The organism is Candidatus Zixiibacteriota bacterium (genome assembly GCA_040756055.1).
Classification (GTDB): Bacteria; Zixibacteria; MSB-5A5; order GN15; family FEB-12.
On sequence record JBFLZR010000009.1, the window covers coordinates 57,672 to 115,342 of the forward strand.

Genomic DNA, 57,671 nt, shown 5'->3' on the forward strand with positions numbered 1-57,671 from the left:
CGGCAGGGGCAACGACAATTCGAAACGACTGGGGCAGGATAATGTGCCGCAGAGTCTGCCATCGCGTCATCCCCAGCGACATGGCGGCTTCGTGCTGCCCGTAATCGATAGCTTCGATACCGGAGCGGAATATTTCGGCCATGTAAGCGCCGTAGCATACGCCGACCGCCAGAACGCCGGCAACGAATCTATCCATGTTCACGACCTTGCCCAGCCCAAAATAGAAAAAGAAGATGAGAACCAGCAGGGGCACACCGCGAAGCACGTTTATATAGGTTCCCGCCAGAGTTCGTATAGTACGGTTGCGGGAGATACGGGCAACTCCGAAGACGAGCCCTAAAATCATGGCAAGTACATAGGCCAATACCGAGATCAGTATGGTCCAGTGTACGACCTGAATTAGATAGAAGAAAATCTTTGACAGAATACCGAGTTGTTCGACAAGCCACGTCATGCTGGACTTTACATAGAAGATGAGCCGGCGTCGCCGGGATCCCCTGTCTTCCTCTTATTTTTTCTTTTTCAGGAGATTATCGAGGACGTTCTGAGCTTCGCCTTTCAAATTGTCCTGAAGATTTTTCCCGAGCGCGGAGTAATCAATGGCCACCGCCGGCTTGTCGAGCGTGCCTCCGAAGCCAATCGGAAGTTTGATTCTATCAACACTCTTGTCGGAAAGCAAGCCGGCTACGTTTCCAAGTAGTCCGCCCGACGAGACCAGCTTTTGTGACCATTCTTTCGACAGCAGAATGGTGCCGGTGTAGTCTATATCTCCGTCAAATGAGTAGTAGCCATCCAGCTCAACCTCACCCATGCTTCCCAGCTGCGTTTTGAGCTTATCCACGCCAACCTTGCCATCCTTGACGATGACTTTGGTTGCCAGACTGCGCAGGGGTTGTTCCTTATCAAACGACTGCCCGGCCTTCGAAGCAAGGCTGTTTATGGCGGAGTAGACTTCACCCGAGGTGATCACTTTCCCCTGCTGCATGGAAGTATTGGAATTCATGGTGAGGGAATTCAGGAAATCCTCCGGCTCCCACCCTTCGGCGGCGTACTGACCATCGAGATTGATCTTGCCATAGAGAAAGCCGCCGAATTTGGTAAAGCGACTGACGAAATCATTGGCTTCAACATTGGTCGCCTGAAACTCGCCGGTATAACGCGGATTTTCAAAATCATTGAGGTCGATAGTCGTATTCCCCGCTACATCGCCGCTATAAACTTTACCGGTGGCATCATAGCACTCTATCTTGCGATCATAGATTTTTATTTTGCCCTGGAGCGACGTAAACTCCACCCGGCTGTAAATCAAGGTGTCAACCTCGAAAGTCCCCTGACCATCGATATCGGGCAGAATAATTGTCGACACTGAGTCCATTGAAGCCGTCGCCATGGTCTCACCGGATCCCGGAACGGCCTCAGGAAAGAGTTTGTCGGCGTCGAAGCGATGTGAGGTCAACTTGAACAAAAACAGCGGCTTGGTTACGTTACTGCGGTCGATAGTTTTCAGAGGCAACAGGTAAGGAAACGGGTTGATGAGCTTGCCCGAAAATGAGGCGTCACTTGAAACAAACTGCGCCGTCATATTAACCACTGTTATTGTGTCGGGGGCAACTTTAAGATCGGCCTCGAAATGCCTGAGCGGTTCCGGAAGCAGCGAATCGGAATAGGATGCGTTTTTGATAGTTACAGTGCCGGAAGGCTGAAGTTTTTCGTAGTCAGCCAGGACACCGGCCAGTTTGAGGTTCAAGGCCAGATCCCCCTCCAGGTGGGGATTGCCTTTGGGGGGCAACAGCGAGTTAACGACATCGAGATTCAACCGGCCATCGAGAACTCCGTCTATAGTCGGGGTAATACCGGGGCGGGCCGTTGAGTCGGCCATCAAATACGGCACCAGTTTGTTGAGTCGTCCGGTAAAGCCCAGGCTTCCGGAACTCGTGCGAGCATCGAGTTTCTTGACGCTTGTCAGTTCCCGGTCAAAGTAGACATCGAGATTGAATGATTCGATCGGCTCGAGCATGAAACTCGAATTGTATTTTCCATCAACGACTTTCAGGTCGCCGGAGAAATTCATTTGGGTAAAGTCATTGGTCTTGCCTGACAGCTTGATATTGAACTCAGCGGCTCCGGCGATTTCGTGAGCGTCCTCCGCCGGAAGAAAAGGCTGCAAATATACGAGGTTGAAATTACCCGCGAGTTCCCCGTTAACAACCGGATCCTCAAAATTCTCAACGACCAGGTGGCCTTTCAGCGGTTTATCATCGAAATAGCCATCTTCGATGGTAAAGCGAAGGTTGTCATTTTTGAAGTCTATCAGCGCTTTGCTGAAGCGGAATTTGCCGGGGACCTCGCTATGGGACAGATTCATGGAGGTTATGATCGCGGTTCCGAAGTAAGTCAGCGTATCGGTATTTGCCGTATCGTATTCAACATCAAGATCGAGTGAGAAGTCGCCATCGACCTTGATATCTTTCGTCATTTCGAGTTGTTTCTCGGGCAGAAGGTTCAGCAGGTCGGCGACTTTGATTTTTTGAGATTTCAGGTTGACCTTGCTCTTAAGATCGCCCGCAGGATCCGACGCCGTGCCCTCGAGAGTAAACTTGAGAGCATTCAGCTCAAGTCCCGTCTCATCGAAGGTGAGCTGCTTCTGGTCAAGGTCGTAGGCGGCGTGGTAGTCCAGCTTGACGCTCAGTACGGGTAGTGGTTTCTCACCCGCTACCAGAAGCGAATCTATGGCAATAACGCCTGAAGATTCATAGTAATTTTTTCTGGGTGCTTTTAGCGATGTTGAAAGATCGAGACCTCTGAGGTCGAAGGAACTGGCAGAGCTGTCATCGACATAGCTCAGGTATCCCTCGTTGATTTCCAGTCTGTCGAACGTGACAGCCGCCGCGGCAGCCTTGGTTTCCGGCGTAGCCTTTTGAACCAGTTCGGGTGGCGCTTTTTTCTCCAGGCTTTCGAACGTATAATTATTGGAACCATCGGCTTCCTTGCGCATCGAAATCCGGGGGCGATTTACAACCAATTTGTCAATCCTGAAATCTCCGGAAAATAGCGGCAGGATTCTCAGTTTAACATCCACATTGTCTGCCGTGAGAAACGAGCCATCTTCCATGTCCGGCGGATTGCTGATCGCCACATTGCCGAGCTTGACGCCGATACCGCCCCAGAATGACACCTGAGCATCGTCTATGGTAATATTGCGCCCGAGCTGCGCGCTGCCTTTTTCAATCGCGAATTCTTTCGCCTTTTCTATGGGGAAAAACAGCCATAAACCAACGATGGCCAGCAGGAGTAAAATGATAACAACGCCGGCGATCCAGCCCAGTATTCTCGTGAGTCTTTTCATATTCCTTTATATTCCTTCCGCTTACAACAGGCCCAAAATTCTAATAAGAAATCGGTCCGCTGGCAATTAAAATCGAAAGGGGGCTTTGGCCCCCTCTGGTCGTGTCTCAAGTCTACACGGGAATCTATAGCGTCAGAGCATCACCCGGTTTCAAAATGACAACTTCCGCGCCCGATACTTTGTCGGCGAAGCGCTTGGGGTCCTCGGCGATAATATCCCAAGTATTATAGTGTATTGGGACGACTTTACCGGGTTGAAGGAATTCCACCGCCTTCACGGCGTCATCAATCCCCATGGTGAAGTTGTCACCGATCGGCAGGAAGGCGAGGTCGATGCGGTTCATCTCACCTATCAACTTCATATCGTAGAACAGGCCTGTATCCCCGGGATGATAGATGGTGGCGCCGCCGATGGTGACAAGGAAACCGCAGGCAGGGCCGGTATAGCGGGAGGCGTCAGGACCATATCCTCCACCGTGGTGGGCGATGGTCAGTTTCACTCTTCCGAAGTCAAACTTGTGTGAACCGCCGATGTGCATCGGGTGAATCTGGGCTCCCTGGCTCGAACACAGGTTGGCCAGTTCGAAGTTGGCGATGATAGTAGCATTGTTGCGTTTGGCAATGGCGATGGCATCCCCGACATGGTCGCCGTGACCGTGCGTCAGCAGGACATAATTCACGTCAACGTCGGCCGCTTTTGTCGCGGCTTTTGGATTGTCACTTAGAAACGGATCGATAATGAGCTTATGCTTGCCCTCGGTGATGGTCACACATGAATGACCCAGAAATCGTACTTGAGGCATATCAAACTCCTTGACTATTTGTTAGCAGATCGATGGTTTAGTAATATTGGGGCTGAAATTAGGCAGGTCAACGATATTTTGGTCCGTATCGGCTCAAATCAGTTGTTGGCAGTCATGTCTAAGTTATTCGGCGACAACGAGGAGCTACTTATTGATTGTCCGAAAGAGGCAGGTCGGGAAGGAAGCGTTGAGGTCGCCGGTGTGCGCGTATACCGCACCGCGGCAAGCGCCGCGACAGACTTTAAAATAGGGGCATTCGCGGCAGTGACCATCGATAGTCTCACGGGGATAACGGGCTATCTCGGTCATCTTGGGATCAGTCAGGATGTCAGCCAGACTTTTCTGTCGGACATTGCCTACGATGAACCGGTCAAAAAGCAGGCTGGTGCACGGGTAAACATCGCCCTTGGATGATATGTAGAATGCCTCCGAACCGGCTTTGCATTTGTGGAAATCGTAGGCTGGAGGTAGCGGTCCAAAGGCAACATCGGGCAAGACGCGGGGATTATCCAAAACGACAAGTTTTTCCATCAGCAGAGCGAGGTCTTCGAGCCGGTCGCCGAAAGACATTTTCCGGCTGATCTCGTCATCCGTCCCCCCTCCGTGCGGCACGAAACAGCAATATCGGATTGTCTTCACGCCGAGTTCCCTTGCCATATCGACATAGTCAAGCACGTCATCCATGCTGGCGCGGGAGATTATCATGGCCAGATAGACGGGAAGTCCGGCATCGAGACTTCTCTTGATGCCATCGATAACCATGTGAAATTCTTTGGCGCTGGCGAGCCTGATATTGTGGTTTCTTTCGGGGGTGGAGCCATCGAGGCTGATCTGCAGCGAGCTCAGATGCAGTTTCTTGAGGTTTTCGACACGCTTCGCGGTGAGTGGTATGCCATTAGTCGTTATTCCCGATTTTATGCCTTGATCATAGGCGTACGCGATCAGGTCTTCCAGGTCTTTTCTGATGAAGGGTTCGCCACCCGTCCAACCGATAGTCTCGACTTCTATCTGACTCAGGTAGTCTATAATGTGTCGGCATTCGTCGGTCGTAAGTTCGCCGTCGGATACTTTCACCGCCGAACTATAACAGTGCGGACAGGAAAGGTTGCAGCGGTCAGTTATACCCCATCCGACAGAGCGATATTTTTGTACTTCTGCCATGGTTTTCCATTCTCAATGATGCAGTACACACAGCGGTGAATGCGGCAGGAGAAATCCCACCGCATTCACCTCAAACGGTCTCGGACATCCGATCTTTAGTCGTCCGGCGGAAGCATAATTCCAATGATCGGATAGATAACCGGCTTGCAGAGCGTTGGACAATATGTCCCGCACAGCAAGGCACAATCCGTTGGGCAGTTGGGGCCGTTGGGGCCTTTACCGCTTGACGGTCCGATGATGAATATCATTGCCTCTCCTCCTCATGTGTTTCACGCTGAAGGCACGACGCCGCCATTATTGATTTGAACAATTGATGGCGCTATGTAGCCTCCCGGCGTGTTACATAAAGGTGTCGTAGCTCAAGCAAATCCTGCAGGTTTTCACTGAAGAATTTGCACTTTCCTGACAGACTCTCTGTTTGTTCGCGGATATCGATAGCGCACCCTCCAGCGCAGACGGGGAGAATAGCGCATGATTTACAGCTGTTACTTTCCAACGGGTCGAGCGTCGTATATTGGAGCATATTCCGATGCTGGAATTCATCCACCGGCCTGTAAAAAATGGAATCCACCGACTGATCTACCCTCGCAGACACATCCTGCCAGCATTTAAAGATGTAACCGCTTGGGGCTATTATAAAAGAACTGTCGGAGTCAGTCGGACATGAGGGCTCGGCAAGTAAATACGGAAAGTCAAACTTCAGACCGCTTCTTCCCGTTACATTTCGATAGATATTCAGGTGGTTTTTGAGCTCTGAATCACTCTGACGGCATCGACCGATTGCGTCAGCGCAGATCTCTGTTTTAACACGGCTCGGTGCAACGAGAAGGCGCACCCTGCCGAGTACATCAGCCTGCGCAAGTGAATCAAGAACGTCGTTCATACCCTCGACATCGCTTGCGGCGACATTTATTCTCACAATCGTGTCGAGAATTCCGGCGACCTGCGAGAGGTTGAAGACTATCCGGTCAAACGAACCGTTCACCTCAGACAATTTCCTTGTTTTATCGTGCGCTTCCCGCGGCCCATTCAAAGTGACCTGAGCGGTGTGGACGCCCGCTTCATTGAGGCGCAGCGCCATGGTTTTATCCAAAAGAGCGCCGTTGGTGATGATCGTTGAAGCAAAAAGTTCGATTCCATACCCGGCAGCTTTGTCGGCAAGATGTCTCTGGATTCGCTCGATGGTATCGATTTCGAGAAGCGGCTCACCACCGAACCAGGTAACATGTATCTTCTCGGCTTTCCTGATGGTCTTGTCCAGAAACGAGACCAAAAATTTCTCGACCGGTGGCCGCATCTTCATCTTGTGTTGTCGTCCGTAGCATAAATCGCAGGTTAGATTGCAATCGAGGGTAGGAGCAATGGCGAGGGTAAGAAGGTCTTTTCCGAAGCGGCCACGATTATAATACATTTTCTGCTGCGCCAATTCATGGACATCATCTTCAATAAGGAATCCGCCATAAACCAACTGCTGTCTGAGAGCGAGGTTATTCTCGGCAGATTCGCCCAGGGGATTCTTTAGAACGGCGGAGACCTGCGAATAGGAGTTCGGGTCAAGCTCAGCCATGGCACCCGTGACACTGTTAAAGAGGATCCGGTTGCCATTATCGAGATCGGCAAAAATGTTAAACTGGGACGCTTTCACGAGACTTTTTGTTCCTGTGAGGGACTTGTCAAGAGAAGCCGAGGTGCTGCTTCTATCGCCGTCAAGTTAAGTTGTTCCAAATAGGATACTTAACTAATATAGCTTTTTTGTCCCGACTGTCAATATTGAAGTTTAGAGCCGAATCATCGCGACCCTTCACGTCTAGCGATCCGGCGCTGTGTTACCGAATGTCCTACAGGATGACCAAAGTGAAACACGGTCGAGAAGTTACGACCGTGTTTTTGCCTGCGCGTAAAATCGAAATCGCTCGATTTTTTTTGTCATTCGGGCGGCTGGATAACAAACAGCCTTATGCAATCGAACGGGCAGGGTTTGTTCGGTCCCTTACCGCTGATGGGCTCAATGATAAACAGCATTAGCCTTCCTCCTCAATGCGTTAGGATATATTCTGTTAGCACGAGCGCATAATCTGTTGATCTGCAAAGTCGGTTACGTGCTGAACAGATTCTAATGATACTTTACATCACCAATAGAGTCCTAGAGTCATCTAATCTGTCCTTCTGTAGGGGGCCTGCAGGAAGAGGCAACGTACTATATGCTACCAACACACAGTCAAGCCGCTCTAATAAGTCAGTATTTAAATAAGTCTTCCTGGAGCTACATGTCAATATTGATATTCACGAGCGGTAATTTCAATTAAGTATCCTGAGGAGCCAACCGCTAAGCGATGATCCCACCGCCCAGAAGAACATCGCCGTCGTAGAAAACCACTGACTGGCCGGGGGTTATGGCGCGCTGCTTCCGGTCGAAGACGACTTTCACCTGGCGGTCCGACAAGGGAATCAAAGTTGCCGGAGCGGCCTTGTGCTGATAACGAATTTTTACTTCGACGCGAAGTTCCTCTGCCGGTGGGGCAATGCTTACCCAGTTGACATTCGCTGCCGTCAATTCGCGTTCGTAAAGCCCACTATCATCGCCGACTAAGATGCGGTTACTATCGACGTCAATCTTCTGGACATACAGCGGGGTCGGGTAGGCAACCCCGAGCCCCCGGCGCTGGCCAATAGTGTAGAAAGGTGTCCCCTTGTGTTTGCCCAGCACGGTTCCGTCTTCATGAACAATATCTCCCGGGGCATGCTCAATACCTTCTTTGGCATCATACTCGGTCAAGAAGCGGTGATAGTCGTCGTCGGCAACAAAGCATATCTCGCGGGATTCGACTTTGTTGGCTGTGCGGAGGTTATACTTTGACGCAATCTCACGGACCTGGGATTTCAGCATTCCACCGAGCGGCATAAGCGTTTTGGACAGAGCCTCCTGACTGATTCCCCACAGCACATATGACTGATCGCGTGATTCATCGACGCCTTTGCGAATCCGGTAGCGGCCGCTCTCACTTTGTTCGACGAAGGAGTAGTGGCCGGTGGCGATAAAGTCGCACCCTACCTGCTTTGCCTTGCGAAGAAACTCGTTCCATTTTACTTCGGTGTTACAACGCACGCACGGATTCGGAGTTCTGCCGGCCCGGTATTCATTTACGAAATCCTTGATTACTTTTTCCCGGAACTGCTCGGACATATTCAGGACATAGAACGGGGCGCCAATTGAATCACAGACCATGCGGCAATCGGTAATAGAATCGATGGTACAGCACCGACCGTCCTTGTAAATATCGCCGCCCACATCGACATAGTCCCAGAGCTTCATGTGGGCCCCAACGACATCGAAGCCCTGTTCCTTCAGAATCAGGGCCGCTACGGACGAATCCACTCCACCGGACATTGCCACCAGTACTTTTTCACTCATGGTTCATAACCAAAGAAAAGGGTCGCTGAGCGACCCGTAAGATTCGCTCCCTGTTCATTGCGCCTATTGTTTGCTATAAACAGGAGACATTTCGCGCAGTTTGCCGATGACATCAGGAAGAACTCCGAGGACGTAGTCGATTTCATCGCGCGTCGTGGATCTGCCGATAGAGAAGCGGATGGCCCCCTGGGCCATGACACTTTCGATCCCCATGGCTCTCAACACATGCGAGGGTTCGGTTGCTCCGGAGGTACAAGCGGAGCCGGAGGAACAGGCGATTCCCTTAAGGTCCAGCGCCAGAACGATCGACTCACCTTCCACGCCATTGAACGAAATATTGACCGTCTGAGGGACCCTGTTTTGCCTGGTGCCATTGAGCGCGATATCGGGAATAGTCGCGACCACTTTGTCGATGAAATAGTCGGCCAGATCCGACATCATTTTATAGTCCTGTTGCTGACGGGCGAGGGCTATTTCAAGGGCCTTCGCGAAACCGACCGCCCCCGCGACATTTTCGGTTCCGGGCCGACGCTTCCTCTCGTGTGAACCGCCGTAGAACAGCGGTAACACCTTAATGCCGGCGCGAATATAGAGGGCACCGATTCCCTTGGGCCCGTAAATCTTGTGGGCGGTAATCGAAGCCATGTCTACGTCCATCTGACGAACATCCACCGGGATTTTGCCTGTCGACTGAACAGCATCGGTATGAAAGAGGCTCCCTTTTTCGTGGGCAACTTCAGCCATTGGCCGGATATCCTGAATAGTACCGGTTTCGTTGTTGGCGTGCATTACCGAAACGATCGATGTTCTGTCCTTGACGATTTGTCGTAGTTGGTCCGGTGAGGAGAAGCCTTCGCGGTCCACCGGCAAAAAGTCAAGCTTGAGGTTGTGCCGGTGAGCGAGATATTCGGCCGGTTCGAGCACGGCGTGATGCTCGGCGGCGCCGACAATGATGTGGTCTTTTTCTTTAATATTTTTAAATGCCGTCCCGAGAATGGCAATATTGTCCGATTCAGTGCCTCCCGACGTGAAATAGAGTTCAGTCGGATCGCAGTTTATGACCGCGGCGATTTGTTCGCGGGCGTTTTCCAGCGCCACCTTGGCTTCCCGTCCGAATGAGTGCACGGAACTGGCGTTACCAAACTTTGCACTCAGATATGGAAGCATTGCTTCGACCACGAGCGGGTCTACGGGGGTGGTGGCATTGTGATCAAGATAAACGGTCTTCATGTTATTTCTCTGATTTTTGATTTACTACATTATATATCAATACGAACTATTTGCCGGACTCAGTTGTTCCGGCGCATCTAACTCATTAGAAGGCATATAATATAGTAAAATGCCAGCGGCTGGCAAAGTCATATTTGTCGGTCTTTATTCTTCGGGCGTAGTCGATCCGGATAGGGCCGGCTGGTGACATTATCTGAAAACCAGTACCATAACTGTATGCCAGATTGGAGAATTTCATTTCAGTATCCTGCCTGAAGCCATTGCCCATATCGAAAAAGACCGACTGATACAGCGGCAGCGTCTCGAAAAATCCCCCGATACCCGGCAAAGCCTGTAGAAACTGGATGGTCCTCCATCTGAATTCCTGGTTAAATATAGCCGTAATCCTGGCACCTTCCACCGATCCATCCTCAAATAACGGTCCGAGGGAGTTTTCTCTGAACCCTCTGATGGTACTGGCGCCGCCGAGATAGAGGCGCTCCTCAGCCGGGACTGCGCTCGATTGACCGAAGGCGGTGGCGTATCCTCCTTTGATGCGCGTGGCGGATATCCAGCCGGGCCAGACCACCTGGTATCTTCCCCAGCTTGCTTCAAGCTTGTAAAAATCGTCATCTCCACCGAGAAAACCGCCGAAAAATTCGCCCGAGATATCGCTGAGCGAACCTCTTCGCGGGATGAAAATGTTGTCACGACTGTCTCGCCGGTACGTGGCATAGAGCTTCCGCCTGGCGGAGATACCTTCTTCCTCCTTTATCAGTTGCTCGGTTCCGGCCGGGATGTCGGAGAGCTCGACCTCGTTGTACTCCAGTCCTGCCGTGGTTTTCACTTTGTCACCGAACCACTTGACAGTCGACACCGAAACCGACCAGGAACTGATTACGAAATCCTGGACCGACGACCTTATAGGAGGTTCATACTGTCCTGTGAATGAGACCGGCATTCGAAAGCCCAAAAACCATGGCTCTGTGTAGCGAATCCAGTAACGGTGCGTGATCAGCCTTGATTCCTGTCCGAGGCCGAAAGAGTAGTCGGATTGGAAATTCAGACGGCGTGTTCCGATGAAGTTGCGTTTCCCCAGGCCGAGCGATAGATCCCAGATCAGGTCGCGCAGTTCCGATTGACCGGCACCGGTCTTGACAGATACATAATATGGCTTGCGCTCTCTCACTTTGAGCTGGAAATCCGGGCGGGATCGGTCCCCGCTGTTTTCCGCCTGAGTCAACTGCAGATAGCTGAAATATCCCGATTCAAACAGTCGGCGCTGCGAATCCAGAATTGCCTTACGCCGGTAAACGTCTCCGGACTTCAAAGTAAGTTCACGTCTGGCTACGAACTCGGGGTATATCTCAGAGCCTTCGACAGTGACATCCCCAAAGTGAACCAGGGAATCAGCCTCCACGACGAAATTCACGGGGGTAATCGGTCGGGTGGTCAACGTATCGATTTCAAAGTCTACTCTCGCGTACGGATAGCCGTTGTTGGCCAGGATAGTCTTCATATCGAAGACGACCTGATTTATTTGTATCGGGTCGACAGGCTCGCCCGATTTAAGTTTCTGATGGATTTTCGAGAAACGGAAGTCAAAACCACCAGGATAGGTCCCGGTAACTGAAGTTGAGCCATAGAAAAACTGATTTCCTTCATTGATAGCGACTCTCACCAGGGCGGTGGAGTCGGGTTTCAGTATTTCGAAAGTCTCATCCACCTGAACTCCGAGGAATCCATTGATATAATAAAGGTATTTGATTTCGAGTGTATCCCTGCCCAGTGTTTCCCTCTGTATGCGGCTGCGCCTCTCCCCTGTGAGGACATCAAACAGAGTCCGAACCTTGGAGTACATCCTATTTCTTATTCTGGAATCACTGAGATACGAGTTGCCTTCGATCACGATAGAATCGATTATCGGCTTATTCCTCGCCCAGCGCAGAGTGACTTTATCAAGAGGCTTTGCGGCACACAGACCCGGGAGGGTTATAAACACGAGCAGCAACAATACTGTCAGTCGATTCACTAGAATTCCCAGTACAGCTTGAGGTTCATGTGGTATAGCTCATCCTCGTCCCGCAAACCTTCGAGTAACACCGATCGGTTGAATCGGTATTCGAAACCGACCTCCTGTCGGCTCTGGCCGGAGAGCGCGGAACGACCGTAGAGATACAGATTCGGTGAGGTGTAAAATCCCAGGGTCACCCTGGTATCGAGCGGGTCGAGCTCGCCCGAATAGCTCGGGTCGATTTCGAAGGTCTCAACGCCCAGGTGACGCAATTGCCTTGAGCCGATTCGGGACACTTGCGCCGAAAGCAAATCAGTCATGCGTCTTTCAATACCTCCGCTGGCCGTGGCCCCCGCCTCACCGCTATAAACGTTGGCCACCAGAAGCGGGAGAATATCTTCGCGGGAGTTGACATCGGAATCCTCTGTCGGGTTTATTTCCGGCTCCTCGAGGGTGCCGGTCACATGGATGCCAAGCTCAAGTTGTTCGACCTGGTTTTGTTCTTCGGCTCCCCCCCGGCTGCCGGCCACGCGCGTATAGGCGGTGATATCGAGACTGGGATTGAAGGTGTCGCCGCCCTCGAAGACTACGCGGCTGCCGGGTTCGATTGTAAAAGTCTTGTCGAACAGAAAGCCTCTTCCGCGCAATATCTCCATTTCGCCTATGAAGCTGTATATGCCGGACTCGCGCAGCATGGTAATCTCGCCGGCAAACTCAGCGTCGATATCTTCGTTTTTTATCCAGTAGTTCGAGATTATGTTTATGTCGACGGCCAGATTCCACGTGTTCTGTCCCGAGAGCGCGGTCATTATCGGTGAACCCTGGTCCGGCTCCGCAAAATCGACCAAGTAGTTCATTGACAAAAGCTGAATGTTCCCGGTCACGAGCGGCGGACTGTCGCCTTCGACGTGTAGTTTGCCCTCGAAACTACCCTCTATGTCATCGAGTTCATAGCGGAAAGTAAACTCTTCAGGAATGACAACATCGAGATCGTAATACAAACTGTCGAGAGACTTGACCGTGATGGTACCTTCGGCAAAAACCGATTTTTTCTCCTCGTTGTCCATAACATAGGCCTCCATCCCGTCGATAATAATCCGGTTGTCGTTCATTCTGACACCGACCGAATCGCTGCGCAGCCAATCCTCGAGGTCGAAGTATTTCAGCCGCGCGTCCACCATGAAAGCTCCTCCCTCAAGATGGGGATTCAGCGGCGTCCCGGAAAGAACGAAGTCGGCGAAGAAGTCTCCTTCGAGCTGTTCGACCGACGGCTGAAGCAGGGTGACGAGATCGAACCGGCTGTCGACGGCAGCTATGGAGATATTCATCGGCAGGTTCGGAAACCGTTCCAGGGAATCCGCCGTGAAGGCGAGATCGACATAAAAAGAACCCTCCGCCCGGTAGTCTCCGTAGCCGGACAGCAACTGGAAGTTGACAATATTTAGTAGGCGATCCCCATATACAAGACTCGTGGCAACATCTCCCAGAAGCAAGTCCTCGTATACCAGCGAATCCGTTTGCGCATTCAGGATAAACTCGGGTTGCATGACTGACCCGGTTATAGAAGCTTCGCACGACAACAGACCATCAACCATAAGGCTTTCGGCAAACAGGTTTTTCCAGGGTTTCATCGGTATGTCGTTAAGCAGCAGTTGAAGATCCATCGTTTCATCATAATTCGCCCTGCCGTTTGCCGATAGCCAGGCGCCGTTGTTGCCGATCGCGGCCTGAAGGATGTTAAAACCGAGCGAATCAACCTGGACTTGCATCCCCGCGCGGTTGTAGAATCTCTGCCCGAAAAGGTCCAGTATGAGGGTGTCTACCGTCATAAGTCCCGGTTGAGCCTCGTAGTCGTAAAGTCCCATCGAATAGAGCCGCGTGTAAGGATTGTTTATGCTGGCGGTGTCGAAAAAAACAAGATTGGAGTCAATTCTAATCAGGGCATACCCCGTGTCAAACGGCATATCATATACAGTGCCCCGATAAAAATCAATATCAACCGAACCGAGTTTGCGCGATAGAAAACGTTCGATATCGACAGCAGCGAACAGGCTGTCGCTGAACAAACCATATATCCAGACCGAGTCGGACATGAAGTAACCCTTGAGATCGGGATCGGAAGTGTTACCGGTGAGGGTTGCCTCGGCACGACCTCTTCCTCCCGGCTGGTCGATAAACAACTTCCCTTTGTAGCGATCCAGGTTTTTCAAATCGGCGGTGACAGCAAGGTCCATATCACCGGAATATTCAACTTTGCCGTTGGCGTAGAAGATATTTTCGAAATAGTCCACTCTGAAAGAATCAAGGAAGATGATGGAATCGGTGGTGATCACCATATCCCCGCTCCCCCGCTGGATGGGATAGTCGTCGAACGACGATTCATACAGGCGGGTACGAAGATCGAGGACAAGGTCAGCGCGTTTGAAGGATTCGCCGTACATGATAATATGTCCGTTGAGATCCGACTCGAAAGTGTTCGCGATGAGATTGTTCAGATTGAACTGCCTGATGTCGGCTTGCAGGTTATAAGTTTCAACCGGACCGTTGAAATCGATATAACCATTACCATCTATCCCGCAATCGCCAAAAATGGTGCCATAGAGGGTATCGAACTGAAGGAATTTGTCAGCCAGCGAGAAATCCACGAACAGGTTGTCAAGCGACATGAAAAGAAACTGGCCGCCAATATCAACCGAGCCACGCAGATCGTCCCCGGCGAATTCAACCGTACCGTTAACATCGACCGTTCCTTTCAGCTTCGGTCCGATAAACGTAGCCACATCGGCGAGATTGACGTTATCCGCGGCAAAGGAGACAACGCCTGAGGGAACGTTTTCAAAATTCATGTTGCCGTCAATTCTGATTCTCAGGTCTCCGAATATGAAGACGATGTCTTTGAAAAGAAGCTTGTTGTCGGCGAAGGTCACCTTGCCGCCGGCGGCATCCAGTCCGAGTTTTTGACGGTTGGATGTGAACTCGAACTGCTCAACATCGACAGAGTAAGTATCCTCCTCTCCTTTGAGCGCCAGCGATATGAATATATCATCAAAGGTCAGGGTGTCATCCGGCTTGATCAGTTTGACCGTAAGGCTATTAAGACTTAATCGACCTATGGAAAATGGCGGCGCCAGGTTCGGCGGTTTCGCGGCGGCGGTGTTCTTCGGAGAAAAGTTCGGTATGATCCAATGCCCGCTGGTGTCTCTTAGCAGAACCAGTTCGGCGGAATCGACTGTCAGATAATCGAAGATGAATTTACTGTCCCACAGATTGGCAAGGGCGTACGACGTAACCAGGCGTGGAATGTGCAACAACTGGTAGCGCCGAGAGGCATCGTCGTAGTACACCGTTACGTCTTCCACCAGCAGACCTGACAAGAAGCTGCCTTTTACTTTTCCGACGGAGACATCAAGATTGTACTTCTGACCAACGACAGCATCCAGTTTCGCGTTGATAATTCTCTCGATGCCACCCAGCTTGAACAGGTACAGGTAGCCTCCCGCGAAAAGAACGGCGAGGCTCAGCGCGGCAATGAGTGAGACTTTAATCCATCGACGAATTTTCATGTCTTCAACTGACCAATGATCCGTTTTGCCGCGCCGTAACCGTTACCGGCGGCGGGCCCGATATCATCAATCACCGAGGTAACCAATTCCGGGGGTGCTCCGACGTTGAGCGCTCCACGGATGTGCGAATGAAGCTGTTTTTCTCTGTTTTCCATCATCAAAAAGGCCATAATCGCCAGTTCTCGGGAGATGATGTCTACGTTTGGCCTGGACAACACCTTCCCGTATCCTTCGATAATCATCCAGCGAAACACTTCGGGCGCCATAGCAGACACGCGGTCCATCAGTCTGAGATTATTCGGCCCATACACTTTTTTATACAACTCGGACCCCTCGTTGAACCACTGCTTGGATTCCTGCGTGGTAATTGGTCCGCAGCCGTCAGCGCTGTTATTCGCCGGCAAAAGGCGATGAAGTGTTTCGACCGCGGTCAACATCCTGGGAAAGCCAAGAAACAGGTACGACTGCAGTACGATTTCGTAGAACGATGAACGCCGCAAACCGTAATGCTGGCCGCGCTCGATGGCCTTCGCCATAACGCCATCTTCCGCGAAAGTTATACTGGCAGCATACAGCGCCAGGGCTCTTTCAGCGGGATGGCGATCGGGTGAAAACAGGTCTAACCTGTGGGTCAGCGCCCCGATATCTGCCGACTGATTCATGGGGGTAAGTTAAAGGAAACGAGGAAGAAATGGCAACGTAAAACTTGTTAGCGCAGCTGCTCAAGCCGCTTTTCAAGCAGGCGAATGCTCTCTTTGAGGACGTTGATTTCACTGAGCAGTGAGTCTCTCAACGACTGCGGCAGCCGTTCGGCATCGTCGGAGTATAGCGCATTGCTTAGAGTCTTCGTGGTACCTATCTTCGCGGTAATCCAGTAGGGATGGTTCTGTCTTAGAACGCCGAACTCAATTTCGGTTCCCACGGCGGACTGCTTGACCATACTCGCCAGAAGGGTCGCTGATGGCATACCAAGCCGATTGACACTAAACAGCAGGTCGCCCTTTTTGAGCCCGGCTCTCGCCGCCGGTGAGGTGGGAACAACCCTGGTGACCACAAGACCACGCTCGATCAGGATGTCGGGCGATTGAGAGCTTGCCAGTTGATTGGTCCCCCGGATCTCGAGAGGCGGAAAGATTTCAATCTCCGCGGTTGTCAGTCCCAGGTAGCCCGCGTAGCGATCTCCCTGGTTTATGAGCACATCGGCTACTTCGTGTATCTCAAACGCCGGCACGGCGAGTCCCATGCCGTCGAGGCCGCTCTGTCCCATGCCGCCAACGACTATACCGATCAAATCGCCGGAGAGATCGAACACACCGCCCCCGAGCGTACCGGAAGTTATCGGCGCCGTGAATTGCATGACGCCATCGGGCCGCACCCCGGCGCAAAATCCCAGCGAGGGGGCGGCGCGCAGGCCATAGGCATTACCGAGGGCGACTACCATTTGTCCGGCGCAACCGAGTTCACGTGACAACCGCACCGGTTGACCAACCGGTTTGGAAGATTTGAGCATGGCCAACCCGCTCTGGTAATCCACTGCTTCCACTGTTGCCTCAACCTCTTTGTCCTCATACAGGATCCGAATCAAGGGTCTATTGGCCACTGATGAAGCCACGGCGAGTATATGGCCGAGGGTGTCATAGACAATCCCGGTCGCGATGACATTATAAACGGTTTCCCTTCCCGGTTGAGCATCCACACCGGGAACCGAAGCCGCCGGGTAGGAAGACTCTATGGCAACGATAGAAGTTGACAGGCGATATACGAGATCACTGAGCCCGCTTTCGAAGCGGGTCAGAGAATATTCCTGGGCGATAACAGTTGAAGAAAAAAAGACCGCCCAAAAAGCTATAAGCACATACTTTCCGGCGGCCTTGCCATAAACGTTAGGTAGCATTTTAGTAAACCTTCGCGCCCTCCTGGACTGAAGAGCCTGCGGGCAGTCCATATACGCGGATCACCGGCCGTACACGGAAATAGTCAGGTACGTAAGGAGCATGGTAGGCGGTCTGAGAGGTTACCTGCCTCATACCGGAGACCGGTTCGAAACTGTTTGCGGAAGTCATCGAACTGGTCAGCGTGTTAACACGTTCCACCCGCGCCAACTCATCATTGAGCGACCATCCGCGATGCATCGGCACCGCCAGGTTGGGGTTGTTTACGGGCTGCACCGTGAGATAGGAATCGTCGAGCTCCCTGGTCGAGGAACTCGTGAGCCCCACCCCCTGCTTGATTTCGGGTGAGATGGCGACGATGGAAATGAACAGAACCAGGCAGGCGGTCGCAACGACCGGAACCAACTGCCCCCAGGTTACTCTTGGAGCGGTCTTGGGCAGGTAGGCCTCCGTGCGGGTCTGGGCGAACCTCTCCTGGGCAACTCGGTTGAGGAGTTTGGCGTTAAAATCATCGGAAACCTTAAACTGCGGAATTTCTGACCTGACATCGAGCAATGATTTATAAAAGGCCTCTTCTTTGCGACAGGCCGAGCAGGTCGAAAGGTGTTCACTCACAGCCAACCTGCGCCGCCCATCCAACTCATCACTACAATAGGCCGACAGGTAAGAGCGCACTTTTCGACAACGCATCATAACCCTCCAGTTTGGGCTGTAGTTTGTCTCGCAACATCATGCGAGCGCGGTTAACGCGGGACTTGACCGTTCCCAGCGGAACACTGAGCATCTTGGCAACCTCTTCATAAGGAAGCTCCTGGATGTCGCGGAGGATAAATGCCACGCGGTATTTCTCAGGGAGATCCTTTATCGCGCTTGAGAGCGCCTGTGGAAGGCGACTCGGCAATTTCATCTCCACCGCAAAATCAGTCTCGTTCCCTTTCATTTCAGTAATGTCAAAGAATTTGAATTTCTTTCTCTTTCGGAGTTCATTGCGCGCCAGGTTAAGGGCAATGGTGTATATCCAGGTTGAGAAACAGTGCTGAAAGTTGAACGACTGCCGGTGCTGGTAAACACGAACAAAGGTCTCCTGAACAATATCCTGGGCTTCTTCAACCGATGACAACATGCGCCCGATAACGTTCATGAGCCTGTCTTTGTATCGATCCACAAGCTGATTGAAAGCAACCATGTCGCCGTTCTGGACAGCCTTTATAAGAGCGAAATCGATATCTTTTTCTGTTTCCTTAATCACCGGAAATCCTATCACCTGAACGCTTATTTCTAATACCCTTCAACCCGGATAAAGTTCCAACGCCTCCAGTAAATATGCCTTCTCTATATATTTGGCTTATAACAAGTTAACTTTTTTTGTGAATTGGTCAACGACTTTTTTTTAGCAATTCGAGGCAGGTAGTAATCCCCCCTGGCGAGAAACAGCAACTAAAACATTTCAGGCCATGGACTTATGTAAATGATAAGACCGATGGCAAATACGATAAGAACAGGGACCGTGAATTTCCGATAGACTTTCAGCAGATCGCTGCCAAAATACTCATTGGTAAGAATCAGACAAAGGTGAGTCGGCGACAGGATTATACCCAGAAAGCCGGAGATGTAAGCCAGAAAGATGTGCGAAGGGACTATCTGTGGCTGGTATAGATAGCTCGCCAGAAGTGTATATCCAAGCCCCACGTAGGCGGCCACCATGCCGGTCAGCATACCGGCGGCGAAGCACACAAGGAAAATTACGAGTTCGGCCGGCAGGTTGAGTGACGAAGCTATAGTTGGAATTGACTTAATTGCCCCCGTGAGTTCCAGTGAGGTTTGGAATGACAGGATTCCGAACACCAGAAAAACGAGCTTGATAGAGATCCCTTCCTTAAAGGCGGCTTTCAACCTGGCTGTTTCGGGTCTCGTAAGAAGAGAAACCAGTACGAGCGCCACAACTACGGCAATAGCCAGTTCCAGCTTGAATATAGCATAAAGTCCGATTGCCAGGGCGATTGGCCAAATCGCTCCAGCTATGCCGCCAAGCGCCTTGATTGTATCAACCGAATCGGACCCGGCCAACTCTATCTTGCGGGTGATAAAAATCAGGCCAACCGAGGCCATCACAAATGTCATGGGCATTTGAAGCAGCGAGACTTTATATATCGGCATCCCGGTCAAAGCCTCGGTCAAGATAAGTCCCGGATATATCGGCCAGCAAAACTCGGCAATGTGACGAAACCAATAGTTGGTGATCAGCTTAAATTCGGGCGAATGTTTACCCTCGGCCAGAACGTTGTCCACCAGAGGCGCCGACAAAAGCGATCCGCCGGGCATCGGCATCAGACCAACGAGCGTCGGGAGAACAGTTGCAGCAGTGCGGCCCCCTCCCGGAAGCCTTCGGCAGGCTGCGGTGAGCTTGGTCAGGTATCCAAGTTCTTTAAGCAGAGCGCCAAGGATAGTAATGGAGACCACTATGGCTGTCAGGGAAATAAAACGCTCGGACTTTATGAGCTCCCAGTATCCATTGAGCAGCACCAGCAGATTCAGGCCATACAGCAGAGCGGTTACGACACCCGCTCCGAAGAGGGTTATGCCCACCGGCACCTTCTTGCGCAAAGCGATTACGATGGCGGCCAGTACGGCAACAAGCTTGAGGGCATCCATGGTGCGTATCTACACTAATCGGACGTCAAAGTCAATCGGTTTGCGTAAGCGTAAAAAAAGGCTGACAGTATCATTTGAGGTTCTTATAATGGAACGCAATATTATAACGGAATTTTTTGGGAGACATCCGATACCAATGAGTGAGCGACCGCTGAGGACACTAACGACCATCAATGGCCGCATCGTCAAACGAGGTCAGGACAAGATATCGGTTTTTGACAATGCCCTGCTGTATGCCGAGGGTTTGTTCGAGACATTCCTGGCGGTAGACGACAAAATCATTTTCGAAACCGAGCATCTCAGACGACTCTACAAAGGGGCTTCGGTGATAGGTCTGACGTTACCGGTGGAAGAGCCGCGCCTCAGGCAGTGGATGTCCAAAACCCTGTCACTACACCCCGACCACATAAAGAAACTCCGCTTGACGGTAACCAGCGGAGAATCGGCCCGATGGGTGGGCGTGCAGGGGCCGCCGAAAGTCGTGCTGAGCGCTTCCCCTCACGAAATGCCGAATCGTCCTTTCAAGCTGCATGTGTCGGAATTCAAGGTGGATCACAGGTCGATTTTCCGGGTCATAAAAACAATATCGTACGCGATCCACGCCGCCGCCCTGAAGCAGGCCAGGGCCAGAGGCTGTGACGACGCCCTGCTTCTGAACGAGAATAACAACGTGGCCGAGGTTACCTCCGCCAATATCTACTGGGTCAAACGAGGACGCATCTTCACCCCGCCGATAGGCTCGGGGTGTCTCGAAGGCGTAACGCGAGGTATTGTTATCCAGCAGGCTCGAATTCTCGGGCTGCCTATCGAGGAGAGAAACTGCAAGCTGCGCACGCTGCTGAGCGCTGATGAAGTTTTCATCTCCAGTTCTCTCAAGCTGGTCGTCGGGGTCTCGCTGATTGTAGCAGATCGCAAGTCACACCGGATATCCACCGGACCCGTCACACGACTCTTACATCACCACTTCAGACAGATGACCGGCTTGAAATAGTTGTCTGTTTTAAATTGACTTAGTCTCTTCAATTTTTCTAATTTTCTCAAGGCAAGTTTTATTTCAGTTTGGGAAAGAGGATTGACGTTATGAATAGACCGCTTTGTTTGCTGGCCGGGTTGGTTATGGTTTTATTTACAGGTCTTACCACCAATGCTCAAGAAGAATTCAAGACAAGCTTTTATGATATCCCTCCCCGATGGCTGGTCGATTTGCCGACCGCCGGTACGCTCCCGCGGGGTCATTTCAATATCGGTGTCAGGCTCTATCCGAACGGCGGCGCCATCGGTAAAACCGATATCGGGTTATCAAATCGTCTGACAATCGGGATTTCTTTCGGCGGCGAAGGGGTTATTTCCAACGACGATCCTAACTGGAACCCGAAAATCGAATTCAATGTCAAGTTTCGCGTGATCGACGAACTCGAGTACTTCCCCGCCGTAACCGCTGGTTTTTGTTCCCAGGGTTTTGGCGCGTACAACGAGGAATTCGATCGTTACACTTTCAAGTCGAGAGGCTTTTACGCTGTCGTGAGCCGTAGTTTTTATTTCTACCAGTGGACGTCGGGATGGCACTTCGGCGTGAACTACTCCCTGGAGAAGGACATCGACGAAGAAAAGGATGTCAGTGTCTTTGCCGGGTTCGACGCTACTTTCAAATACAATCTGGCTCTGCTTCTGGAATACGACGCGGCTTTGAATGATGATCGTTCGACGTTACCTGATGGCAGACCGAATATTTTTGGCGGCAAGGGGCGCGGCTATATGAATCTGGGTATCAAGTGGTTGTTCGCGGAGAACCTGGAATTGGCGGCGCACCTGAAAGACCTGCTTTTGAATCGTCGTGAGTCCGAGACAATCACACGTGAGATCACGATAACTTATATCGATAAGTTTTAGCGGCTTTACAGCGAGAATTTTCGCCAGCGTTTCAAAACCAGCTCGGCAAATTCTCCGACAGCATCGATGACTTTTTCCCGATAAGCGCGAGCCTGCTCGGCGTTGAAATTCGGCTGACCCTCCCCCTCTTTATACAGCAGTATAGAGCCTGGCACAGGATAAATGTCAGCTCCCGGCCTGAAAAACCAGGCGAGTTCCGGGTCATGGGCCGACTCATCCACCAGCGTCGGGTCAATGGCCTGTATCATCGCGGTCTCGTCGGTACCGGCATGTCCTCCGACGTGACCGAAAAACTCCTGCGTGAGGTCGGCGCACAGATGCCACCAGTGAATGACGGCGATGTTGGTTTTCCTTTCGAAGTGAAATTCGGTCGCGACCGTTTTCAGGTCGGCGTTGTTGCCTCCGTGGCCGTTCATGATGAAGATATTTTTGAACCCCGTGTCGGCCAGTGAACCGAGCACATCATGAACATAAAGACGAAACGTATCCGGTTTGATCGTGAAACCACCGGGATAGCGATACAAAGATCTGGTGATACCGTAATTTATGGTGGGAGCTATCAGGGCGTTTAAGCGTTCCGCGATTCCCCCGGCGATGTCTTCAGGAATCCTGTTATCCGTGCCGAGGCACGATGAGCCGTGGGCCTCCACCGTGCCTACCGGCAAGATCGCGGTGTCAATCCGCGAAGGTACCGTATCTTTCACGGCCAGCCAATTGAGGCGGTCAAGGTGACGCAGCAACTGTCACTCCAGTTTGGCGAGAATTCGTTCGAGGACTTTTTCGGTTTCGCGCGCGGTCTGCTCGTCTCCCTCGAATCGGAATTGATTTATATCGCGAATCATCATCTCGAGTTCCTCGGCGTTCTCGACACAGTACCAGATCTCCAGTTCCGACCAGGCCAGATCTTTCTTGCTGAACGCGTCGGCGACTTCGGAATAAATGGCCGGCGATTTCCAGTCGAAGTCGGCCAGGCTGATTTTGTATGAACCGGACATACCAATCAGATAATAACGGCCCTCCGGCGTCGGTCCAAAGACGGCATCGGATTTCGTAAGCATTTTCAAAGCGGTACTGAACATGCCGGCCGCTATGGTGGGCGTACGACTCCCGGCGACGAGGACGTGTTTGTATCCTTGTTCGAAGCAGCTCTGGAACACCTGCTCTATACGAATGCCCCAGCGGTTTTTTTCGAGTCCGAAGCTCTTGAAGCGCGACTTGAAGAAATCTTCGTGCTTGCCCGTAAGTCTTTTTGACAGGTAGTCAGTTACTATTTTGACCAGACGAGCTCTTTCCGGATTGTCGATATAAAACAGTCGAATGTCCGCGTCTTCTATAGCCGAGGCGTTTACGATAGTATCGGTGATGAAAGCCTGATGAAGAAAGCGCAGATTATCACCCTGAATCGGTCCGAAATCCATCGAGGAGCCATCTTCCATCGGCTCCTGTATGCATATAGCTATTACAGAATCTCTTTTCTTCTTTTGATGCATGTGACCATGTTGAGCGTATGGTTAATTTGCTCACAATATATGCCTGTCGATTTTGGCAGTCAAGATGATGCGGTCTAAAAAACAGACAAATATTTTTTATCCGACATTTTGAAGAGCCGGCACCTGTTGCAGGATAAAGGCGGAGATCAACTGGAGCCAGTTGAAGAATATCATCACACCGACAATCATCAGCAGTGAACCGGAGATGATCTCGACGGCGCGAAAATGCCTTTTGATGAATCCGAAGGCGCCTATTAAGTAGTTAAATAACAGAGCGGTAAGTATGAAAGGTATTCCGAGTCCGGCGGAATAGAACAGCAGGAGCACTACGCCGTGACTTACTGAACCCTGCTGAGCGGCGAGAGTCAGAATAGCGCCGAGGATGGGGCCAATACACGGGGTCCATCCGAACGCGAAAGCGATGCCGATAGCCATGGAGCCCAGAACCCCCATGCTTTTTTGACGAGCATGAACGCGTTTTTCGTAATTGAGAGCCTTGATCTTAAACACACCGGCCACGTGCAGACCGAACACGAAGACGACGACACCGGCAATCTTGTTAAAGATGTCGAGATTGGATTTCAGCACCGTGCCGATTTTGGTCGCTCCGGCGCCGAGCAACACGAACACCAGTGAGAACCCGACCACGAAGAAGACAGTGTTTATCAACATCTTCCATAACTGCGAAGACGACCGTTGTCTGGAACTGAGTTCTTCGATTGAGACTCCTGATATAAACGACAAATAACCCGGTATTAGGGGCAGGACGCAGGGTGACACGAATGAAAGCAATCCGGCCAAAACGGCAGCGGGGATTTCGACAGTAGGTTGATCGAATACCATCAGGTCCTCATCTCTTTGAACGTCTGAAAGCTTTTAAACAACTGAGTGAAGAAAAAGTTTGGGCTCACTGATTTTTTTCAAGGTGCTTGATGATTTCGCGCTTGATCAGTTGCATCAGCTTTTCGCTATCTATTTTGGCGGCAATTAATTGAGCCACCTTGTCGGCCAGCTCGGAGATAAAGCGACGGGTAAAGAGCTGCACCTGTTCAGGGGTCATTTTCTCAACACTGTCCTGCCAATTCAGCGGCTTGCTTCTCCCCTTTGACGAGGATGAATCATCGCCTATGGTCACGCTCTCGGGCTCGTCGGAACGAATCTTTTCGATCTCTTTCTTGAACTCGTCAATGAACTCGTCCACACCGTGAGAATCACCGGCGGATTTGCCCGCGCTCTTTTTTGGCGGAGTCGAAGGAGTGATCGGATCGACCATTGACGAGGGATCCGAAAAGGACAGTTCGTCGGGTTGCTCGGTCTGACGCGAGGCGGGACTCTGCCCCGAAGGGGACTGGTTTTCCCTGCGTACTTCATCTATGAACCACTGATAATCGTGGGCGCGATCTTCAGGCTCCAGACTCGATGCCTCTTTGTCAATCAGGCCGTATTGGTCATTAAGGATCTCCAGCTTGCCGGAGGAAGCCATCCTGTCAGGTCGGTTCTTGGCCGGTCGGTGTCCGATCTCGGCATTTTCATCACGGATGAGAAGAGATTCCACCCTGCCGGAGTCACTTGCGTCGGAATCGTTATCGTAGTGGTGGTCAAACCCAACCATCTTTTCGGCCCCGCGCGGCTTGTTCTGCTTCGAGGCAATCTGTGTTTTATCCATTACTTCAGAATCAGTCACATCGATCTGATCTAATCCAAGCGCAGCATCCAGAAACTCATCATGAAGATCTGCACCGCTGAGAGGGTTGGAGGCACCAGCGGTCTGCCTGGCAGCAGGCTGACCCGCAAACGCATTTACTTTATCCATAAACTCACCCGGATCAAAAGGTCTTGAAATTATGATCTCCTGCGGAAGCGGCAACCCGGCTGAATCCTTATCAGCGAACACAAGCATAGGAATCGAAGCTACACGAGGGTTTTCCTGGACATACTCGTACAACGGTTTATGCCCCTTGCCCTCCAGTTCGCCACCGACCACAATAAGATCGGGCCGAGAGAACTCCATGACCTCCAAAGCCTTTTCGCCCGACATTACCGAAATGACCTCAAAGCCATTTTGTCTTAGAACGGATTCGGCGACACCTCGAATGGTATCGGATTCTTCGGCAAGTAAAACTCTTTTATGCATTGTATTCTCTACCACCGTTAGTCATTTATTTTTCGATCCGAGAGTCTGGACGAAGCTTCTTCAAGGAATTTGCGGTCTTCCTTGCTGATATTTTCGATGCCGACCTCATTAATTTTGTCGAGGATATCATCTACCCTCTTCATTATTTCTTCGGCTTTTTGTCGGTTTTTCTCCAGTTTCGCAGATTGGCGTCGATAACGCAAGTCTTTAATTTTTCGGCCGAAAGACAGCCACCGCCAGCTGGACTTGAAGTAAATCAAGCCAAACAGAGCGCCTCCGAGATGAGCGAAATGGGCGGTGTTCGGTCCGCCGAAGAGAAATCCCAAAAGCAACAGGCCCGGTATGGCCCATTTCACCATCACCGGGAACAAAAACCAGATATAGAGGTAGCGATTGGGAAATGAAATCCAGTAGGCCACCAGCACTCCATATACCGCTGCCGAGGCTCCGATCATAGGCGCCATCTGAGACGATTTAACAATAAGGGTCAATATCGCTCCAGCCAACCCTGATAATATGTAGAAACGCGCAAAGCGCCTGGTGCCAAGGTTATACTCGATCTCGGTGCCAAACATCCACAGGGCAAACATATTGAAGAAGATATGCCCGAAGCTTCCGTGAAGGAACATATAGGTAAACGGCTGGTAAAGCAGATTTGGGAAATCCGAGTAGAAGCGAGAAGGGGTTAATCCAAGGAGGTCCGTTAAGCGCGGATAGAAATATTGAATGATAAATACCGCGAGATTAGCGATAATCATCACTTTTATGAAGGGCGATAAGGCTCCGGGGCCAAACCCAAAGCTCCGTCGCGGTCTGGGTTCTCTATCTTGATAATATGCCATTACTTAACTATATCGGAAGCCTGACCGGATTTTTTACGAACCGCCTATGTGGTTGCCGGCTATCCGGTTTCGCGGCCGTTTCTGCTTCTGCCATTTTTGGTTTCATTATCTCCCTCCGGGAGATCGCGCGGAGGCGCAGCTCAAGAATGGATTCCAAACCGCGGAAATACTTTCGTTACCAGAAAAAACCAGACCGCCAAAAATACGGCCAACGAAATTATGTCATACCAGTCCATCTGTCTTATCCCGGTGCCTGCTCACGGGCACATCATACAATGTAAATATAGGTAACATCTTCCAATTATTGAAATGTAATTTGTCGAAAGAAGTTCCATTGACGGTTAATCATTAGCGACGGTTTCTTCGACAAAGAAAAACAGCCGGCTCACGCAAGTGAACCGGCCGCAGTCAGCCTTTGAAACTTATATTCTAATTGAAAGCCCTGTCGATACGCGCCATCAACTGGGCCTTGGGTATGGCGCCCACGACCTGGTCAACCATTTCTCCGCCTTTGAAGAAAAGCAGTGACGGGATCGACATTATGTTATATTTACCCGCGGTGAGGTTGTTGGCATCAACATCCAGCTTAACGACCTTAACCTTATCCGAGTACTCAGTGGCTATTTCTTCCAGAATAGGGGCAATCATCTTGCACGGCCCGCACCAGGTTGCCCAGAAGTCCACTATGACAGGCTTGTCAGATTGCAAGACCTCCTGATCAAAGGTGTCGTCGGTAATGTTCAACGGTTTACTCATCAAATGCCTCCAATCGATATCCAGTATTCAAATATTTTTTCTTTTAACAATGACAGTCACCGGTTGTTCCGACAGCGCATAATAATCTTGCCCTCGTCGCAACCCGCGCTCGAATGGTAAGTTTTTGGGAAAATAATATCAAGTTAATATTGGCAGCGCTTCGGAAAGTGTGAACGGTGGCCCTGGTATTAACCTCCGGCCACCTCTTTGAGCTTTATCGCAGGATGCTGACCCTGCTGAATCGCCTTGACCTGTTCGGCAAAGGCTTCCAACCTCGTCTCTTCGCCAGAGTCGCGAAGGCCCTCGTAGCTGATATTGAGCCACGGCACAAAACCCAGGTCTTCAGAGATACGTTTGGACAAGGACGACACAACCGTTCCGGGCATACAGTTGAACGGCATGGCATTAACGACTCCGCAGGCGCCCTCGGCGACCATTTCCATAGCCTTGCCAATCGAAAGAACAGCTTCTCCTTTATAGTCCAGCTGCAAATATCTCTGAGCCAGTCTGAGGACTTTCTCAATAGGATAATCCGTGCGGAAATCTCCGTCTTTTAAAAAGCTTCTGATAATCTTGTGCTCTTGTCGTTTCTGGAATTGCAGCTGAAGAGTTCCCCGTAATATGCCTTTCAGATCCAGATTGGATATCGAGTCGCGGCGATAGGTGTATGAGGTATACATCGGCCACTCCGTGAACGTTGCCAGCCATACTTCGAGACCGAGATTCTCCAGCGACTCAATCAGGTGATTGTTTGAAAAACGGTTATTGCGCAGATATATCTCACCCACTACCCCAACTACCGGTCTGGTTCGCTCGGTCGTTTTGATTTTGGCGAAATCACCGGAGGCCCATCGAGCCAGGTCCGCTAAAGACTCATCGCGGACGATTGCATTATCAAGGCGATTGACATAGTGAAGATACAACTTCTCCGTTTCTCCCTTGTTTATCTCATACGGGCGTGTGCGAAGCAGCAGTTTTTGCAGGCAATCAATAAATACCATACCACGCCAGGCGGTTTTGCGAAATTCCGTGCCATCGAGACCGAAGTCAGTATATCCGTTTTTCGAATTGGGAGAATATATGGGAATATCGGTATACCCCAGGTCATCGAGTACAATCCTGTGGAACTGGCTATACAGTCCGAACCGGCACGGCCCATTGGCGCCGGGCATGAAGAAAATTGTTTTGCGCGGGTCGCTGTCTTTAGAGCGAAGTTTCTTGATCATATCGCCGGTGGTGATGACGCAGGGGAAGCACTCTTTGCCGGTGGTGAATTTTTTGCCGTATTCGAGAGTCTCTTCATCCGGTTCATCAAGCACTTGCGCCGTAAGGCCACATCTCTCGAAAGCGGCTCTGAGCGCGTAGGCATGATCACACATATTGGGAATATAGATTGTCTTCTCGAAGGGTCGAAAATCGTCGTTGGCGATGCTGAAATGGGTAACCGGCGTTCTGAACTTGTAGAAGCGCAAAGAATCTATAAAAGCCTCACACCGGGTTATGAGACCCGCATCGGCCGAATGCTCATCAAGCTCAAGCTGCAGGTAGGGCTTACCCGCCATGGCCTTGCGGAAAAAATGAGTAATGAATGAATCCGGACCGCAAGCGAACGATGTGATATAAACGGCATAGAGGTTGGGATGCTCACGGATATACCGCGCGGCCGAGAGGATTCTCTTTCCGTAACGCCAGTACATAAACGGGGTGTCGTCCTGACCGTTTTCGATATCGAGGAAATCCACAGGAATGGCCTTAACGCCCAGATTGCGGATCTTGTCGGGCAATTCCAGAGAGAGCTTACGGTCGTAGCCGTTGTATGGTCTGCTGACGACTACCAACACCTTTTCATCGGGGGACAGTTCTTTGAGAAACTTTTCGCCGGTTGCCCGCAACTCTTTTTTGTATGCCTGGTAGGCGGAAAGCCCGGCGGCTACCGCCCGATTGTACTCTCTATCGGAAAGATGGAAATCAGATGCCAGGCGTTTCAGTTTGTGTCTGAGGTCTTCGGCATTCTGACTCAGGTGTATGGGACGGTCAATGAACTTGACCCCCGAGCCGGCAAAATCGAAACGGGCCGAAACAGAGGAACCTATTGTCTGCACGTAAGGACATATATAGGCTCCGCTGTCGATCTCTTCCTTTTCCTCAACAACTTTTATCAGCGAAGGCAAGAAGATATAGTCTATCTGCTTTTCCAGCAGGTTGGCGATGTGACCATAGACAATCTTTATCGGATAGCATGTTTCCGCGCTGAAAAGTTCGAGCGCCTGAGAAACTATCTTATGGTTGGAAAAATCGGAGTTCACTATTTCGAAACCGGCGGACTCAAAGAATGCCTTCCAGAACGGATAATATTCGAAGAAATGCAGGACTCTCGGGATACCTATTCTGCCTTTATTTTTTTCCACGCGGCTGGCGTCGTAATAGCGCCGGTACAGCAGTCTCTGTCTGGCCCTGGCATAGTCGAATGGCAGGTGTTTTTTTTCATTTCGGTCAACCTCGAATTTCTCGCAGCGCGAACCGTAAAACAGCGGCTGTTCCCCCTCGACTTCGACCTTATGAATTTCGCACTGGTTAGGGCAATCCTCACACGGGAAGGTATCTATCCGGTAGCGCTTCTTATAGAAGTCAAAGCCCTTGAACGAAGTCTCAAAGCCGGGTTCGGAGAGCTTCTCCTCGGCCAGAATGGCTGCTCCGATGGCCCCGGTAACATCATGGTGCGGCGGCACGGTAACATCTTTACCCGTCAATTTCTCGAAAGCGGCCACGACAGCTTTGTTCCAGGCCACCCCGCCCTGAAAGAAAATGTGCCGGCCGATTCTTCGGTCTCCCACAACCTTCGTAAGGTAATTGCTGGCAATGGAATAGGCCAACCCGGCCAAAAGGTCATCCTTGCTCGCGCCACTTCGCTGATGAGCTACAAGGTCTGATTCCATGAAAACTGTGCATCGTTCCCCGCAACCGACAGGACATGTGGCTTTAAGGGCACGGTCCGAGAATTCAGTCTCGATGTTGATATTTAGTTTTTCCGCCTGTTCCTGAAGAAATGAACCGGTCCCGGCGGCGCAGGCTTTATTCATTTCGAAATCGATCACTGATCGATTATCAATCGATATATACTTTGAATCCTGGCCGCCGATTTCGAAGATTGTATCAACCTCGGGGTCGATATCGACAGCCGCTGTAGCCTGGGCGGTTATTTCGTTACGGACAACATCGGCCCCTATCAAGTCACCGATTAAATATCTGCCCGAACCGGTTGAGCCAACGGCCCTTACATTTACCCTGTCGCCCACCTCTTCGCCGATCTCTTTGAGTCCGCAACGCACCGCCTCGATTGGCCGGCCTTCTGTCATCAGGTAGCGCCGGGCGACAACGCGGTGGGACTCGTCGATCAGCACCAGGTTTGTGGAGAGGGAACCAATATCAACGCCGAGAAAGACATCGAGGTCGTCGAAATCACAAGGACTTTTTTCCAGCGTAACATCATAATATTTGGAATGAGGAAAATCGAACGAGAGAGCGTCGCGCCCGGCCTGTGCCGACCTGCGAAAACCGAGATAGGATTCTATTTTGCCGATATCGAAGTTTTCGACCACCAGGTCATCATCGGCGGCAAGAAGAGCGGCGCCGATGGCTCCGATAACGTTATGGTGCTGAGGGACAATCAGCTCACCTTGCTCGAGCTGCAGTATCTCGGTAAAGGCGCGAACCATACCGGGGTTAGCCGCCACACCGCCTTCAAAAACAATTGGCTTTTCGAATTTCATGCCGCGGGCGATTGAGCTCTTGAAGTTTCGCGCCACGGCAAAGCAAAGGCCCGCAACGATGTCGTAATCAGGGGTGGCTATCTGCTGAAGATGAATCATATCGGACTTGGCGAAGACCGAACATCGACCGGCTATGCGCGGGGGATTTTTCGACTTCAACGCCATCTGCCCGAATTCACCTTCTATCGATATCTTAAGGCGGTTTGCCTGCTGATCGAGAAACGAACCGGTTCCAGCGGCACACTGGGCATTCATCGAAAAGTCTTTAACTACCCGTTTTCCGCTATCGAGGATTATTAATTTGGAGTCTTCCCCTCCCATCTCGACAATCGTGCGAGCTTCGGGAACAACATGGTAGTTACCGGCCGCGATGGAAGCGATTTCTCCGTAAAACTTGCCCCCGAGTACCGAGCAGGCTGTTTTGCCTCCGATACCGGTGAGACCAAGTTTTAGCGTCGCGCTCTGAAGTTCACCGAACCGGTCTCCGAGCGCTTCAAGCAGTGTCTCGAATGGTCGCCCGTGAAAGCGCCTGTAAACGGTTCGTGTCAACCGGCCATTTTCGAACAAGGCCAGCTTGACGGATACCGAGCCGACATCGATGCCGAGAGATTTAGTTGTCGGTGACATATAATCAATCAACCATTCGCCCGCCGAGAAGGCAAGCGATTTATTGAGGGCATGAATGGTCCCCTTTTAATTTTGTTGTCTTTATAGATAGATACGGTATATTCCGCTGCGATGAAGGCATAATAATGCGATTAGTTGTACAGCGAACATCCGGCGTTGAGGTCGTTATCGACGGCAAAGTTCTTAGCCGCACAGGGCGAGGACTGCTGGTTTTAGTGGGCAGCAGAAAGGGTGATAACGAAAAGTGTTCTGAGTGGCTGGCGGACAAGGTCGTCAACCTTCGGATTTTTGAGGACGATGACGGCAAGATGAATCTATCGTGCCTCGATGTTGCGGGTGAAATCATGATTGTCTCGCAGTTCACTCTCTACGCCGACACGCGTAAAGGACGACGACCGGCTTTTACCGAAGCCATGGAGGCGACCGAAGCCGAGAGACTTTACAATGAGTTCGTGAGACTGGTCGGGGCATCCGGCCTGAAAGTGGCGACCGGTAAGTTCGGGGCCAAGATGGACGTGCGTTTCGACAATGACGGCCCGGTAACGATAATACTCGACTATGACATATAAGTTTATCAATCAGCTTGCCAACAAATATGAGATAATCCTCGGTTCCGGGTCGCCGCGCCGGGTGGCTCTTCTCAGGGAAACAGGCGTGTCTTTCAGCCAGATTGTCCCTAATCTCGAAGAACAGCAGCTTGAAGGCGAACAGCCGTTCACGTATGCGGAACGACTGGCGCAGGACAAAGCTCTTCTTATTTGCAGGAAGCTGGGCGAGAACCAGGCCGTGATAAGTTGTGACACGATCGTGGTTCTCGAGGGAAGAGTGCTCGGAAAGCCTTTGGACAAGTATGATGCGTTTAATATCCTCACTCTCCTGTCCGGGAAAAAGCATGTCGTATGCACTGCTCTGGCGGTGGCCGACCGTCGCGGCATTCTGACAAGCGGCTACGAAACCACAAATGTTTTTTTTAATCATGTTTCCCCGGAGCAAATTAAGGATTATATTGCCAGCGGCGAGCCGATGGACAAAGCGGGCGCCTATGGGATACAGGGGATGGGGGCATTTTTAGTTGACAGTATTGAGGGTAACCTGGATACTGTTATTGGGTTTCCGCGCGAGTTGTTGGAGCGTCTGGCAAGCAGGATAGTTGGATTACAGTAACCCTCACAACCCGAACAAAATGAGCGAATTGTACAAGAAATTTGGCGAGCTGCTTAAGATCGAAAGAAATCGCAAAGCGCTGAAGCTCGAAGACCTGTCGGAGCAGTTAAAGATCTCGGTAACCAATCTTGAGTACATAGAAGCCGGCGAGATCGGTTCACTTCCCTCGAAAATTTACTATAACCTTTTTGCCAAGGCCTACGCCGAGTCGCTGGGTATTGACTTTGAGCGCACTATCGAAGCGATCAAGGAGGACCTTGGAGAACTTACGTATAACGGGGACACCGGCTCCTCGAAACCGGCGCCGGACAAGCCCCAAAAAAAGAAACCGGCCGAGCAAAAGAAAGATGCGGAGGAGAGAGAAAGCGCGGCATCCATCAAAAAGCTCCTCTACCTCTTTGGGGCGATCGTTGTCGTGTTCATAATTTTTCTGGTAATATTCCTGATATTCTTCTCATCCGAAAAACCGATCACCGACGAGCAAACATCCACCCGGCAGGCATCGCAGCCTGCAGTCGTGGATTCCGATCACGTTACTTCAGACACCGGGGGCACATCGTACGACTGGAACGTACCGGAATACCGGGTGCCGCAGAAGCTCAGGTTAAAACTCACACCGAGAAACGAAAGCTGGTCGACCGTGCTTGCCGACGGCGACACGGTTATATTCCGCAATCTGATACCGGGCCGCGTCTATGACGCCGAAGCTGATTACCGGCTGATAGTGTCGGTCGGGATACCGTCTCAGGTGGATATCGAGCTTAACGGGAAAGCAGTGGATCTTAGCGACCCGGGCACGGGAAGAATCTCAAGGGTCGAAATCAACCAGGTAAACGCAGACAGCTTTTTTAACCGGGATGCTTTGGAGTCCGTATCTGCCACCACGCCCGGCCCGGCGAATGATCAGCGACCGGCTGATACCGCCGGAAACAGTGGTGGGCTTGAGGATGATGAAACTTAAGAGCATAATCGCCGGCATGAAGCTCAGGCAGGCGGCGCGGCGAATGGAGCCTGCGCAGGTCGAATTTCCCAGGTCTTTGAAAGACCCCAAGCATGTTCTGGTGTGCCTGCCGAGCGGTTTGCGGGAGCTCACCCTGGTGAAGCAGTTTCTTCCGGCAATAACAGACCTTTTCAAGCCGGCCGATATCACCCTTCTCTGCGTGCCCGGCATTCGTGTCAGTGATATCTTTCCACGAAAGGGATTTCAGATTTTGACGCCAAGCAGTGAGCAATTGACCTGGGCGGGGCTTCCGAAGAAGAGTTATCTTGACAGCCTTCGTGAAATGAAAATTGATTTGGTTCTGGACCTGAATCTGGATCAGTCCAATTTTACTTCCAGTGTCTTACTGACTTTTCCCAGGGCGGTCAGGATCGGTCGAGGCAACCATCTGGGTAAGCCATATTACAATCTCGAGATAAAGACCAAGTATTTGCGCGACGAACGCAACATTTACATGTCTCTTTTGGAGACGATCAAACTGATAAAGAGCAGTGACAATTGAGGCACGATTTGCGAGTGACAACAATTTGGAGGCGGTGTGTACCTTAAGAAATTAGATATAGTCGGCTTTAAGTCTTTTGCCAATAAAACCACGATTCATTTTTCTCCCGGAATAACGGCCATTGTAGGTCCGAACGGCTGCGGCAAGACAAATATACTTGATGCCCTTCGCTGGGTTCTCGGCGAACAGAAAGTGACCATGCTGCGCGGCAGCAAGATGGAAGAAGTCATTTTCAACGGAACGCGCGAGATAAAACCGCTGGGAATGTCCGAGGTCACGATATCGCTGGTCAACAACCGCGGGGTGCTTCCGACAGAGTATACCGAAGTACAGATTACGCGCCGGCTTTTCCGCAGCGGCGAGTCCGAATACCTGCTCAACAAGGTGCCTTGTCGCTTAAAGGACATAACCGAGCTCTTCTATGATACCGGTGTCGGGGCGCACTCCTATTCCGTAATTCAGCAGGACATGATCGAAGCCGTCATCTCGGACAAAGCCGAGGAAAGAAGATTTCTGTTTGAAGAAGCGGCCGGGATTACCAAGTACAAGCAGCGCAAACGTGCCGCGCTGCGCAAACTCGAAGCGACAGAGAATGATTTCCTTCGTCTCAATGACATTTGTTCCGAGGTCAAAACACAGGTCAACTCTCTTCGCCGGCAGCAGAAAAAGGCCGAACGCTATCAGCAGATTGCCGACGAGATCAAGGCCTGGGAACTTTATCTCAGTTCGAACCGTGTCCGCAACATTGACAGGGAGATTAGAGAACTGAAGGCCAGGCGGGACCAGCTCAACAATCAGCTGGTGGAGAAGAGTACCGCCACCGACAGCCTCTCCTCCAATCTCGAAGGCCACCGCAGGCAACAAATCGATATTGAGCATGAGCTGACGAAGGTCGGTAACGAAATCTATGAAATTTCGGACAGGGCGCACAATCTTGAAAAGGATATCTCCGTTCATCGGGAGAAGAAATCGAATGCCCGGTTATTGATAGAGCGAAACCACAACGAAATTACCGCCCTCGAGAAACGCGCCGAGCTTCTGGTCGAGCAACAGAGAGAGGCCGAAGCGCTGTTAGTGTCACAGAAACAGGACCTCGGGGCGATCGAAACAGAATTGAAGCAGGCTGAGGCGGCGCAAGCCGACGCTGACAGCAAACTTCTGTCGGCCAGGTCGGGCAAGGAACGCGAAAATGAGTTGCTGATCCAGCTTGAAGGCCAGTTGTCTTCGGGCAAAACGGAAGATGATACTCTCCGTACTCAGATTGAGGAGCTCACTGATAGTGTCGCGGCCACTGAAGAGTCGCTCAAGCAGGCCAATGTCGAACGCGAAAGTGTCGTCAGGCGTGTCGCAGCGCAGCAGAGCGCGGTCGCCGAGATCGAAGAGCAGCGTCGACTTCGCGAACAAGAAAACTCACAGCTCGGTGAGAAGCTCAAGAATCTACTCGAGCAGACTGAGGAGCACTCGGCAGAAATATCAAATCTACAGGCGTCTATCGAGGCATGCCAGGCACGCAAGAATCTGCTCGAAGAAATGATGCTCCATTACGAGGGCTATGAATCCGGAGTCAAGGCCGCCATGGATGAGCGGAGCCGCTGGCCCGGCATTTACGGCACGGTGGCCGAAAAGTTCGTGCCGGTAGAAGGTCTCGAAATCGCGGTTGAGGCGGCGCTGGGCGAGATGGCGCGATTTCTCATCTGCGATAAGCGCGCCACCGGTGAATCCATAATAAACTATCTCAAGTCCGCCAACAAGGGACGCATCGGCGTTTTGGTTCCCGACAGCGGAACGATCACCCCGGCGGTGAAACGTCCCGAGCTCGAAATGCCGGAGTTTATCGGCTGGCTTGACAATCTCGTTACCACCGAAGATCATCTCCGCCCGCTCATGCAGGCGGTCCTCGCGCGCACCGCGGTCTTCAAAGCCGGGTTCAACCCCGACGAAATTCTGCGGCGTCTCCCCTACGGTTTTCAGGCAGTGTCGGATCGCGGTGATGTATACAGCAAGAACATCATTTCCGGAGGCTCTCACGAACAGCTTCAGCTTTTCCGTCGCCGGGAAAAAGTGAGCGAACAGGAACAGATGATAGTGCAGCTCGAACAAAGCCTGAACGAGCTTAGCCTGAAGAAGAACAGAACCACCGCGGAGATCGCGCAGGTGAGGTCCGACCTCAGCAAGCTTGCCGACCAGCTTGACTCCCTTGGCGAGGACATAGAGTCCGCCCGCTCACAACTTCATGAACTCGAATACGAGTTGCGCAGTCTGGACACCGAAAAGGCACGCCTGGACAAGGAGAAAAAAGGCCTTGCGGACAAGCTGGACAAGATCGCGCACCGTCAGTATACCCTCGGCCTGGATTTCAATCAGCTTACCAGTCGCCGCAAGGAACTCGCGGCGAGCATCGCCGAGTCATCACAGCGCCTTTCGGAACTTGAAAAGGAAGCCAACGTCGCCCAGCAGCGTTTGGCAAGCCTCCAGGTCAAGCAGGTAGAGTCGCGCTCCAGGATAGACCAGACCGAGAGCAAGCAGAAACATCTTGCGGAACTGCAGGATAACATTACATCGACAATCGAGATCAAGACTCAGGAGATCGAAAACGCCAAACAACAGATCGTCACATCCGATGAAAGCATCGGCCGGCTGGAAACCGAACTGAAGCAGACTTTCGAAAAGCGACAGGAAGCTAATTCCCGTCAGACCGAACTGCGCGCCTCGCAGGGTGAGATACTGGACAAGGTGTCCGTTATTGAGAGTCAAATAAAACAGGTACGTTCGGAGCGAGAAACGATAAGCGAAGAGATGCATCGCCTCGATATCCGCCTGAACACCATCGAGGCTGAACTGGGCAGTATCGGCGAGAGAATTCGGGAGGAATACGATGTCGACATAAAGGCGGTGGATGCTCCAAGTCCGGACGAAACCGTTCCCGAAGAGGAGGCACGTAAACTGCTGACCGAAAGGAAGGAAAGGCTGAAGTCCTTCGGAGCGGTAAATCTTCTGGCTCTCGAAGAATACAAGACTGCTTCGGAGAGAAAGGATTTCCTCGAGGCTCAGCTTTCGGACCTGTCGACGGCGAAGGAAGATCTCCATTCGACCATCACGAAAATCAACCAGACAGCCAGGCAACTGTTTTTGGACACCTTCAATCAGGTGAGGTTAAACTTCAAGAGCCTCTTCGTTGAGCTGTTCACGGGCGGTGAGGCAGATATCTTCCTCCGTGATCCGAGCGATCCGCTCGAATCCGACATCGAGATTATTGCCCGCCCCCGCGGGAAGAAACTGCTCGCCATCACCATGATGTCGGGCGGCGAGAGGGCGCTGACCGCGATTTCACTGCTCTTCTCGCTGTATCTGGTTAAGCCGTCGCCTTTCTGTATCCTCGACGAGATCGACGCTCCTCTTGACGACGCCAACTGCCACCGGTTCTTGCGGATTATTCGCAAATTCTCCGAGCAGACACAGTTCATCATAATCACGCACAACAAGATCAGCATGGAGGCCGCCAACAACCTTTACGGCGTCACCATGGAACAATTTGGCGTATCTAAGATCGTGGCCGTCAAGTTCACCGACGGCGACGAGGCCGAAAGTTCTGCAGATATTGTGGCGACTGACGAAGAGGTGGAAGTGGATGCCGATTCGGAGCCCGGTAACGGGCATTCGAAAGCGATTCAGCCCGAAACAGCGCCCGATAACCTCGAAGATGTCCCGCAGCGAGTCATAGAGCGATTGAACCGTCCGATTGGCACACCATCCAGCAGCGAAGACCAGCAGGATTAGCATTCGATCCGATGTTCAATTCGTTCGAGAAACTGAAGCTGTCGCTTACCAAGACCAAAGACAATATTCTTGGGAAAATCTCACGGGTCGTGTTGCGTCGACAAATCGACGATGATCTGCTGGACGAGATCGAGGAAATTCTTATCGAAGCCGATGTCGGCGTGGCCGCCACTCAGCGTCTGATCGAAAGCGTCAGAGACAAAGCCCGCGAGCAGCATCTTACCGAGGGTGAAGACATAATCCGGCTACTGAAAGAGGAGATAACCGGCATACTTGTGCGTGAAGAGTCCCCCTCCCCTGTTCACACGAGCGCAAAACCGGAAGTCTGGCTTATTGTCGGGGTGAACGGGGTGGGCAAGACGACCACCATCGGGAAACTGGCCACCAGTTTTTCATCGGAAGGCAAGAAGGTCATAATTGCGGCGTGTGATACTTTCAGGGCCGCGGCGATTGACCAGATCGCCATATGGGCCGAGCGCAGCAATGTTGACATAATCAAATCTCAGTCCGGTTCCGACCCGGCATCGGTGGCCTTCGATGCCGCCAAAGCGGCTGTCGCCCGCCGCGCGGATATGTTGCTGGTCGATACAGCCGGTCGCCTTCACACGAAAGCCAATCTCATGGAAGAGTTGAAGAAGATTAAACGGGTGATTAACAAGGCCGCTCCGGATTCCCCCGTTTACAGCAAGCTTATTATCGATGGTTCGACCGGCCAGAACGCCATATCGCAGGTTAAGATCTTCACCGACGCAGTCGGATGCGACGGAATTATCGTTACCAAACTCGATGGTACCGCCAAAGGCGGAGTCATGATTGCGGTTGCGCAAGAGCTCGGTGTTCCCGTAGATTTTATAGGACTGGGTGAAGGTATAGATGACCTTCAAAGATTCGATGCCAGACAATTCGCGGAGGCGTTGTTTTCCTGATGGAAACATATACGGTGGAGACTCATCAGAGGGAAGAACTGGTCGATGTTACTCCCCTGCTGCAGCGGGCCATTGAGCAGAGTAGGGTCGAGTCGGGTATGGTTTACTGCCTCGTTCCCCATACGACTGCCGGCATCACCATTAATGAGAACGCCGACCCCGATGTTAGGCGCGATATCCTTTACAAACTCAACAAGGAAATACCCCAGAGCGATGGCTATCATCACGGTGAAGGCAACTCCGACGCGCACATCAAATCATCCCTGATGGGCTGTACCCTTCAGGTTCTCTTCGAGAATAAGAGGCTGGTTCTGGGTACCTGGCAGGGAGTGTACTTTTGTGAGTTCGATGGACCACGGCGGCGGAAGTTGATTATCAAGGTTATTCCAGTTGGTTAAAATCAAAATCATCGCCATCGGCAAAGACAAGGACACATGGGTATCGGATGGCTGCGCCCATTTTGTCAAGCTTCTCGGCCGATGGGCCAAAGTTGAATTCGTCGTTGTACCTTCTCTAAAAAACACCGCTTCCCTCTCCCCTACATTAATAAAGCAGAAAGAGGCCGAACGCCTTTTACCCGCCATTACCACCGGGCATGTCGTGGCGCTGTGTGATTCCGGCCGCAAGATGGATACATCGGCTTTCTCCAAATGGCTCGAAGGCACAGCCTCGAAAAGCGGCGGTACCATCACTTTCATCATCGGTGGGGCTTACGGGCTTGATGACAGAGTGTTGGACAAGGCGGATGAAGTTTTGTCGCTATCTTCGCTCACTTTTTCTCATCAGTTGGTCCGACTTGTTCTGCTGGAACAACTCTACCGTGCTCTCTCTATCCTTCAAGGCACGGACTACCATAAGTAGTTGCCTGACATAGCGGTAACGTCGGGCGCGGCGAACAAGACACATTTTTTGGCTTTGACGAAATCACCGCCGGCCTTATATTGTAATTGTCTCATCGAGCGTTGTCGGACGGTTCTAACGATTCTTGCACACATGCCCATGTTGTACGTCTATATGACAGCGGGGGATACAAGCAGCACCTCTGATTATCATGGAACCCCGTAATCCTCACCGATTAGTGGAACGTAGGCTGACAAAACAAAAATAACTGCAAGGGAGGGAACGTGAAGTTCCTGATAGGGTTAATCTCGGTCATTGCGGCACTCACGACCGTCACGGTCGCGCAAACCATTGGTGATGAAAGGTTGCCGGTCTACCTTGAGCAGGACAGCATTTATACCGAAGTCAAATTACCGTTCGTAACACAAAGCGCGGGGTTGTCGTTCGACGGTACGTTTCCGTCCTACGGCGCGATTCACCATACCTCCAAATTTGCGGCATCCGTCTCCAGCCAGGGAATTCTCGGCGCGCCGTTCATCGACCCGGCGACTGATGAACTGGCTTTGGGCTTCGAATTTCCTTACGGCTCGGGCATAGATTACATGTGCCGGGGAGGGCTCTGGATCGGAGGCCTCATTGGCAGCGATACACTAGTGTCCGTTGCCAATTGCACGGAGATCGAGATCGCCGACGGTGTTCCCAGTATCTACAACTTAAATGAGATGTTCCCCCCCACCGCGTATACATCCATGCAAGCCATTGACCCGTTTGGCTCTGATACCGGCAGCTGCTTCCGCGCACTATTCGTGGACACCTTCACTTACGGACTCCCCAATCTGAACCCCCCTGCATCCGATATACAGCATGTACCCATGAATCTCTCCATAGTGCAGAAGTCTTATTCCAGAAACGACTATCCTTACCGAAACATAATGCTTCTCGACTATATCATCACAAATATCGGGCAGTCTCAGATACGGGAGGTCTATATTGGCCTGTATGTTGATGGTGATGTATCTGACTCCGATGACGACCTCGCCGGGTCATTTCGTGATTTGAGCACCGCTTATATTTTTGACAGTGACGCCAATCTGGTCAATACGTCGTTCTCACCTACAAGCCCTACGGCGGCGATGGGCACACGGCCCGTCATGGTATATCCGCCAGTGACTGACACGAATTTCAACTGGTGGGGGAGCTATTTCCCTGTCGACTTCGGCCCGCGACAAGAGCCTACCGAACTGGAGCCATATCGAGATTTCGGGGATGGGTTGATTGGCACACCGACCGGAGACGGCAATAAATACTATATCATGAGTCATCCGGAGTGGGACTATGACCAGGTTATGACGGCCCTGGTTCCGTTTGGCGACGATGAGTGGGTGGATCCGGATATTTTTCAGGCCATGGATTATGCCAACGGCAAAGACGCGCGTTTTCTGCTATCGGTCGGACCGGTGGATATCATGCCCGACAGCGCCATTAGAGTAGTGTTCGGTCTGTTTGCCGGTGAGCTTGTCCATATCGATCCGAGCAATATCTATCGTCTTGCCGAGGGTGATTATGCCGGATATTACGATGGATTGTTCTTTGATGTTTTTCGCGCCAACGCCGAGCGTGCCTGGTGGTTCGCGCAGGAAGCGCTTGATCCTGCTTTGCCGCCTACCGGCTTGACGGCAACTATTTTGAGTAATGACGAATTCATGATAAGCTGGGACCGCTGGGTTCTACCCGACGTATCGGGGTATAACCTGACTCTAATTGACCCATCGAATTCGAGTAGTGTCCTATTTGTCCCGGCCGGTGAGAATTCCATAACAATTTCAGATGTCGAACCCGGAGCGACATATGTCGTCACGGTAAGCCACGTGGGTGATTTCGGCCAGGGGCAGACTAGTCCGCCAATCACCGTCCAGATGCCCGTTATAAGTGTCGTGCCTGCGCCGGTGACTTTCGAGACCGAGATCGTTACTTACTCGTTCGGAGCATCGGCGGTAGCGTTCTGCTGGATTGATTCCGGCAGTGATGATATCCACCATTACAATATCTATAAGTCGACAGCGACAGAAGGTGCTCCGGCGACACCGACATTGTACGCAAGCGTACTCTATCCATCCACCTGTTATGCTGACACGGTGCCTGTCGACGGCGCATTATACTATGTAACCGCTGTCACTCAAACCGGCGCGGAGTCGCCCTTCTCAGCGGCTTTGCAGGCAGCGGAAATACACACGAAGACGGCTGAGTTGAGGCAGAATTACCCCAACCCATTTAACGCCAGCACCAGCATTTACTACCAACTCGACAGTCCGGGCTCGGCAAGTTTGGAGGTGTTTAATATTCTCGGACAATCTGTGCGCAAGCTCGTGGACGGAGAAACACAACCAGCCGGGCTATACCATGTTGTCTGGGACGGGACCGACGAAAGCGGACAGATCGTATCGTCGGGGATGTACTTCTACCGCCTGGTCACCGACGGGCAGACAGTCTGCCGCAAGATGGTGCTGCTGAAATGAACGCCGGGCGTTACCGCATGATGGTGCTGGCCGCTGCCATCACCTGCCTTGCGGCCGTGGAGATTCAATCCAGAGGCAATCCGCTCATGGGAATTCGCGCCTACGACCTGTGGGAGCCATCAGCGACCGATACGAGCGAATGGGATACCATAGTTTTAGAAGACTACATCGATCTAACCACTGTGAATTGGCCGACCAATCACTTCGTTCTCCAAACTGGCACAATTAATACATCATTCAATTGTTATGGGACTTTTGGCGATCAAGAGTATGCTCGCCTTGAAGACTGGCCTGAGGTCGCATTTGAGTCCCCGCCAAATAGCGCTAATGAGTATATGTTCGTGGGAGCCATCTGGATCGGTGGGATTCTTGGGGAAGATACCGCCACTTCTGTTGGAGTTGATGGCTGGTCGGGCTGGGACCACGAATTTCACCCGCCTCATTACCCTGACAGTGGTTCCGTACGCCTTATTCAACACGCCGGAGACTGCGCGCTCAGAGCCGAGTTCTGCGATACAATTCTGGAGCCCCGCGCTCAAGAAGTTCACACACCTCTCGGCGTCCAATGTATACTTAGAAGCCACGTTTGGCGAACCCCGCCATACCAGGATATCGTGTTGTACGATTTGACGGTGACCAACATACAAAGCGACATCATCAATAAAGCATATGTCGGTCTCTTTTGTGATGGTGATGTCTCCGGTCCATTCAGCGGCGCGTACTCGTACGAAGACGATATGACCGGTAGCATTAGAGCAAAAGCGATCGCCTATGCCATCGATAACGACGGCGATCTTGATAGGGGCGGCGTCCGGAAGTGTTTTGCCGTTAGACTACTCGCCTCATCCTACCAGTTCCCTGACACCAATTTTAACTGGTGGGCGAGTGTCCGTTCAACCGTGCTAATCGATTTTGGCCCGAGAAAGCGAGGAACTGAGACTGACCCGTTCAGAGACTTTGGCGATGGTACGCTTGGCTACCCGAATGGAGACCGGAACAAGTACTATGTCTTAAGTCATGACGAGTGGGACTACGACCAGGTTCAAACCTACAGCATCCAACCGGATAATCCAATATGGTGTTATCCCCCGGAGGATCTGGCCGCTAATATTACCGACGGAATAGACTCAAGATTCTGCCTATCATTTGGACCAATAGATTTATGCCCCGACTCAAGCCTCAGGATAATATTCGCCATGTTCACCGCTGACTCAATCCACCTTATCGAGGACAATCTGAATTACCTTCCGGAAAATGTGCCCAAGTACCTTTGCAACCTGGATTTTCGAGACATGTTGGTAAATGCTGAGCTTGCATCCAACCTTGTCGACTCGGTTTTGAACCCCCTTCTTCCGGTTACAGGCCTGCAAATAACTCACGGTGATTGGGACTCGGTTGTGGTTAGATGGGATCCATGGTGTTTCGATCATGTGAAGGACTATGAGCTGTATCTCTCCGAGGTACCATCGGATTCGATATATTATCCCGGGCTGGTTCCTCCCTGGCTTCGCCCACTGACGTTTGATCACCTTCCCCCCAAGGGCAGAGGTCAAAGCCCCACCGCGACGTTTACCGATCTGGATCCGAATAAATTCTATTTTTTTAATGTCGCCAATCGCACCGGCCCAAGGGTCGGTGATCCGGGAGACCCCATATTCCTCAGTATGCGCCAGCGCTATTCCGCGCCGGTAACCGATGGCCCGTATGCTCTATATATCGCAGGTGGAACCGCTGAACTCGTCTGGGACAGGCCGGCGATTGCTGACCTCCATCGTTACGACATCTACATGTTTGAATCCGAAAAGGCTTATAACGCCAGATATCATCCCTTCTACAGCGAAAAACGCTTGGCCGATAAAGAAGAACCGGTAGACACTTTTTTCATTGGTGACTCGACGACTTACTTCTACTACGCCCTTGAGCCTTTTGTCAGCGTGGCGGCCAGCGACACCACCTTCACGATCACGTCGCCGGTCGAAGGCTACTGTTACGCGGTCACGGCGGTTGATAAGTACGGCTTCGAATCGGAGTTTTCGGAATCGGTTACACTCCTGGAGACAGTTCCTAGAACTCAGGACATAGTGGTGGTCACGTTGTCACGAATCAACAATCCCATCTTCACCACCCGCGAATGGATCAACTCGTTCTATCACGAAGTCCTCGACGGCTACGATTACGATATCTATTACTACGCCGATACTATGGCGGCGCTCGAAGATTGTTGGGACGACGATGCCGAGTGTTTCAAGTGGACCGATCTGGCTCGGTATAAATTAGCGATTCTCGATGAGGACTGGCGCGATGTCGCCCTGAACTCGGTCTACGAAGAGCGGGTCATGCCCCTGACCAAGTACCTCATGTCCGGCGGTAAACTGGCCTTTTTCGGCAATCTGGCGGGCCTCAACCCGTTTTTCTCCACTTTGAGCACATCAAAGTATTATGAACAAAACCACTGGTTTGTCGAAAGATTCTTTGGTATCGATTCGCTGTTTTTCTATCCCTACAACTATTATTCCACCCGCACTGCCAGGCCCTATATAGACACCTGTTTTGGTTTCATTGGGGCTGTATCGCAATCGGGAGAGTACCCCGACCTGGCCTTTGATACTCTGGGTAACCTGCTGAGTCCTTTCATACTCAACTACTGGCCGTCAAACACCGTGCCCTGTGTATCGACCTTCAGGCCCAATGACATGGGAGAAGTTACTCACCTGTATCGGGCCAGATATCCTGAGACCTCGTGGCTTGATGGTCATCCGGTGGGGATTCACACGGTCACGTCTGAGGCGGAGACATATCTTTTCGGGTTTCATTTGTGGAGCACCGAGCGCGCCCAGGCAAGACTTCTTATAGATCAGATGTTCGGCAGTTACCCTGCGACGGCAGTGAGCTCGCCGTCGGTGGAGTTGCCAAACGAGTTTAATCTTCGTCAGAACTATCCCAATCCATTCAATCCCTCGACGGTGATAGTTTTCGATCTTCCTCGCAGCAGTAGCGTTAGTTTGGAGATTCACAATGTTCTTGGCCAGAGGGTGCGGACTCTTGTGGCCGACAGGAACCTGCCTGCCGGTACCCATACTATTGAGTGGGACGGCAACGACGGAAATGGAGTCCGGGTTGCCTCGGGTGTATATTTCTACACCCTCACGGCGGGCGCAAACTCAGCACACAGAAAGATGCTATTGCTGAAATGAAGAAAAGAATCCCTTACCCACTGGCGGTGACAATAACAATCTTTTGTCTCGCCGCGTTGAGCATTGCAGGAGATAAATATCCCGAGAGGCCGGGACCGAATCCGGTCTGGGATCAGACCGAGACTGACAGCATCCTGCGGATCGATCAGACCGTATGGCCGGCACTCTACGCCGTTCAGAACACGGGAGCGGTGCGCGCTTCGTTCACCTGTTTCGGTACGATCGGGGAGTTGGTACCCGGCCGGATGACAGGCTGGCCCGGCGTCGCCTTTGAAAGCCCGGTGAACAGCAGGCATGAATATCTCTTCACGGCCGCCCTTTGGGTCGGAGGAATCATCGGTGACGACACTCTCGTATCGACCGGGATTGCCGGCTGGACGGAGGTGGGACACGAGTATTACCCGCCCCTTTACCCGGACACCGGTTCAATAGAAATCATACACAACGCCGGCGACCTGAGTATCCGCGCTGAATTCTATGACACCGTTGAACAACGGGTAAACTTTGAACAGCATATTCCTCTCGGGTTGAAGTGCAGCATGAAGAGTCATGCCTGGAACGCACCTGCCTATCGCGACATGATTCTTTACGACCTGGTCATAACCAATTTTGAGGGAAACGACATCAGAGAGGCTTATGTCGGCATCTACCTCGATGGCGACGTGTGGGTTTGGTGGGAAAGTCACGGTTACGGCGACGATCTGGCCGGAAGTATCAGAGACAGAGGCATCGGCTACATAATAGACAATGACGGCGATATGCGAGCCGATGATCCTGACCTGCGGAATTTGACGAAATGCGTGGCTCTCAAGTTGGTCGCCTCGTCACAGGAATTAGCGGATACCAATTTCAACTGGTGGGTCAATAGCGCTCTTCCTGAGAGGGATTTCGGACCCCGACGACTGGGAACAATCGACGACCCGTTTCGCGATTTCGGTACGGGGGGGGTCGGCACTCCTTCCAGGGACAAAAACAAATACTACACCCTGCGACACCCGGAATGGGACTACGATCAGGTCTACACCTTCACCGTCCAGCCCGATGACCCGGTATGGTCTCTTCCCCCCGCAGAGATGTCTCCGGGCACAAGTAAAGGGGCGGACACGAAGTTTCTGCTTTCGTATGGACCGGTTAATCTTGAACCGGACTCGAGCCTGAGGATGATTTTCGCCATGTTCACGGGCGACTCTGTCCATGTGGTCGCCGACAATATCGACAATCTTCCGTCAAATGTCACAAAGTACGTTTCGAATCTTAATTTTGGCGATGTTATTCTGAACAGCTATCGCGCCGATGAACTCGCTGACAGCATTCTCAATCCCATGTTGCCGGTGACCGGTCTACGGGTAACCTATCAGAGTTGGGATTCGCTGATGGTCGAGTGGGATCCCTGGGTTTTCGATGACGTTAGACACTATGAGTATTACCTGACGGAGGTTCCTTCGGATTCCATATACTACCCCGGAGTCGTTCCGCCGTGGCTTCGACCGGAGTCCTTTGACAGACTTTCGCCGCAAGGTAGATCGCCGCGGCCGAAGACTATTTTCACTGATCTCGATCCCGATAAGTTCTACTTTTTCAATGTCGCTCATCGTAGCGGTTCTGATGTCGGAGATCCGGGAGAAACCATCTTTCTTAACATGAGAGAACGTCACCGCGCACCGGTGGTAGATCGCTTATATGCTCCCTACTTCCCGGGACAAGTTGCTCAATTCTACTGGAGAAAACCGAACATCTCCGAACTCGACCATTTCAACATTTACCGATTCGAAAGTGAGGACGATCTCGAAGACCGTCATCTACCCTTCTACGACAGGGGGCAGATGCTCGGACAATTACAGCCCAAGGACAGCTTCTTCATAAACGATACCCTTCGTTATTACTACTATGCCAAAAAACCCTTCGCCGTAGTCGGACCCGATGATACAACATTCACCGTTACGTCACCGGTTGACGGACACGCCTACGCGATCACGGCTGTCGATAAACACGGATTCGAATCCGATTTCTCCAATGCTGTCTTGCTTCTTGAGGCTATTCCCAGAACACAGGACATCCTGGTGGTAACGGCATCCAGAGTTATAGATCCCCTGTTCACGACTCGCGACCGGATCAATTCGTTTTATCAGGAGGTTCTTAATGGCTACGACTACGACATATACTACTACGCCGATACGATGGCCGCTCTTTATGATTGCTGGGACCCCCAGGCAGAGTGCTTCCGATGGACCGATCTTGCTCGTTATCGTATGGTGATCCTTGATGAGGACTGGCGAGATGTAGCGTTAAATACCGACTACGAAGACAGGGTGCAGCCGTTCACCAAATACCTTTGCTCGGGCGGCAGACTTGCATTCTTCGGAAACCTGTTTGGCCTCAATCGCTTCTTTTCGACTCAGAGCCAGCCGGAATACTATCAGCAGGACCATTGGTTTATCCAGCGGTTTTTCGGAATCGACTCTCTGTTTTTCTATCCTTACAACTACTATTCCACCCGCACATCGCAACCATACGTGGACACCTGTTTCGGTTTTATCGAGGCCGTATCGCCCGATGGTACTCTGCCGAATCTGGCTTTTGACACCGCCGGGGCCCCTCTCAGCGCTTTTATTCTAAAGTACTGGCCGTCCAATACCATGCCCTGCGTCTCAACTTTCATCCCCGGTGAGGCGGGCCAGGTGACCCACCTGTATAAATCGAGATACCCAGAGACATCGTGGCTCGACGGTCATCCGGTCGGCGTGAGGACTATTACGGATGAGGCTGAGACCTATCTTTTTGGTTTTCACCTCTGGTCGATCGAGCGCGAGCAGGCCCGGCAGTTGATAGACCGTATATTTGACAATTCGCCTACCGCTACTTCAACGTCATCCCTGACAGAATTGCCGGATAAATTCAATTTGCGGCAGAATTATCCCAATCCCTTCAACCCGGCAACGACCATTGTCTTCGAGCTTCCTCACGGATGCGAGGTTTCGCTGGAAATTCACAATATCCTGGGTCAGAAAGTCAGAACACTCTTGTCGCGGACACGACTCGCGGCCGGTTCGCATTCGATGGAATGGGATGGAACAGACGGCGCAGGCCAGGAGGTAGCGTCGGGAATTTACTTTTACACCCTGAAAACCGAGGAAAACACGGCCCACCGCAAGATGCTGCTGGTTCGGTAAAAATGCTCAAACAATCTTAATAAAAAAGACCTGCTATACGTATATTTGGCAGTCAACCCATCAAGCTGCAAGGAGCTTTAAAGATGGCAAAAACTGCCGCGGGCAAGCAGAAAACCAAAGAGTCATCACGAATCGGCAAGCTGCTGGTTGAAAAACGCAAGTTCAAGCCTTCCATTGTCTTTGTCAAGAAGGCTCACGCCAACAAGAAAGATATTTACTCTGCCGCCAACTCCAACCCGGCTGAATTCTGGGAGAAAATGGCTTCGGAGCTAGTTTGGAAGAAAAAATGGACCAAAGGGCTTCAGTGGAATCCCCCCGATGCCAAATGGTTCGTCGGCGGAAAACTCAACGTAACCGAGTCCATTCTCGATCGTCACATCACCGGCTGCACTCGCAATAAAGCCGCCATAATGTGGGAGGGCGAACCCGGAGATAAACGCACCATCACCTACTACGAGCTCTATCGTCAGGTCAACAAGTTCGCCAACGTCCTCAAGCATTTTGGTATCAAGAAAGGTGACCGCGTTGCTATATATCTGCCGATGATACCTGAACTTGTCGTGGCTATGCTCGGCTGCGCCCGGATTGGCGCGATACACTCAATCGTGTTCGGCGGTTTCTCCCCCGAATCACTCCGTGATAGAATTAATGACGCTCAGGCCAAGATGCTAATCACGGCTGACGGTTCGTTTCGACGCGGACAAATTTTACCGTTGAAACACGACGCCGACATCGCCATCGCCGACTGCCCTTCAATTGAAAACGTCATCATAGTCAAGCGAGGCGACTTTCTTCTCAGGGTCAAAGAGGGCCGCGACCACTGGTATCATCGCCATATGCAGGATGCCGATAACTACTGCCCTCCCGTCTACATGGACAGTGAGGATCCGCTCTTCATACTCTACACCTCGGGCACAACCGGCAAACCCAAGGGTATCGTGCACACGTGCGGCGGATATATGACCGGCGTTCATGCGACAACGAAATACGTTTTCGATATCAAGGAGGATGATGTTTACTGGTGTACGGCGGACATCGGTTGGATCACGGGACACTCTTATATCACCTATGGACCGCTCTCAAACGGCGCGACACAGGTAATGTACGAAGGGGCTCCGGACTGGCCGGATCAGGATCGGTTCTGGCAAATTGTCGAAGACTACGGGGTCTCCATATTCTACACCGCGCCAACCGCCATCAGATCATTCATGAAATGGGGCCGTGAGTGGCCGGACAAACACGATTTGAGTTCACTTCGGCTGCTTGGAACGGTAGGTGAACCGATCAATCCGGAAGCTTGGATGTGGTATCACGAGGTCATTGGCCGCAAGGAGTGCCCGATTGTCGATACCTGGTGGCAGACCGAAACCGGCCACATCATGATTACACCGCTTCCGGGTCTGACTGCCACAAAACCGGGTTCCGCCACCCGCCCTTTTCCGGGCATTGAAGCCGCGATACTTGACGAAAACGGTAAGCCGACCAACAACGGCGGTGGGTACCTTGCCGTAACGAAACCATGGCCCGGTATGTTGCGGGGAATCTGGGGTGACAGGCAGCGCTATATAGATACCTACTGGTCAAAGTGGCCGGGTGTCTATTTCCCCGGTGACGGCGCGAAGGTCGATGAAGACAGGTACTTCTGGATTCTCGGTCGTGTCGACGATGAAATAAACATCTCCGGGCATCGCATCTCTACCATGGAGGTGGAATCAACTCTTGTCGCCCACCCCAGTGTTGCGGAAGCCGCGGTGGTGGGAATTCCCCATGATTTGAAGGGTGAGTGTCTTGCGGCTTTCGTTACCCTTGGCAACGGCGTTGAGATCAACGACAGACTGGTAGGTAATCTAAAAGATTTCGTCACGCGAAAAATCGGCGCGATTGCCAGGCCGGAGAAGATTATCTTCACGCCGGACCTGCCCAAAACGCGCTCCGGTAAAATCATGCGACGGCTCCTGCGCGACATAGCTGCGGGAAAAATCATGGGCGACACCACCACTTTGGCCGATCCGGACGTATTAAATAGGATCAAAAAACGTTACGAAGACGATTAGCAGGGTATGAGGGCTAGAGCAGGGCGAGGGTTGTGTGGCCCGGAGCGTTACATAAAGACTAAACGCTCACTGTGGGAAACAGGGGTTCGAGATACCGAACCCCTGTCCTTTTACATTGTTTTCCTGAGACTGAGATTACTGCCCACCGAGAATGATCGGCAGGCTGCCGGCGTCGTTGCCGACTATAACCACCTTGGTATTGGGTGACTCGGCGATTTTGAGGGTAGCCTCAATACCTTTCCATTTCAACAGCGATGGCGTTATGCCGGCCGAGACAATTTGCTGAAAATCGGCGATACCCTGTGCCTCAATTCGTTTTCGCTCTGCCTCGAGCTTTTCTTTCTCGATCGTGAATTGCATCTTCTGCGCTTCCTGATCCGCCGTTAGCTTGAAATTGATAGCCTCGGATATTTTGGCGGGTATCACTACATCTCGAACAAGCACCTTCTCGACAATAATGTACTTCTCTGCCATAGCATCTCTGAGCTGGGTCAGAATTTCATCATTCAGTTGCTCGCGTTTAGTCGAATAGATTTCTTCCGGTTTGAATCGACCGGCCACAGCCCTGGCAATCCCCCTGATATTCGGAGCAACGGCGACCTCATAGTATCGCGGACCGATTTCAATCTGCAGCGAATCGAGCTTGTCAATTTCCGGGCGGTACAGAATAGACACTTCCATGTTGATCGTCGCGCCATCGGACGATAGTACCGTCAGATCCTCCCTCTGCTCCATCACTCTCGTCGGATACACGAACATGGTGTTCCATGGCAGATGCCACGCGAAACCTTCGGGGTAAATCTTCCCCATCTCGGTACCATCACCGAACTTATAGTAAAACACGCCCCGGTGGCCCGATGGAACCTGGGTACCGCAGCCGACCAGCGTGGCCGACAGTATCAGAATTATCAGCAGCGGCAGATGTTGAAATTTCTTTCCCGACATAAAACCTCCTTAATGGATAATAACGATTTGCTGATTAACTGTCATATATTACCGGTCTGGCGAACACATATTCAACAAAAAAACCATCTCAGTCGGCAATCGATAGCTGAGCCAAACCGACCGTGCTTGTGGTTCAGGCCAGATCAAACAGCAGCAACTCCATCGACGAATATGCCGCAAGTTTTATTTGTGATTCGCGGCTGACAGCGACACCATCACCGGCCCCAACTCGCACGCCACCAACGGAACCATCACCACGCACAATCTGAATCCATAGATGTCGTTCGGGCCCGATGTCATACACCAATTCCCGCCCGGGATCCAGCACGGAGCCATAAAGCTGAACATCCTGATTAACGTGTATCACTTCGTCCGCGAAACGATTCGAAGCCAATAGGTACAGATCGTTGCGCAAACCCTCCTCCTCAAAGCTTATTTGCTGATAAGATGGCTTGAGGTTCTTCTCTTCCGGAAAGATCCATATCTGAAGAAAATGAACCGGTTCGGTCTTCGAGTGATTGAACTCGCTATGGGTCAGGCCGCTTCCGGCCGTCATGCGCTGAAGGCTGCCGGGACGGATGACCGATCCCGTTCCGAGACTGTCTCGGTGCTCGAGGGCGCCTTCGATGACATAGGTCAGAATTTCCATGTCACGATGCGGATGTTGCCCGAAGCCGCCGCCGGGCGCGACACGGTCTTCGTTAATCACACGTAGTTTCCGGAAGTGAGTGTGCTCCGGATCGTGGTATTGGTTGAAGGAAAACGTATGGTAACTATCCAGCCAGTCAACAACTGTTCGCCCACGTTCGTGGGCCGCACGCAGTTTTATCAATATTAAGCCCCTTTTTCAATGTCTTAATTAAATATCCTGTCAGATGAATAAAACAGCCGAAGACGGCCATTTGTTCACGCGGGGAATCAGTCGCTCACGCGATAGGGGATACACCACATCTTATTGGTGAGGTTGTGGTGCTGGAAAATCAGTATATTCAGGGGATTTTGATTGTTGTCCACGGTGTTGATGGTTACACGCAGTATGGAGTCATCACCGGGTACAAAGGCATATTTGTGAAATCCGTTGTCGGTCTCTCCGGCAACAGTATAATGAGGCGGCACGACAGGAGTCGTTACCGAAAACTCCAACGCCTCACCATCGGAAATCACTGCAATCCCATCCTCGCCGGTGATGTCGAGATATACATGGTCAGTGTAATATGTAGTCGGCAAGGTATCCGGCCCCAGTGTATCCCACGGAACTCGGGAAACGTCAATCAACAGGTAGTCGTTGCGCTTTTGCAGAACACTATCCGCCCAAAACGTAGTAGCGTCTTCGCGTTCAGCTAGCACTCGCGTCTCAGATGCCGTCCCGCCACCTCCAAAGCCCATGAGCTTCCATCCGACAAAAGCCTTACTGTCATCACCTATCTTTATGAAATAGCCATAGCGAGTCAGTGTGTAGCGAGATGATGTTTCGCTCGAGTCAGTCCCCTCAATCCTGTGCTTCGTGACATAGAAATTGTCGACAACGGTTGCCTCGGCATCTCTGGATACCGATATCGGCGGACCAAAGTCCTGCACATAGGATGCTCCGTTTTGCGACATCTGCTCGGTGATTATGTCGACGCTGATCTCGCGTTTGACGGAGTCATCGACATCAAAATAGATCACCCCCGGTTCATCGGCGAAAGTGTACTGATCTTCCGGGATAATATTGGTATTGCGAAATAGGGCTATGGCGTCATCGGATTCGGATATATACCGGATGATTTCTTCCGAATCGACTATCACCGGTATATCAATTTCGTCACACGCCGACATAATAAGTGAGCCGGCGACGAGCAGTGTGAAAGTGCTAACCCTGTTTAATCTCATAAGTGTCAAATCTCGGTGTTAAGACAGTGACGCTTAGCTACCGAGTTTTGTTTTTTCCTTTTTTCAGATCGGCTTTCAGGTCTTTAATTTCATCGCGGATCAGCATGGCTGTCTCGAAATCAAGATTGTCGGCGGCCTGCTTCATCGCCTTCATCATAAACGCCACCTGATCCTCTTTCCGCATGGTATCAAAATAATCCGGTTTTTCAAACCCTTTTTCTTCTACCGTCTTGGCATCGGCAAACTGCGTCGCCCTGAGTATCTCTTCCCGCGTTTTGAAAATGGTCTCCGGATTGATATTGTGCTCTTCATTGTAAGCTATCTGTTTGGCCCGACGGCGGTCGGTTTCTTCGATCGCTTTTCGCATCGAATCGGTAATTTTATCCGCGTAGAGTATAACTTCGCCATCCTTGTTTCGAGCGGCCCGGCCGACTGTCTGAATCAGCGAACGTTCGGAACGCAAAAAGCCTTCTTTGTCGGCATCCAGAATGGCCACCAGAGAGACCTCCGGAAGATCCAATCCTTCCCTGAGAAGGTTAACCCCAACGAGGACATCGAATTCCGCCAACCGCAGATCGCGAATAATCTCGGTTCTGTCGATAGCGTCAATTTCGCTGTGAAGGTACCGCACTCGAATACCGGCCTTTTTCATATAGTCCGTAAGGTCTTCGGCCATCCTCTTGGTCAGGGTGGTAACCAGCACGCGCTCAGCTTTGGCCTGCCGGATTCTTACCTGTTCGAGAAGATCATCTACCTGGGTGCCGAGGGGCTTGACCGTTATTTTGGGATCGAGAAGGCCGGTAGGTCGAATAACCTGATCCACAACCACACCTTCGCATTTCTGCAGCTCATATTCGGCCGGTGTGGCAGAGACGAAAATGGTCTGTTGCGTCACAGATTCGAACTCCTCGAAAAACAGCGGTCGGTTGTCCAGCGCCGATGGCAGGCGAAATCCGTGCGCGACCAGCGTTTCCTTGCGGCTGCGATCACCGGAATACATCGCCCTCACCTGCGGAATTGTCTGGTGCGACTCGTCTATTATCGTGAGAAAATTCTCCGGGAAGAAATCTATCAGGGTGAAAGGCCTCTCCCCTTTGCGTCGTCCGGTAAGATGGCGGGAGTAGTTCTCGATTCCCGAGCAGTAGCCGACTTCTTTGAGCATTTCAAGGTCGTACTTAGTCCGCATTTCTATACGCTGGGCTTCCAGCAGTTTGTTCTCCGTCACGAATTGCTCAGTTGTCTCTTTGAGTTCAGCTTTGATATCGGCAATAGCCTTCTCAAGCTGCTGCTTGGAGGTAATGAAGTGTTTGGCCGGATAGACCGCTATTTTATCGCGCTGCTTGATAACCTCGCCGGTCAGCGGGTTGACCTCGGTTATTCGGTCAACAGTGTCGCCGAAGAATTCAATCCTGAAGGCGTTTTCGTGATAAGCGGGAATCAGTTCAACCGTATCCCCGCGAACCCGAAAATTGCCTCTGGCGAAGGCTATATCATTGCGATTGTAATGGATCGCGATCAGCTTGTGGATGATCTCATCGCGGTCAACCTCCATACCCTTTTGGATAAACACAAACTGCCGCTTGTACTCCTCCGGCGAGCCGAGGCCGTAGATGCAGGAAACCGATGCTACTATTATGACATCGTCGCGCTCCAGAAGTGACGCGGTGGCCCTGAGGCGCAGGCGATCGATATCATCGTTGATTGACGTGTCTTTCTCGATATAGGTATCAGTGGTCGGCAGGTACGCTTCCGGCTGGTAGTAATCATAATAGCTGATAAAGAACTCGACCGCGTTGTTGGGGAAAAACGCTTTCAATTCACCGTACAACTGGGCCGCCAGAGTCTTGTTGTGAGAGATAACCAGGGTAGGCCGGGATGTCTGGGCGATCACGTTGGCCACCGTGAAAGTCTTGCCCGAACCGGTCACGCCCAGCAGAGTCTGGTACTTCTGCCCGGAATTTACTCCTTCGACCAGTTCCCGGATGGCGTTAGGCTGGTCCCCTTTGGGGGTAAATTTGGACTGTAGTTCAAATACACCCCTTGGCGATTTCCTGTCTGTATTCGTCCCTTGCGGCATCTTTGGCATCTAACCCTTTTAATGTCCGAACTCTCAATATAGTTGGGCCTTGCCCCGGCGGCAATCACAATTCGCGGTTACAAAATGCCCTAAATTAAACTGGAACCATGTTTTATCCGGGTAGTTTAAAGGCTGAGACAAAACCGGCCAAGCCGGCAAGAAGGAAAATTTGCCTTGACTTGATGGGTGTTTTTATTACCTTTTGCAGCTTAACTTTAAGCCTGAAAATAATTTCGAAATTTCGGAGGATAGAATGTACGCTGTTTTCAAACTCGCTGGAGTACAGTTTTCCGCACAGGAAGGTGAAGTAATAAAAGTACCCCTGCAGAAGGCCGAGCCCGGCGCAAAGATTGACATCACCGATGTCATGCTGGTAAAGAACAACGACAATATGCTGGTCGGTACACCGTATCTGAGCGACACGAAGATAGAAGCTGAGCTTCTCGGTAACGGCAAGGACGACAAGGTTGAGATTTACAAATACAAACGCCGGACAAAATACCGTCGCAGACAGGGGCATCGCCAGGATTATAGCGAGATCAGGATCGACAAAATCATTGCTCCGGCCGCCCAAAATTAGGTAAAATGATGCGAGAAAGCGGAGCACGGATAGCTCTAACGATAATTCTGACCCTGCTGCTGACTGCTATCGTAGCGCAGTCCCAGCAGGTATATAATGTTGTAGATATCGAAGTAGTAGGCAACCGGGTTGCCTCCAAGTCACTGATACTCGGAGTCTCTTCGCTTCATCTCGGCTCTCCCCTGACTCCCGTCAACACCGCGGAAACCATACGCCGTCTATACGGCCTGGGTATTTTCTCGAATGTCAAACTCGAGGCCGAGGAGGTCTCAGGCGGACTCAAAGTCTATGTCATAGTCGAAGAACTTCCCAAGCTGGCGGGCCTTGAATTCGTCGGAAACGATAAGGTTGACGATAAGGATTTCAAGGAGAAGCTTAATCTTGGCGTGGGCGGCTATGTTTCCCCATATCTGGTTGAAAAGAAAAGAAACGAAATCAAAAACATATACGCCGAGAAGGGGTATTTCCAGGCGACCGTTACGCCATCGCTGGAATATAATTTCGATTCTACTGAAGCCATCCTCACTTACAAGATAGACGAAAAATCGAAGGTTAAGGTCCAGCAGGTCATCATGACCGGCAACGATCGTGTGCTGGCCGATGACGTAATCGGCGTCATGCGTAACCGCAAGAGAGGTTTCCTGCGGAGTTCCGACTTTGCGCAGGATAAGTACGAAGAGGACCTGGAGAAGGTCATCACCGAGTTCCACAAGCGCGGTTTTATCGATGCCTACCTTATGTCGGATTCGACTTCCATAGACACAACCATCAACCGCATGACGATCTATATCGATGTTTACGAGGGGCCCAAATATTACTTCGGTAACGCCGAATTTGTCGGCAACGAAGAGTTGCCGTCGGAGCTTCTTCAGAAGCTGCTCAAATATGACGAGGGTGACGATTTTAACGCCGAAAAATATGACGAATCCATTCAGGAGATATACTCGGCCTATTACGACATAGGTCATCTCAATATGCGCATGCTCGACGACCGCGCCACGAAAAACGATTCTATAATCGACATAACTTATACCATCTCCGAGGGGCTGCCCTCGCATGTCAATCTGGTCAAGATCGTGGGCAACACCAGGACCAAGGATAAGGTTATTCGTCGCGAAATATCGACCCTTCCCGGCCAGAAATTCAGCCGGGCGCTTTTGATTCGTTCCATTCGTGACGTGATGGCGCTTAACTACTTTGCCAATGTCGAGCCGACACCGATAGGGCTTCCCAGCGGTGATGTCGATGTCGAGTTTAAAGTTGAAGAGAAGCAGACCGGGCAGGTATCCGCCGGAGCCGGCTACAATAGCGAAGACAAAGTCGTTGGCAATCTCGGATTGGGCATCCCCAATTTCCGCGGTATGGGACAGAGTGTTTCGTTTAATACGACTTTCGGCAGCAGGCGCAATTCGCTATCGATTTCGTTCACTGAGCCGTGGATGTTCGGCCGGCCGACATCGATGGGCGTTGACCTGTACACCACTAACCGCAACT

41 protein-coding genes (2 of these 41 cut by a window edge) are annotated in these 57,671 nt (G+C 51.6%); 16 read left to right on the forward strand and 25 right to left on the reverse strand.

Features of this window, described 5'->3' with window-relative positions; all coding sequences use genetic code 11:
* The 14 genes from AB1483_13585 to AB1483_13650 form a co-directional block, all read right to left on the reverse strand.
* On the reverse strand, positions 1–454 hold the 5' portion of the coding sequence (locus AB1483_13585; protein MEW6413482.1) for an amino acid ABC transporter permease. 233 nt of this gene lie to the left of the window's left edge; only the first 454 of its 687 coding nucleotides appear in the window; the start codon lies at positions 452–454; its stop codon lies off the left edge, out of view.
* A gap of 54 nt (positions 455–508) precedes the next feature.
* Positions 509–3,346: an AsmA family protein gene (locus AB1483_13590; GenBank protein MEW6413483.1), complete on the reverse strand. Its 2,838-nt coding sequence runs from the start codon at positions 3,344–3,346 to the stop codon at positions 509–511.
* A gap of 124 nt (positions 3,347–3,470) precedes the next feature.
* Positions 3,471–4,148, reverse strand: a complete 678-nt coding sequence (locus AB1483_13595) for a metal-dependent hydrolase (GenBank protein ID MEW6413484.1) — start codon at positions 4,146–4,148, stop codon at positions 3,471–3,473.
* A 144-nt stretch (positions 4,149–4,292) separates the two neighbouring features.
* Positions 4,293–5,309 carry a radical SAM protein gene (locus AB1483_13600; GenBank protein ID MEW6413485.1) on the reverse strand — a complete coding sequence of 339 codons (1,017 nt, stop codon included), beginning with the start codon at positions 5,307–5,309 and terminating at the stop codon, positions 4,293–4,295.
* 319 nt (positions 5,310–5,628) lie between these two features.
* Positions 5,629–6,954 carry a radical SAM protein gene (locus tag AB1483_13605; GenBank protein ID MEW6413486.1) on the reverse strand — a complete coding sequence of 442 codons (1,326 nt, stop codon included), beginning with the start codon at positions 6,952–6,954 and terminating at the stop codon, positions 5,629–5,631.
* Positions 6,955–7,635: 681 nt separating this feature from the next.
* Positions 7,636–8,721, reverse strand: a complete 1,086-nt coding sequence (gene mnmA, locus AB1483_13610; GenBank protein MEW6413487.1) for a tRNA 2-thiouridine(34) synthase MnmA — start codon at positions 8,719–8,721, stop codon at positions 7,636–7,638.
* 63 nt (positions 8,722–8,784) lie between these two features.
* Positions 8,785–9,951: a cysteine desulfurase family protein gene (locus tag AB1483_13615; GenBank protein ID MEW6413488.1), complete on the reverse strand. Its 1,167-nt coding sequence runs from the start codon at positions 9,949–9,951 to the stop codon at positions 8,785–8,787.
* An 85-nt stretch (positions 9,952–10,036) separates the two neighbouring features.
* Entirely contained in the window at positions 10,037–11,962 is a 1,926-nt protein-coding gene (locus AB1483_13620) for a BamA/TamA family outer membrane protein (GenBank protein ID MEW6413489.1), read from the reverse strand.
* Positions 11,962–15,507: a translocation/assembly module TamB domain-containing protein gene (locus AB1483_13625; GenBank protein MEW6413490.1), complete on the reverse strand. Its 3,546-nt coding sequence runs from the start codon at positions 15,505–15,507 to the stop codon at positions 11,962–11,964. Before AB1483_13625 ends, AB1483_13620 begins: the two co-directional genes overlap by 1 nt.
* A complete protein-coding gene (locus AB1483_13630) occupies positions 15,504–16,169 on the reverse strand; it encodes a hypothetical protein (protein MEW6413491.1) in 666 nt (221 codons plus the stop codon). Before AB1483_13630 ends, AB1483_13625 begins: the two co-directional genes overlap by 4 nt.
* 47 nt (positions 16,170–16,216) lie before the next feature.
* The gene (locus AB1483_13635) at positions 16,217–17,401 is read right to left on the reverse strand and encodes a S1C family serine protease (protein MEW6413492.1); all 1,185 of its coding nucleotides are present in this window, start codon (positions 17,399–17,401) and stop codon (positions 16,217–16,219) included.
* A gap of 1 nt (position 17,402) precedes the next feature.
* Positions 17,403–18,014: a hypothetical protein gene (locus tag AB1483_13640; GenBank protein ID MEW6413493.1), complete on the reverse strand. Its 612-nt coding sequence runs from the start codon at positions 18,012–18,014 to the stop codon at positions 17,403–17,405.
* A 31-nt stretch (positions 18,015–18,045) separates the two neighbouring features.
* Positions 18,046–18,648, reverse strand: coding sequence for a sigma-70 family RNA polymerase sigma factor (locus AB1483_13645; protein MEW6413494.1), 603 nt, complete (start codon positions 18,646–18,648; stop codon positions 18,046–18,048).
* A 188-nt stretch (positions 18,649–18,836) separates the two neighbouring features.
* The gene (locus tag AB1483_13650) at positions 18,837–20,051 is read right to left on the reverse strand and encodes a DUF401 family protein (GenBank protein ID MEW6413495.1); all 1,215 of its coding nucleotides are present in this window, start codon (positions 20,049–20,051) and stop codon (positions 18,837–18,839) included.
* Between the two features lie 136 nt (positions 20,052–20,187).
* Here AB1483_13650 and AB1483_13655 point away from each other — a divergent pair, with 136 nt between their 5' ends.
* Positions 20,188–21,042 carry an aminotransferase class IV gene (locus tag AB1483_13655; GenBank protein ID MEW6413496.1) on the forward strand — a complete coding sequence of 285 codons (855 nt, stop codon included), beginning with the start codon at positions 20,188–20,190 and terminating at the stop codon, positions 21,040–21,042.
* Between the two features lie 89 nt (positions 21,043–21,131).
* Positions 21,132–21,941, forward strand: coding sequence for a hypothetical protein (locus AB1483_13660; GenBank protein MEW6413497.1), 810 nt, complete (start codon positions 21,132–21,134; stop codon positions 21,939–21,941).
* Between the two features lie 5 nt (positions 21,942–21,946).
* Here the strand turns inward: AB1483_13660 and AB1483_13665 are convergent, their stop codons facing one another.
* From AB1483_13665 to AB1483_13695, 7 genes are all read right to left on the reverse strand, one after another.
* Complete coding sequence (locus AB1483_13665; GenBank protein ID MEW6413498.1) at positions 21,947–22,681, reverse strand: creatininase family protein; 735 nt, start codon at positions 22,679–22,681, stop codon at positions 21,947–21,949.
* A 3-nt stretch (positions 22,682–22,684) separates the two neighbouring features.
* Positions 22,685–23,377 carry a DUF2064 domain-containing protein gene (locus AB1483_13670; protein ID MEW6413499.1) on the reverse strand — a complete coding sequence of 231 codons (693 nt, stop codon included), beginning with the start codon at positions 23,375–23,377 and terminating at the stop codon, positions 22,685–22,687.
* 150 nt (positions 23,378–23,527) lie between these two features.
* Positions 23,528–24,274 carry a cytochrome c biogenesis protein CcdA gene (locus tag AB1483_13675; GenBank protein MEW6413500.1) on the reverse strand — a complete coding sequence of 249 codons (747 nt, stop codon included), beginning with the start codon at positions 24,272–24,274 and terminating at the stop codon, positions 23,528–23,530.
* Between the two features lie 64 nt (positions 24,275–24,338).
* Positions 24,339–25,565 (reverse strand): hypothetical protein, encoded by a 1,227-nt coding sequence (locus AB1483_13680; protein ID MEW6413501.1) that lies wholly within the window; start codon positions 25,563–25,565, stop codon positions 24,339–24,341.
* A gap of 17 nt (positions 25,566–25,582) precedes the next feature.
* Positions 25,583–26,323, reverse strand: a complete 741-nt coding sequence (locus AB1483_13685; GenBank protein ID MEW6413502.1) for a rhomboid family intramembrane serine protease — start codon at positions 26,321–26,323, stop codon at positions 25,583–25,585.
* 513 nt (positions 26,324–26,836) lie between these two features.
* Complete coding sequence (trxA, locus tag AB1483_13690) at positions 26,837–27,163, reverse strand: thioredoxin (protein ID MEW6413503.1); 327 nt, start codon at positions 27,161–27,163, stop codon at positions 26,837–26,839.
* Positions 27,164–27,351: 188 nt separating this feature from the next.
* Positions 27,352–31,560, reverse strand: coding sequence for an acyl-CoA dehydratase activase (locus AB1483_13695; GenBank protein ID MEW6413504.1), 4,209 nt, complete (start codon positions 31,558–31,560; stop codon positions 27,352–27,354).
* 125 nt (positions 31,561–31,685) lie between these two features.
* Here AB1483_13695 and dtd point away from each other — a divergent pair, with 125 nt between their 5' ends.
* The 12 genes from dtd (at position 31,686) to acs (ending at position 50,703) form a co-directional block, all read left to right on the forward strand.
* A complete protein-coding gene (gene dtd, locus AB1483_13700) occupies positions 31,686–32,129 on the forward strand; it encodes a D-aminoacyl-tRNA deacylase (protein MEW6413505.1) in 444 nt (147 codons plus the stop codon).
* Positions 32,119–32,724 (forward strand): Maf family protein, encoded by a 606-nt coding sequence (locus tag AB1483_13705; GenBank protein ID MEW6413506.1) that lies wholly within the window; start codon positions 32,119–32,121, stop codon positions 32,722–32,724. Before dtd ends, AB1483_13705 begins: the two co-directional genes overlap by 11 nt.
* On the forward strand, positions 32,711–33,685 hold the full coding sequence (locus tag AB1483_13710; GenBank protein ID MEW6413507.1) for a RodZ domain-containing protein: 975 nt from the start codon (positions 32,711–32,713) through the stop codon (positions 33,683–33,685). The genes AB1483_13705 and AB1483_13710 overlap by 14 nt, the downstream gene beginning before the upstream one ends.
* Complete coding sequence (locus tag AB1483_13715; GenBank protein ID MEW6413508.1) at positions 33,672–34,226, forward strand: hypothetical protein; 555 nt, start codon at positions 33,672–33,674, stop codon at positions 34,224–34,226. The genes AB1483_13710 and AB1483_13715 overlap by 14 nt, the downstream gene beginning before the upstream one ends.
* Before the next feature lie 36 nt (positions 34,227–34,262).
* Positions 34,263–38,003, forward strand: a complete 3,741-nt coding sequence (smc, locus tag AB1483_13720) for a chromosome segregation protein SMC (protein MEW6413509.1) — start codon at positions 34,263–34,265, stop codon at positions 38,001–38,003.
* A gap of 11 nt (positions 38,004–38,014) precedes the next feature.
* Positions 38,015–38,929, forward strand: coding sequence for a signal recognition particle-docking protein FtsY (gene ftsY, locus AB1483_13725; protein ID MEW6413510.1), 915 nt, complete (start codon positions 38,015–38,017; stop codon positions 38,927–38,929).
* Positions 38,929–39,327: a secondary thiamine-phosphate synthase enzyme YjbQ gene (locus AB1483_13730; GenBank protein MEW6413511.1), complete on the forward strand. Its 399-nt coding sequence runs from the start codon at positions 38,929–38,931 to the stop codon at positions 39,325–39,327. Before ftsY ends, AB1483_13730 begins: the two co-directional genes overlap by 1 nt.
* Positions 39,320–39,790, forward strand: a complete 471-nt coding sequence (locus AB1483_13735) for a 23S rRNA (pseudouridine(1915)-N(3))-methyltransferase RlmH (GenBank protein MEW6413512.1) — start codon at positions 39,320–39,322, stop codon at positions 39,788–39,790. The genes AB1483_13730 and AB1483_13735 overlap by 8 nt, the downstream gene beginning before the upstream one ends.
* Positions 39,791–40,053: 263 nt before the next feature.
* Entirely contained in the window at positions 40,054–42,285 is a 2,232-nt protein-coding gene (locus tag AB1483_13740; GenBank protein ID MEW6413513.1) for a T9SS type A sorting domain-containing protein, read from the forward strand.
* Positions 42,282–45,479: a FlgD immunoglobulin-like domain containing protein gene (locus tag AB1483_13745; protein ID MEW6413514.1), complete on the forward strand. Its 3,198-nt coding sequence runs from the start codon at positions 42,282–42,284 to the stop codon at positions 45,477–45,479. Before AB1483_13740 ends, AB1483_13745 begins: the two co-directional genes overlap by 4 nt.
* Positions 45,476–48,649, forward strand: coding sequence for a FlgD immunoglobulin-like domain containing protein (locus AB1483_13750; GenBank protein ID MEW6413515.1), 3,174 nt, complete (start codon positions 45,476–45,478; stop codon positions 48,647–48,649). Before AB1483_13745 ends, AB1483_13750 begins: the two co-directional genes overlap by 4 nt.
* Before the next feature lie 83 nt (positions 48,650–48,732).
* Positions 48,733–50,703, forward strand: a complete 1,971-nt coding sequence (gene acs, locus AB1483_13755; protein MEW6413516.1) for an acetate--CoA ligase — start codon at positions 48,733–48,735, stop codon at positions 50,701–50,703.
* Positions 50,704–50,838: 135 nt separating this feature from the next.
* Here the strand turns inward: acs and AB1483_13760 are convergent, their stop codons facing one another.
* The 4 genes from AB1483_13760 to uvrB all read right to left on the reverse strand — a co-directional run bounded on the left by AB1483_13760 (position 50,839) and on the right by uvrB (position 55,606).
* Complete coding sequence (locus AB1483_13760; GenBank protein ID MEW6413517.1) at positions 50,839–51,648, reverse strand: prohibitin family protein; 810 nt, start codon at positions 51,646–51,648, stop codon at positions 50,839–50,841.
* A 133-nt stretch (positions 51,649–51,781) separates the two neighbouring features.
* The gene (locus tag AB1483_13765) at positions 51,782–52,480 is read right to left on the reverse strand and encodes a pirin family protein (GenBank protein MEW6413518.1); all 699 of its coding nucleotides are present in this window, start codon (positions 52,478–52,480) and stop codon (positions 51,782–51,784) included.
* Positions 52,481–52,566: 86 nt separating this feature from the next.
* A complete protein-coding gene (locus AB1483_13770; protein ID MEW6413519.1) occupies positions 52,567–53,520 on the reverse strand; it encodes a hypothetical protein in 954 nt (317 codons plus the stop codon).
* A 37-nt stretch (positions 53,521–53,557) separates the two neighbouring features.
* Entirely contained in the window at positions 53,558–55,606 is a 2,049-nt protein-coding gene (gene uvrB, locus AB1483_13775; GenBank protein ID MEW6413520.1) for an excinuclease ABC subunit UvrB, read from the reverse strand.
* A 244-nt stretch (positions 55,607–55,850) separates the two neighbouring features.
* Here uvrB and rplU point away from each other — a divergent pair, with 244 nt between their 5' ends.
* Together rplU and bamA are read left to right on the forward strand one after the other, a co-directional pair.
* Positions 55,851–56,177 (forward strand): 50S ribosomal protein L21, encoded by a 327-nt coding sequence (rplU, locus tag AB1483_13780; protein MEW6413521.1) that lies wholly within the window; start codon positions 55,851–55,853, stop codon positions 56,175–56,177.
* A gap of 5 nt (positions 56,178–56,182) precedes the next feature.
* Positions 56,183–57,671: the 5' portion of an outer membrane protein assembly factor BamA gene (gene bamA, locus AB1483_13785; GenBank protein MEW6413522.1), read on the forward strand. Its footprint extends 1,007 nt past the window's final position; only the first 1,489 of its 2,496 coding nucleotides appear in the window; the start codon lies at positions 56,183–56,185; the stop codon falls past the right edge of the window.

What these genes read in the sequence shown, in the direction of transcription:
- AB1483_13660 (MEW6413497.1), top strand. Translation starts at nt 21,132, where the DNA reads ATGAATAGACCGCTTTGTTTGCTGGCCGGGTTGGTTATGGTTTTATTT.
- AB1483_13705 (MEW6413506.1), top strand. Translation starts at nt 32,119, where the DNA reads ATGACATATAAGTTTATCAATCAGCTTGCCAACAAATATGAGATAATC.
- AB1483_13590 (MEW6413483.1), bottom strand. Translation starts at nt 3,346, where the DNA reads ATGAAAAGACTCACGAGAATACTGGGCTGGATCGCCGGCGTTGTTATC.
- AB1483_13625 (MEW6413490.1), bottom strand. Translation starts at nt 15,507, where the DNA reads ATGAAAATTCGTCGATGGATTAAAGTCTCACTCATTGCCGCGCTGAGC.
- AB1483_13655 (MEW6413496.1), top strand. Translation starts at nt 20,188, where the DNA reads ATGAGTGAGCGACCGCTGAGGACACTAACGACCATCAATGGCCGCATC.
- AB1483_13745 (MEW6413514.1), top strand. Translation starts at nt 42,282, where the DNA reads ATGAACGCCGGGCGTTACCGCATGATGGTGCTGGCCGCTGCCATCACC.
- trxA (MEW6413503.1), bottom strand. Translation starts at nt 27,163, where the DNA reads ATGAGTAAACCGTTGAACATTACCGACGACACCTTTGATCAGGAGGTC.
- mnmA (MEW6413487.1), bottom strand. Translation starts at nt 8,721, where the DNA reads ATGAGTGAAAAAGTACTGGTGGCAATGTCCGGTGGAGTGGATTCGTCC.
- ftsY (MEW6413510.1), top strand. Translation starts at nt 38,015, where the DNA reads ATGTTCAATTCGTTCGAGAAACTGAAGCTGTCGCTTACCAAGACCAAA.
- AB1483_13715 (MEW6413508.1), top strand. Translation starts at nt 33,672, where the DNA reads ATGATGAAACTTAAGAGCATAATCGCCGGCATGAAGCTCAGGCAGGCG.
- AB1483_13635 (MEW6413492.1), bottom strand. Translation starts at nt 17,401, where the DNA reads ATGCTACCTAACGTTTATGGCAAGGCCGCCGGAAAGTATGTGCTTATA.
- dtd (MEW6413505.1), top strand. Translation starts at nt 31,686, where the DNA reads ATGCGATTAGTTGTACAGCGAACATCCGGCGTTGAGGTCGTTATCGAC.
- AB1483_13770 (MEW6413519.1), bottom strand. Translation starts at nt 53,520, where the DNA reads ATGAGATTAAACAGGGTTAGCACTTTCACACTGCTCGTCGCCGGCTCA.
- AB1483_13730 (MEW6413511.1), top strand. Translation starts at nt 38,929, where the DNA reads ATGGAAACATATACGGTGGAGACTCATCAGAGGGAAGAACTGGTCGAT.
- AB1483_13750 (MEW6413515.1), top strand. Translation starts at nt 45,476, where the DNA reads ATGAAGAAAAGAATCCCTTACCCACTGGCGGTGACAATAACAATCTTT.
- rplU (MEW6413521.1), top strand. Translation starts at nt 55,851, where the DNA reads ATGTACGCTGTTTTCAAACTCGCTGGAGTACAGTTTTCCGCACAGGAA.
- AB1483_13630 (MEW6413491.1), bottom strand. Translation starts at nt 16,169, where the DNA reads ATGAATCAGTCGGCAGATATCGGGGCGCTGACCCACAGGTTAGACCTG.
- AB1483_13675 (MEW6413500.1), bottom strand. Translation starts at nt 24,274, where the DNA reads ATGGTATTCGATCAACCTACTGTCGAAATCCCCGCTGCCGTTTTGGCC.
- AB1483_13680 (MEW6413501.1), bottom strand. Translation starts at nt 25,565, where the DNA reads ATGCATAAAAGAGTTTTACTTGCCGAAGAATCCGATACCATTCGAGGT.
- AB1483_13615 (MEW6413488.1), bottom strand. Translation starts at nt 9,951, where the DNA reads ATGAAGACCGTTTATCTTGATCACAATGCCACCACCCCCGTAGACCCG.
- AB1483_13650 (MEW6413495.1), bottom strand. Translation starts at nt 20,051, where the DNA reads ATGGATGCCCTCAAGCTTGTTGCCGTACTGGCCGCCATCGTAATCGCT.
- AB1483_13600 (MEW6413485.1), bottom strand. Translation starts at nt 5,309, where the DNA reads ATGGCAGAAGTACAAAAATATCGCTCTGTCGGATGGGGTATAACTGAC.
- AB1483_13760 (MEW6413517.1), bottom strand. Translation starts at nt 51,648, where the DNA reads ATGTCGGGAAAGAAATTTCAACATCTGCCGCTGCTGATAATTCTGATA.
- uvrB (MEW6413520.1), bottom strand. Translation starts at nt 55,606, where the DNA reads ATGCCAAAGATGCCGCAAGGGACGAATACAGACAGGAAATCGCCAAGG.
- AB1483_13595 (MEW6413484.1), bottom strand. Translation starts at nt 4,148, where the DNA reads ATGCCTCAAGTACGATTTCTGGGTCATTCATGTGTGACCATCACCGAG.
- AB1483_13685 (MEW6413502.1), bottom strand. Translation starts at nt 26,323, where the DNA reads ATGATTATCGCTAATCTCGCGGTATTTATCATTCAATATTTCTATCCG.
- AB1483_13695 (MEW6413504.1), bottom strand. Translation starts at nt 31,560, where the DNA reads ATGTCACCGACAACTAAATCTCTCGGCATCGATGTCGGCTCGGTATCC.
- acs (MEW6413516.1), top strand. Translation starts at nt 48,733, where the DNA reads ATGGCAAAAACTGCCGCGGGCAAGCAGAAAACCAAAGAGTCATCACGA.
- AB1483_13670 (MEW6413499.1), bottom strand. Translation starts at nt 23,377, where the DNA reads ATGGAAGATGGCTCCTCGATGGATTTCGGACCGATTCAGGGTGATAAT.